Below are 45760 nucleotides of genomic sequence, written 5' to 3' on the forward strand. Positions count from 1 at the left end.
AGTGAAATCAACAATGTCGGGGACGTGGGCGTAGACATTATTGGCCAGGACAAGGTCCGCGTGGCGACGTTCGGCCAGCATACGGGCCAACTCCGAACCAAAAAACGCCTCCACCACCTCAATACCGGCTGCGCGTGCGGCTGCGGCCGTACTGGCCGTTGGCTCCACCCCTAAACAGGGGATCTCAGCCTGCTTTATGTATTGAAGAAGATACCCGTCATTCGAGCCAATCTCGATGACATAACTCTCTGCTGACAGAGCGAACCGTTCAATCGTGGTTTCACAGTATTGACGCGCATGCCTCAGCCAGGATGTGGAAGTTGATGAGAAATAGGCGTAATCCGCCGAAAAGAGGCGCTCTCGTTCAGTGAAGTCCTCTGTCTGCACGAGCCAGCAGGCTTCACAGACTCCGACACGCAAGGGAAATGTCAGCTCCGCAGAATTCGCCGCTTCGGGCTCAATATAGGCGTTAGACGGCGGCGCATGCCCCAGATCGACCAGGGTGCGGGAGACAGGCGACGCGCAATGACGGCATGAAAAGGTCATAATTCAACAGGTTGAATGCATGAGAGAGAGGGCAGGGCAAGGTCTTTCTGCGATACCTCAACGACAGGGAGCGGCCAAGCGATATCCAGATCCGGGTCATCGTGGCGGACCCCGCCCTCAGCCTGTGGCGCATAAGTGCTGGAATGCAGGTAAATCAATCGGGCGTCATCTGTCAGCGCCTGGAATCCGTGTGCGACGCCGCGTGGGATATAAACCGCATTGTGCCGTGATGAATCCAGCGTCACAGCCAGCCATTGTCCGAAACTTCTCGAGTGCGCCCTCAAGTCCACCAGGACGTCGAAGACTGCCCCGGACACGCACTGGACCAACTTGATTTCGGCATGAGGCGGATACTGGAAATGCATCCCGCGAACGGCCCCTCGCACTTTTGTCAGCGAACGGTTGTGCTGCACCCATCGCGTGTTCAGCCCGTGATCTGAAAACGTGGATTCACAATAGAACCGGGAGAATTCTCCCCTGTGATCGGCATGCACCGGCGCACTGATCTCGAAGGCGCCCTCGATGGATAATGGTTCAATCTTCACGTCTGCGCCTCATAGGCGAGAATCTGGTTCTGCGTGAGGGTGACCGGGTCAACTCCTTCATGGACCTGATGATACCAGTCAATTGTCTCCGTCACGGCGCGCTCGAAACTCCAGCGCGGTCGCCACTCTAGAAGGTCGAGCGCCAGCTCGGCGTTCAGCCGCAGCGTTTTCGATTCCGGCAGAGAGGAACTGGAAGGGGCTGTCTCCACATCTCCGGGCCATTGCTTTAACGCGACCTCCACGAGGTCGGAGACCGAGCGCCTGTCGTCTTTCGCGGGACCGAAATTGAAAGCGCGCTGGAACTGGTTTGTCTCGGGTTTTGTCAGGGCTTCAGCCAGACGAAGATATCCCGCCAGAGGGTCAAGCACATGTTGCCAGGGCCGAATGCTGGACGGGTTGCGCAATTTCAGGGTTTTCTTCGCCGCCAGGGCTCTCACCAGGTCCGGAACAATACGATCTTCCGCATAGTCCCCGCCTCCGATCACATTTCCAGCGCGAGCGGTCGCCAGACGCGCTCCGCCGTCTGTGAAAAACGATTGTCTGTAGCTATGGACCGCAAGTTCGCTGGCGGCTTTTGATGCAGAATAGGGATCGTTACCCCCTAACCGGTCCGACTCTTCGAATGATTCACCCGTCTCTGCATTGGCGTAAACCTTGTCGGTCGTCACCATGACGACCGCACACATGGCGCCCGTCTCACGAAGAGCCTCCATCAAATTGACGGAGCCGAGCAGATTGGTCCGCCAGGTTTCAAGCGGGTCGCGGTAGGACCTGCGCACCAGGGAGCAGGCGGCCATGTGTATGATGACGTCAGGCTGAGCCTCATCCAGGCGCGCCCGCAAAGCAGCGTGGTCGCGGATGTCGACGATTCGATGGTCCAGTCGGTTTTCATGATCCAGGCGCACGAACAAGTCGTCAGGACCTTCAGGCGGCAAAGCCGCACCGAAGACGTTCGCCCCCTTCATCAAGAGTTGTTCTGACAACCATGCGCCCTTGAATCCGGTGTGACCGGTGATCAGGACACGCTGACGGGACCAGAAATCCGTCATGGCTACGCCCAGCTCCGCCAGGGCGCCGCCCCGCTTTCCCAGAGCTCTTCAAGCTGGTGCTTGTCGCGCAACGTATCCATGGCGGCCCAGAAGCCGTCATGCTTGTACACGCTCAACTTTCGGTCTTGCGCCAGTCTGATCAAGGGCGCCCGCTCCCATGAAACATCATCGCCGTCGATGAGGTCGAGCACGCTGGGTTCACAGACGAAAAAGCCGCCATTGATCCACTGCCCATCGCCGGGAAGTTTTTCGTGGAAGCCCACAACATTGTCGCCATCAAGTTCGAGAGAGCCAAAGCGGCCCTTAGGCTGGATTCCCGTGACTGTGGCTGCGCACCCCGAGGCTTCATGGTGCTTGAGCAACTGACCGATATCGACATCGGACACACCGTCGCCATAGGTCAGGAAAAAACGATCGTCGAGGAACGGCGCCACGCGTTTCAAGCGGCCGCCTGTCATGGAGTGCTCGCCGGTGTCGATCAGGGTAATTCGCCAAGACTCGCTGCGACGATGATGAACATCGATTCTGTCGTTTTGAAGATCAATGGTGACATCAGAGACGTGAAGCAAGTAATTCGCGAAGTACTCTTTGATCATATACCCTTTGTAGCCGCAGCAGATGACAAAGTCGTCAAATCCAAACTGGCTATAATGCTTCATGATGTGCCAGATGATCGGCCGGCCGCCGATCTCGATCATCGGTTTGGGTTTCAAATGGGATTCCTCGCTAATGCGTGTTCCCAATCCGCCAGCGAGAATTACGACTTTCATAGCATTAGCCACCTTCAGGATTCCGTATTGTGTTCTGAAGCAGGTTCAGTATCGGCCTGGTCACAATGATCATGGGCTTTCATTTCAGTGCGGACTTTCTCGAGTAAAGCGCTGGCCGCTACGTCCTCGGGCTGCAACTTCAGCAGCGATTTCAGCGTCTTTTCGGCGTCTGCAAACTGCCCTTTGGAAAACTGGGCGTCCGCCCGTTTCTTTCGCGCATGTGCAATGGTTTGATGGATCAGCTCCAGTTTCTTGGGGGCTGCTCGCGCCATGACGGACTCGATGCCCGGCAGGACTGAATGGACAAGCTGCGAGGCGTCATGAACCGTGTTCGCTCCGACGCCGTCGCAGTCCATGACGAAGACCAGGCCGTCCGCACTGGTCTTGCTTTTGGTCACGCCAAATTTGACGGGGTCATTCTTGATGGCTTTGATATCCACCCCCGTCATGCTCACCGACCATTTTTCCGCGAGCTCGCCGATCAGCTCCAGCTCTGTTTGAAGGTGTGAGCTGTCGTGTCGATCAACCGCTCCGTCCAGAAGGTACTGGATTGCGCCTTCCTTATTGAAGTTGAGTTCGCGCCCGATCACTTTTTCTATTTCAGGCTTCATTCGCAATTGCGCAGAAATAATCGTGGCCGCGTTAGACGTAATAGAGACTCCATCTATGCCGCTAACGTCTTTCGCCTGGATTTTCGCGTCGCCAGCAAATGATTTATACATTTCTGACTGACTCTGGGGCAGCCTGATATGACCAGATTGACTTTTTCCCCCGGCGCCGGAGACGAAAAGGGTCCGCTCGATTTCAAGCAGGTCCTTACCAAAAGCCAGATTCATATACCCTGAATCAAAATCAGGAATTATGTCCAGAATATAGGCGCCGCGGGCGGACTTGATTTTCTCTAACAATTGTCTCGAGACAAAGTTTCGGTAAACTCCCGGACCTGTGCCTATTCGCAGTTTATATGAGTAGGCGTTTTCGATAACAGAAATAGTGTTATCGACATATTTTGCATCTGTTCCGGTTGTAAACCGGATTGTATTCTGCATGGGTAAATATGGGTAGTCTGGCCACTTGTATCGTGCTGAGGGGCAGCGCAAAACATCTGCACTAGACAGCCCAAGATAAAAATCAGCCCATAAGAGTGCATCAGGCAAAATGGCGTCATCATCGCCAATAACACAGACATATTGACCGGAGGTTTGATTGAGTGCTGCTTCCCAATTTTCCGTCATTGAGGAAATATCTGGTCTGTGAAAATATTTTACTTTCTTGATGCAATCAATTTCTTCAATTTTATCTGAAAGCGCATCAACCGGGCTGCAATCGTGCACGATGATTTCGAAATCATCGTAATCGAGACTTAATGCAGAGCGTGTGGCTTCAATAGCATAAAAGCCCCGGTTCTTAGTGGGTATTACAATTGAATACTTAGTCATTAGTCTTTGATCCGATGGTCGTGCAATTCCACAGCGTGGCGGCGATTCAGCGATTGTTTTATACGCGCAAGGGCGTCCGTGTCCTGCGCCCTCTCAGTGTGATGCAGTGTGTGGGATTCCTAGTTCATCTATGGGAATTGATCGAGTGCGCTTCAGGGCGTTCGGCTCACTGATCGATACTCCCTGCTGCGAAAGGGCGTGAGGAGGGCGGGGCGGTTTCTCCCACTTCATGTCTCATGGATTGAAACGCGCCCTCTCACTCGCCTGCTTCCCCTTGTTCGAGCGGGAGAGGGGAGGCGTTGCGGCGTCTCATCGCGAACCGCCCCTCTTGCTTGATCGGGGGCGCTGGCGGGCCTAGTGTCGCGCGCGATTTCAAGTCTGGGGGCTTGCGCCCCTGTCCCTGACCTTTTGACGACCGGACCCGCCGCGCGATGACCGCTTCCAAAGCCCCCAGTTTTCAGGACCTGATCCTGACCCTTCAACGCTATTGGGCGGACCAGGGCTGCGCCATTCTGCAGCCCTATGACACCGAAGTGGGCGCGGGCACGCTGCACCCGGCGACGACGCTGCGCTCGCTGGGTTCAAAGCCCTGGCGAGCGGCCTATGTGCAGCCCTCGCGCCGTCCGGCGGATGGCCGCTATGGCGAGAACCCCAACCGTTTGCAGCACTATTACCAGTTTCAGGTGCTGCTGAAGCCGAGCCCGGCCAATCTGCAGGAATTGTATCTGGGCTCGCTCGACGCCATCGGCATCGACCGCAAGCTGCATGATGTGCGCTTTGTGGAAGATGACTGGGAGAACCCCACCGTGGGCGCCTGGGGGCTGGGCTGGGAAGTCTGGTGCGACGGCATGGAAGTGAGCCAATTCACTTACTTCCAGCAGGTCGGCGGCATGGATGTGGAGCTCGTCTCCGGCGAGCTGACCTACGGCCTCGAACGCCTCGCCATGTATGTGCAGGGCGTGGAGAATGTTTACGACCTCGATTTCAACGGCGCCGGCATGAGCTATGGCGACGTGTTCCTGGAGAACGAGCGTCAGCAATCGGCGTTCAATTTCGAGCATGCCGATGTGGACATGCTGATCAAATGGTTCGCCGACGCGGAAACCCAGTGTCAGGCCCTGCTGGCGCTGGAAACCCCGCTGCCGCTGCCCGCCTATGACTGGTGCCTGAAAGCGTCCCATTTGTTTAACCTGGTGGACGCGCGCGGGGCGATTTCGGTGGCCGAGCGCGCCAGCTGGATCGCGCGGGTGCGCGAGCTGGCCAAGGGCTGCGCCAGCGCCTGGGTCCAGCTCGAGAAACAACGCGAGGAGGCCGCGGCATGACCGTGCATCTGTATTACAACCCGCAATCGCGGGCGGTGATGACGCTGTGGCTGCTGGAAGAGCTGGGCGTGTCCTACGACCTCAAGCCGGTCGACTATGAAGACGGCTCCATGCGGTCTGAAAGCTTCCTGGCGCTGAACCCGATGGGCAAGATCCCGGTCATCGTCGACGGCGAGACCGTGGTCACCGAGACCGTCGCCATCGCGCTGTATCTGGCGGACAAGTACAAGGACAACGCCGATCTGGCGCCGGGGATTGATGACCCGCGCCGCGGCGAATACTTGCGCTGGATCGTCTTTCAGGCGGCCTCCATCGAGCCAGCCATGCTGCAGGCGGGCATGAAGTTTGAAACCAATCAGCGCTCGGCTGGCTGGGGCAATGTCCAGCTGGTGGCGAAGGTGCTGGAAAACCGCCTGTCGCTGGCGAACCCGTACCTGTTCGGCGACTGGTTCACCGCAGCGGATCTGATTGTGGGCGGGGCGGTGAACTGGGCGATCCAGTTCGACATGTTCCCCAAGACCCCGGCGCTTAGCGCCTACGCCCAGCGGATCACCGAACGGCCCGCCTTCCAGCGCGCGTTCGCCACCCAGAATTCCTGATTTAGACCTTTCGAGTATCGCATCTCCCCATGGCCCAGTTCCTGTTTGAAATCTTCTGCGAGGAAATCCCCGCGCGCATGCAAGAGCGCGCTGAAGGTGACCTCAAACGCCTGATGTCTGAGCGCCTGAAAGAGGCGGGTCTGAACTGGGACAGCCTTGAGGCCTTTTCCGGCCCGCGTCGTCTGGGCCTTGTGATCGAAGGCCTGCCGCACAAGACCGCCGACGTGCGCGAAGAGCGCAAGGGGCCGCGCACCGACGCGCCGGAAAAAGCCCTTGAGGGCTTCATGCGCGGCGCGGGGATCGACAGCCTTGATCAATGCAAGATCGAAGAGGGCAAGAAGGGCAGCTTCTATATCGCCGTCATCGAAAAGCCGGGGCGCGAAACCGCCGCTGTGATCGCAGAGGCCGTGCCGGAGATCATCAAGAGCTTCCCCTGGCCCAAATCCATGAAGTTCGGCGAGGGTGATCGCGCCCAACGCTGGGTGCGCCCGCTGCGCTCGCTGATCTGTCTGCTGGACGGTCAGGTGATCGACACGGAAGTCTTCGGCATCACATCGGGCAAAATCACCGATGGTCACCGCGTGCACGGCTCTGGCCCGTTCGAGGTGTCTGACTTTGCCGATTACGAGGCCAAGCTGCGCGCAAACGGCGTGATCCTGCGCCGGGATGAGCGCAAACAGCTGGTGCTCGAGGGCGCCCGCCGCGTCTGTGAAGAGGCGGGGCTGGAGCTGATCGAGGATCAGGGGCTTCTGGAAGAGGTGACGGGGCTCGTTGAGCGTCCGGCGCCGATCCTGGGCGATATGGACCCGGACTTTCTCGATCTGCCGCCCGAAGTCATCGCGCTGACCATGAAGACGCACCAGAAATACTTCGCGGTGCGTGACCCGAAATCCGGCAAGCTGACCAGCAAGTTCGTGGTGCTGGCCAATCAGGACGCGCCCGATGGCGGCAAGGCGATCGCGGCGGGTAATGCCCGCGTGCTGTCCGCCCGCCTGTCAGACGCCCGCCATTTCTGGGATCTTGATCGCAAGACCGGGCTCGAGGCGATGGCGTCCGAGCTGTCCAAGGTCACCTTCCACGAAAAGCTGGGCACGGTGGCTCAAAAAGTGGATCGCGTCGCCAAGCTGGCGCGGGAGCTGGCCCCGGTCGTGGGCGCGGATGCGGACATGGCTGAGAAAGCCGCGCGTCTGGCGAAAGCCGATCTGGTCAGCCAGATGGTCTATGAATTTCCTGAGCTTCAGGGCGCGATGGGCCGCTACTACGCGCTCGACGCGGGCCTTGATCCCCAGATCGCCGACGCCATCAAGGATCATTACAAACCCCAGGGCCCGTCTGACGATGTGCCGACCGCGCCGGTCAGCGCCGCCGTCGCGCTGGCGGACAAGCTGGATACGCTGGTGGGCTTCTGGGCGATTGATGAAAAACCGACCGGCTCCAAAGACCCGTTCGCCCTGCGCCGCGCCGCGCTGGGCGTGATCCGGATCTTGCTGGATTCAGAGGTGCGTCTTCCGCTTGCGGAACCAATTCTGCTGCAAGGTCGGCAAGCTATGGCAGCTATCCTGCGGCTTGCTCGCACTCAAATAGAGAGCAAGCTCGTTCTTATGGACGAGTTGAAAGATGAGAGTGTCATCAAGCAGCTATTTGTTGAAAGCGGAAAAGCTACGGGGCTCCTTCAAGCTCAATCATTAAGTGAGACACCGCCTCAGGAATGGGAGCTCCAAAGGGCTTCCGACCTCCTCGCCTTCTTCGCGGACCGTCTGAAAGTCCACCTCAAGGACGAAGGCGTAAAATACGACGTCATCGACGCCGTGTTCGCGCTGGGCGATGACGACCTCGTGCGCGTCACCAAGAAAGCCCGCGCGCTGCAGGCCTTCATGAATTCAGACGATGGTCAGGCGCTGCTTCAGGGCTATCGCCGGGCGGCCAACATTCTGGCGGCGGAAGAGAAGAAGGGCTTTGATCTGGCCTCGGCGCGCGCCGAAGCCGTTGAAGGGTCTGACGTGGACAACGAAGCCGCCCTGATGATCGCCATCGCCAAGACCGCGGGGGCCGCTGAAGAGCGCGCCTTGATCGCGGCGATCGAGGGCGCGGACGAAGTGGCCTCGGTTGCTCTGTGCAAGGAAGACTTTGAAGGCGCCATGTCGGCGCTGTCGCAGCTGCGCGAACCGGTCGACGCCTTCTTCGAGGCGGTTGTCGTGAATGACAAAGACGATATGGTGCGTCGCAATAGATTGTTGCTGTTGTCGCGGATTCGCGCAGCGGCCGATCAAGTGGCGGATTTCTCACGGTTGGAAGGGTAGGCGCGGGGGCGTCTGCTCTTTTCTCCGTTTTGACGATCAGGAAGGTGAGCCCCATGACCAAGTGGGTCTATGCATTCGGCGGCGGTTCTGCAGACGGCGACCGCGAGGATCGCAATCTTCTGGGCGGCAAGGGCGCGAACCTGGCGGAAATGGCCAAGCTCGGCCTGCCGGTGCCTCCGGGCTTTACGCTCACGACCGCGGTCTGCACCGCGTTCTATGAGAACGATCGCAGCTATCCGTCCGATCTCAATGACCAGGTGGAAGACGCGCTGGCGGCGCTGGAAGCCAAGGTCGGCAAATCCTTTGGCGATCCGTCCAACCCGCTTCTGGTGTCTGTGCGCTCGGGCGCTCGCGCCTCCATGCCGGGCATGATGGATACGGTCCTGAACCTGGGCCTGAATGACGAGACGGCTGAGGGGCTCGCCAAGCTTTCGGGCGACCGCCGCTTTGCGCTCGACAGCTATCGCCGCTTCATCACCATGTATTCCGACGTGGTGCTGGGCGTGCCGCACTCCACGTTTGAAGAGATTCTTGAGACCTTCAAGGAAGAGCGCGACTACTCGCTGGACACCGAGATTTCCGCGGGAGAGTGGGAAGAGGTGATCGCCCAGTACAAGGCCGCGGTGAAGCGCGCGCTGGACTTCCCGTTCCCGACCGATCCGCGCGACCAGCTCTGGGGCGCGATCGGGGCGGTGTTCGGCTCGTGGATGAATGACCGCGCCAACACCTATCGCCGCATGTACGACATCCCCTCCAGCTGGGGCACGGCCGTGAATATCCAGGCCATGGTGTTCGGCAATATGGGCGATACGTCGGCCACCGGCGTGGCGTTCACCCGCGACCCGTCGACGGGCGAAAAAGGCTATTACGGCGAATTCCTGATCAATGCGCAGGGCGAGGACGTGGTGGCGGGAATCCGCACGCCGCAATGCCTGACCGAGGCCATGCGCATCAAGATGAATGACACGCTGCCGTCCATGGAAACGGCCATGCCGGACGTGTTCGCCCAGCTGACCGAGGTGTTCGACAATCTCGAAAACCATTACCGCGACATGCAGGACATCGAGTTCACCGTGGAGCAGGGTCGGCTGTGGATGCTGCAGACCCGCAACGGCAAGCGCACCACCAAGGCGGCGCTGAAAATCGCCGTGGACATGGTGGCGGAAAAACTGATCTCCGAGGACGAGGCCGTGCTGCGCGTCGACCCGACCCAGCTTGATCAGCTGCTGCACCCCACCATCGACGAGAGCTATACCCGCGACGTGCTGGCCAAGGGCCTGCCCGCTAGCCCCGGCGCAGCCTCGGGCGCGGTGGTGTTTGACGCGGACGAAGCGGAAACGCGCGCGGCCCAGGGCGAGAAAGTCATCCTGGTGCGCGTTGAGACTAGCCCTGAAGACATTCACGGCATGCATGCCGCGCAAGCGATCGTCACGGCGCGCGGCGGCATGACCAGCCACGCGGCTGTTGTGGCGCGCGGTATGGGCCGGCCTTGCGTGTCCGGTGCGGGCGAGATCCGCATCGACTCCGAAGCGTTGACCTTCACCACCCGCGGCCGGGTGATCAAGGATGGCGACATCATCACCGTGGACGGCGCCACCGGCGAAGTGCTGATGGGCGAAGCCCCGATGATCAAGCCGGAAATGACCGGCGATTTCGCAGCGTTGATGGAATGGGCCGACAAGGCGCGCCGCATGAATGTGCGCACCAACGCCGAAACCCCCGCCGATGTTCAGACCGCCAAGGAGTTCGGCGCGGAAGGCATCGGCCTGTGCCGCACCGAGCACATGTTCTTTGACGCAGACCGGATCGCCGCCGTGCGCGAGATGATCCTGGCGACGGATCAGATGGGCCGCGTGGCCGCGCTGGCGAAAATCCTGCCCATGCAGCGCGATGATTTCGCGGAAATCTTCCGCATCATGGAAGACCGCCCGTGCACGATCCGCCTGCTGGATCCGCCGCTGCATGAATTCCTGCCGCACACCGAAGAGGATGTGCACGCCGTCGCCGAGGCCACCGGCCTGCCGGTGGAAGGGCTGTGGCAGCGCGCCAAGGACTTGTCTGAATCCAACCCCATGCTGGGCCATCGCGGCTGCCGCCTGGGCATCACCTTCCCGGAAATCTACGAGATGCAGGCGCGCGCGATTTTCGAAGCGCAGGCGCTGGTGGAAAAGGAAACCGGCGTCAAACCGGTCGCCGAGGTGATGATCCCGCTGGTCGCCACTGCAAAAGAGCTCGAAATCCTCAAAGTGCGGGTGGAAGCGGTCGCCGATGACGTGGATCGCGAAACCGGCGTGAAGCCGAAATACCTGATCGGCACCATGATCGAACTGCCGCGCGCCGCCTTGCGCGCCGGCGACATCGCCCAGCACGCCGAGTTCTTCTCCTTCGGCACCAATGATCTCACCCAGACCACCTTTGGCCTGTCGCGCGATGACGCCGGCAAATTCCTGAGTGATTATCTGGAAGCGGGCATTTTCGAGAAAGACCCGTTCGTTTCGCTCGATCAGGACGGGGTGGGCGATCTGGTCAAGATCGCCGTCGAACGCGGTCGCGCTGCCCGTCCCGGTTTGAAACTCGGGATTTGCGGCGAGCATGGCGGGGATCCCGCTTCGATCCATTTCTGCGAATCAGCCGGGCTCGATTATGTGTCCTGCTCGCCCTATCGCGTGCCGATCGCGCGTCTGGCGGCGGCGCAGGCGGCGCTGAAAGCCTCGACCTGAACCGACGCGTAAGTCATTGCGGAATAAAGCCGGGCCCGCCCTTTCACTTGAAGGAGCGGGCCCTTGCCTTATTTCAGACATGGCGGATCTGTATTGACCCCGGCTTCATCCAGGCTCACCACTATTCGCGTGTGAGCAACCAAGTCCGATGATATGGTCTTGTTCTTGCGGGTTGAGACGCGCCTGATAAATGGCGGCCGCCCTGGAGTTTGACAGTTTGACGGTTTCGACACTTCTCCTTCGCGCGAAAAGCGCTCTGGCCGGGATCGGCGTGATTGCGGCCTTCGCCGTGATCGGCGTCGGCATCAGCCTGGCGCCCGAGCGCGCACAGCAGCAGGATGAAGCGGGCGAACTGCGCGAGCTGGCGCTTGAATTCCTGGAATTTGAGCAATCCCGCACGCCGCAACTGGACGATGTCCCGTTCACCTTCGCCTCCTTCGAGATTGATTCTGACGCAGAGCAGGGCGCCGTGCTTGTTCAGCGCGCGATTGCAAGCGTCAGCGCGTTTGATCTCAACGATCTGGACGCCGCCCGCAACGCCGCCCGTGAGCGTCGCTGCCTGGCGGAAGCGATCTATTACGAAGCGCGCAGTGAAACCCTGGCCGGGCAGATGGCCGTGGCCGAAGTGGTGATCAATCGCAGCCGCCACCGCGCCTATCCCAATTCGATCTGCGGCGTGGTGTATCAAGGCTCAGAGCGCCGCACCGGTTGCCAGTTCACCTTCACCTGTGACGGCTCGATGATCTCCGCGCCCTATGGCCGGGGCTGGGATCGCGCCCAGAATGTCGCCGATCACGCGCTGATGGGCTTCGCCCGCCCGGTCACCAATCGCGCCACGCACTATCACACCACCGCTGTGGACCCGCACTGGAACGATTCCCTGGTGCGCACGCGCCGGATCGGCTCGCACATCTTCTATCGCTTCCCCAACCGGTCAGAGCGCCGTTTGCTGGCGGAACGCGAAGCCTGACCCCGGCAAATCCTGAACCAGAAAGGCCGCCCCAAGGGCGGCCTTTCTCATATGCGTGAGTTGACCCTGGATCAGGTTGTCGGGGGAGCGTCTATCCGGAAGCCCTTGATGGGTTTGAGCACCGGCTCCAGCACCAGATAGGGCACGCCGATCATCGCCATCAGCGTCCAGAACCCCACAAACAACAGCGCGCCCCAGGCGAACAGACCGCTATCCTGAGCCATGTCGAGAATGCCGACGCAGATCAATATGCCAATGCCGATCCCGACGCCGCCCAGAACCAGGGTCAGCATGGATTTGGTGATCGCTTTGCGCCACATGGCTGGGGTCATTTTCTGACAACCCGGACATTTCACCGGATCGTTGGAAAAATCGCGCACCATTTCGTTACGCATTTTCTCGCGAAGCTTCATCTCCGCTTCATAGGAGTTTTCAGAAGATTCCGCCTTTATTTCGGCGTTGAAGCGATAGCGGGTATCGCACATCGAGCAGGTCTGCTCGCGCGTGAGCATGTTCTTGGCTTCCCAAGTCGCCATGGTGTCCCCCTTCGACGAAAGTCGACCTGCACTCAAAATGTCGGGTCTGGACTCATAGTTTGTCAGCTAGAGATCGAAGTCCAGTTGGAAATGACGGGTGCGGACTTTCGCTGCGCGCTTAATCGATCCTCCGGGCTGGCTTCCTCACAGAGCACATTCTAAGATTGCCGTTGATACGCATCGAAGGGGGCTTGGGGCCTGTGATTCATCCGGATGCGCTGGCGCCCATCGAGCAGTTTCTCACCGCAATTGGCTTGCCGGTCACACGCGCCCAGCTTCCCTCAGACAGCTTCATTCCCGGCGTGGCGGTGCGTCACGGCGCGCTGAAGGTTGATCCTGACCAGCTGGGCTCTCCCGGCGATATCCTGCATGAAGCGGGGCATCTGGCGGTGACGCCGGCCCGGCTGCGCGGTCGGTTGGACGCAGACATCGACGCCTGCGCTTCAGCGTTGATCGATGACCCCCACCTCAAGGTGACCGAGACAGAAGCCAGCATTCTCAACCGCACGGAACCCTTGGCCATAGCCTGGTCTTATGCCGCGGCTCTTGAAGCGGGCGTGTCGCCGGAGTGCGTATTCTGGGAGCAAGGCTATGGCGGCCAGCACGGCGGCTCGCCGCAACTGGTTATGATGCAGGTGGCGCAAGGCCTGTTTCCGGGGGTTCTGGGATTGGCGCAGTCAGGTTTCTGCGCCGCGCCGCCGCCCTTTGGCGATCCGGCTGATCCGGCGCCGTTTCCAAAGATGCGGCGCTGGCTTGCGGCCTAGCCCTCGTCCAGCCCCAGATCGAAATTCGGGGCGGAATGGGTGAGGGCGCCGACGCTGATCACATCCACGCCCGTGTCGGCGATGGCGTGAACCGTCTCAAGATTGACGCCGCCGGACGCTTCCAGAATGGCGCGGCCATCGGTGAAAAGGACCGCAGCGCGCAAATCTTCCAGGCTGAAATTGTCCAGCAGCACGCTTTCGGCGCCCGCTGACAGCGCGTCTTCGAGCTGATCGAGGCGATCCACTTCCACCGCGACGCGCGTCATATGCCCGGCGAAGGCGCGGGCGCGTTTGACCGCTTCCTCCACGCCGCCGCACACGGCCACATGATTGTCCTTGATCAGGATCGCGTCATCCAGGCCATAGCGATGATAGGCGCCGCCGCCCGCACGCACCGCCTGCAACTCGACCGCCCGCAGGCCCGGCGTCGTCTTGCGGGTATGGGCGATCACCGCGCCGGTCTCGGCGACAGCGGCGACATATTGGCGGGTCAGGCTGGCGATGCCGCTCATCCGGCCCAGGAAATTCAGCGCCGGGCGCTCCGCGGTGAGGATGCCAAGCGCAGGGCCGTCCACAATGGCGACCACATCGCCGGGCTCCAGCGCATCGCCATCATGTTTGCGCCAGGTGACGGAAATCTCGGGGTCCACCAGATCAAAACAGGCGTCGGCGGGTTGCTGGCCGGCCAGCACCCCGGTCGCGCGGCTCTTGATCACGAAATTGGCGTTCTTGTCAGCGGGGATGGTCGCCAGTGATGTGACGTCGCCGCGCCCGCCCAGATCTTCATCGAGCGCGCGGGTGACAAGCGCGTGGATCAAATGGCGCGGCAGACGAGGGATCATGGCTCAGGCGGCTCCGGCTTGGCGGGGGGTCAGGCTCGCATTGGATAGATCATCCAGACGCAGGCGTGTCGGTTGGGCGAGAACGCTGCGCGCGGGGAAGTCCGTGCGACTGTGCCCGCCGCGGCTTTCTTCGCGCTGGAGCGCGCCGACGGCCAGAAAACGGGCGGCGATCAGGGCGGGCGCGGGCCCGTGTAAGGCCTGCAGCGCGTCAATCAGGCTGATGAGCTGGCTCAGTCCTGCGCCGTCGCGGATCACACCCGCTTGCGCGCTGATGGCGGCGCGCAGGCTTTGCAAGGCGTCGTCAGGAAGGGCGGGCGGCGCTTCAGCCTTCTCCGCTGACACCGCTCGCGCCGGCGCAGCCTTGATGGCGTCCGCAGCGCGATGGCCGAAGACCAGCCCGTCCAGCAGTGAGTTCGAGGCCAGACGATTGGCGCCGTGAACGCCGGTGCAGGCGCATTCGCCCCCCGCCCACAGGCCGGCGACGCCGGTAGAGCCATCAAGATCGGTTTCGATCCCGCCCATATGATAGTGCGCAGCGGGCGCGACCGGGATCAGGTCTGTGCGTGGATCAATGCCGCCGCTCATGCAGGCCTTGAAGACCGCCGGGAAATGGTCTGGGAAGGCGGCGCCGATTGCGTCGCTGGCATCAAGAAACGCGCCCTTGCCTGACAGGTTCTGAGCATGAACGGCGCGGGCGACCACATCGCGCGGCGCCAGCTCGGCCAGCTCATGCACCTCCGGCATGAAGCGGCGCCCCTTGCGGTCCACCAGAATGGCGCCGTCGCCGCGCAAGGCTTCGGTGGCGAGCGGGGCGGGATCGCGGCCAATATCGATGGCGGTGGGGTGGAACTGGACAAATTCGGGATCGCGGATCACTGCGCCCAGCTCGGCCGCCATCACCATGGCCTGACCCTGGCTGGTCCAGGGCGTGGTGGTGACCGCATAGAGCCCGCCAATGGAGCCGGTGGCGAGCACGGTGTGCTGGGCTTCAAGCCTGTGCAGCGCGCCGTCCGGATCACGCGCCAGCACACCGGCGCAGCCGTCCTCGAGGTCGGGCAGCAAGGCTTCGGCGCGCCAGCCGTCCCTGATGTCTATATGGTCAGCCGCCCGTACGGCCTCGATCAGGGTCTGAAGAATGCCGGCGCCCGCCTGATCGCCCTTCATCCGGGCGACGCGGGCCACGCTGTGCGCGGCTTCGCGAGACAGCGCCCAGCCGCCGTCTGTCGTGCGTTCAAACCCGGCGCCCAGATCATACAGCGCGCGCACTTCGCTGGCGCCCGCGCTCGCCAGCACCATGGCTGCGGTCTCATCCACCAGCCCGGCGCCCGCCATCACGGTGTCCTGGGCGTGCAGCGCCGCGCTGTCGTCAGGCCCGAGCGCAGCCGCCACCCCGCCCTGCGCCCAGCCGGTCGAAGAGCCGTGCCCGAGCGGCGCGCCGGTCAGCAACATCACGGGGCTTGGCGCGGCCTTCAGGGCCGTCCACAGCCCGGCGATCCCGGCGCCGACGATGAGGATGGGGTGGGTCAAAGCATCACCACAGATCAAAACGCCCGCCGAAGCGGGCGCTGAGCAGGATCAGATCGCCACATAGGGCACGGCGACCGCGGCTTTTCCGGTGTCAAAGCTCGGCGGATTGTCGGCCTTGGGCAGGTCCAGCATGGCTTCCAGGCTGGCCTTGGCTTTCTCCGCGATCAGCGGGTCGACCTCGACCTCATGCTTCATGTCGCGCAGGGCTTCATAGATGTTTTTCAGGCTGATGCGCTTCATGTGCGGGCACAGATTGCACGGCTTGATGAACTGAACGCCGGGGTTTTCGACGGCGACATTGTCGCTCATCGAGCACTCGGTGATCAGGATCGCCTTTTTCGGCGATTTCTCTTTCACATAATTGGCCATCGCCCCGGTGGAGCCGGCGAAGTCGGCGGCGGCCATGACTTCCGGCGGGCATTCAGGGTGGGTGATGATCACCGCGTCCGGGTGCGCGTCGCGCAGATCCTGAATGTCCTCGGGCGTGAATTGCTCGTGCACTTCGCACTCGCCCTGCCAGGTCAGGATCTTGATGCCGGTCTGGGCGGCGACGTTTTTGGCCAGATACTGGTCGGGGATCATGATGACCGTATCGGTGTTCCATTGCTGGGCGACCGCTTCGACCACCTGCACCGCGTTCGAGCTGGTGCAGCAAATGTCTGAATACGCTTTCACTTCGGCGGACGTGTTCACATAGGTGACGATCGGATAGTCGGGGTACGCCGCCTTGATCGCCTGCACGTCTGCGCCGGTGATGGAGCTGGCGAGCGAGCAGCCCGCCTCCATGTCGGGGATCAGCACGGTCTTGTTCGGCGACAGGATCTTGGCGGTTTCGGCCATGAAGTGCACGCCCGCCTGCAAGATCACGTCTTCTTCCGCTTCGGCGGCGACCTGGGCGAGTTTCAGGGAGTCGCCGGTGATGTCACCGACGCAATTGAAGATTTCCGGCGTCATGTAGTTGTGCGCCAGGATGGTCGCGCCGCGCAGCGCTTTCAGCTGGTTGATGGCGTCGATCAGCGGCGCGAAGGCCGGCCATTCCATCGGGGTGACCACGTCTTTCACGCGGGCGTAAAGATGATCGGTGCGCGCCTTGACGGCGTCGTCATAGACCAGCGCGCTCGCCTCGGGCCAAATGCGCTCGGATGCGTCAGTCCCGGTCTCGGTCCAGCTCATTCCGTCCATGGTCATCTCCCTTGAGCCCCGGTTATGTGCAGACTTATGCTCGATATGAGCATTTCAGGGGCCTTAAACGACGGCGATCACTCATGAGTGTCGCCGACCTTTTGCTCTCTATGAGCCTAAGTGGGGACTTATATACGCCGATGAAAGGGGGGAGCAAGTTGAAACTTCTCTGACAGGGCCGCTGATCACCGTATGGTGAACGCCCGGATAAGGCTCAGCTCTCTTTCGCCCGCGGAATGCTCAGGCCCAGAGCCGTGCCCGCAGTCATGTTTTCACGGGCATAGCGGTACAGTTCTGCAGGACGCCCCCCGGTCTGACTTTCCACCCGGCCCGTGCCGGCGACAAACCCCGCACGATCCAGCGCGCGGCGAAAATTCTGTTTGTGCAATGGAAATCCAGAGATGGATTCCACCACGCGCTGCAGATCGGACAGGGTGAAGCTGTCGCCCATCAGCTCGAACACCACGGGGCGATATTTGATCTTGCCGCGCAGGCGGCTCAGCGCGGTGGCGAGGATGCGGCGATGATCTGACGCCATGGCGACGCCCATGCCGTCAGGCGCGGTGTTCGCTTCCCCGCGGTCGCGCCCGGCTTCGGCGACCAGCCCCGCCTCATACAAAAGCTCGTAGCGATCGAGCGCGCGTTCCTCGTTCCACAGTGCGCCATCAAGGCCGAAGGTGACCCGCACCCGGTCAAACCGCGCGGCGCGGCGGCCCGGCGCGGCGGCTTCGTCACACCAGGACCGCAGCGCGGGCTCGATCACTTTCGTCAGAATGGGCGGGCGACCACAGCGATGGTCTTCCCAGGGGAAAAACCGTGTCCAGCTGTCCCAATGCGCATCGGTGTTGTTTAGCGGGCGGGCGTCCGGCGTGAGTCCCAGATAGCCCACGGACAGCACGCGCGCGTCCTGCGCCCCGGCCAGCGCCGCCAGCGGCGCCTCGCGGCCGCGATCTCCGAACGTATAGAGCTGTTCCACATAGCCGAGCTCAAACCCGGTCTGGCCGCGCACCCATTCGCGCAGGCCAATCTCGAAGGTGCGGTGGGCGCTGGGATCAAACGGGCCAAAAGGCAAAGCGGGCTCGCCGCCTTCCAGGCTTTCTGTGACCAGCACTTTCAGCTCACCTTCTGAGGCGGCGAAAATCACCGCGTTCAGGCCCACCACCAGCGGCTGGATCACGGTGTTGAGGTCGGGTTTCATCGCCCCAGCTCCTGCTCGGTTGCGGCGTGCAACTCGCTAAAGCGCTCAAGGAACAGGATTTGCGCCTGTTTCACCGGCAGCGGATCAATCTCGATTTTGGAGCCGGCGGGCGGGCGGCCAAACAGCTTGCGGCCTTCTTCCACGGAGAAGCCGGCGATCTGGACCGCCTCGTGATAGGCGCAGATCCGGTCCGCGCGCTTGATCGTGGTCTTGATGGGTTTGGGCAGTTCAGGGGGCAGGCCGTAACGCATGTGGATCGCCCCTTCCAGCCTGGCTTCAAACGCTTTGTAGTCATAGCCCAAAGCGGCCTTGAAGGGCGAGATCATATCGCCGATCACGTATTCCGCCGCGTCATGCAGCAGGGCGGCGAGGCGCCATTTCGCCGGCCAGCCCGGCTCCAGCACGCCGCACAAATGCTCCACGACGACCGAGTGCTCAGCGACCGAGAACGCATGATCGCCCATGGTCTGACCGTTCCAGCGCGCCACACGAGCGAGGCCCTGGGCGATGTCGTCGATCTCCACATCAAAGGGCGAGGGGTCAAGCAAGTCCAAGCGACGCCCTGACAACATGCGCTGCCAGGCCCTGACGGGCTTGTCGGCTGCGGGTTTGCCGCTCGAGTGTCCTGACCGCGCCACTTTGTCCCGCTCCATACCGCTTGCAACTGGTTTCCGTCCTAGCGTGAAACAGCGTAAGTTCAAGCTAAGCTGCTGAACACGGGCGGCGTCATGACGATGTGGGAGGATTTTATGAAGCCCGAACGTATTCTGGTCGCCCTTCAAGGCTCGGACAGCGACGCGACTTCGCTGAAGGCCGCTTGCGAGCTTGCGCCTTTGTTCGACGCCGATATTCGCGGCCTGTTCGTCGAGCCTGATCCCGCCGCTTACATGCTGTGGACCGGGCCGGGCGCTGCGGGCGCCTCTGTGGTGTCCTCCGCAATCGACACCGTGCGCGAGGAGGCCGCCAAGGCGTCTGTGGAAGCGCAACGCCAGTTTGATGAAGCGATCAGCGCCCACGAACTGAAGGACGCCAGCTACAAGCGCATTATCGACAGCCCGTCCGAAGCGGCCGAACAGGCGCGTCTGGTGCGATTGCTGGTGACCTGTCCGCGCGCTGCCGCGGGAAAGGGCTCGTTGGCGGACTTCACCGCTGCGTGCCTGGTCGAGGAAGGCTGCCCGATCTACGTGCCGCGCGGCGGGGCGATCCCGCCCAAATCCATTTGCATCGCCTGGGACGGTTCCAAGGAAGCGGCGCGCGCTGCCTTCGCGGCGGCGCCCCTGTTCAAAGAGGGGATGGAGGTGACCATCCTGCATAGCGCGCGGAATCTTGACTATCATGACCGAGCCGCATCCGCGCCCAATCGTCTGTCACACTGGCTCACGGCGCGCGGCGTAGAAGCTGAGTCGCGAGAGATTGACGGCAAGAGCGGTCTGGGCGACGGCTTGCTGGACGCGGCGGCCAATGCCGACTTGCTGGTGGCGGGCGCCTATGGGCATTCGCGGATCGCGCAATTCATGTTTGGCGGCGTCACCCGGCAATTGCTGACGGCGGAGGACGGACCGTCCCTGCTGATGGCGCACTGACCTTCTCAGAAAAAGACGAAACTGGAGACTTTGATGGCTTTAACCCGTCTGACCCTGCGGCTGAGCCGCAACCCGGAAGCCGGATTTCCCGAAGGCGATGATTCACAAGGCTATGTGATCACTGCGCCGCTGGACAAGGACGGCAAGCTCGACGCCGATCTGTGGCGCGCTCATAAGAAAGCCTGCACCGTGATCCGCTTTTCTCCCGACGATTCGGAGAAAGCGGACGGCTGGCTGACTCATCGTGGCGCGAACTGGTTTTTCCATTATGATGAGGATCATGAAGGCCCGGACGAGCCCGTCTACAAGCTCGGCGACCACACGCTGCGGCTGGGCGATTATGTCACCATCCATGAAGCGGACGGCGACGATCTGGTGCACAAAATCACCGAAGCGACTCAAGTGAACGGCTAGTCCGATCACCACCCGCTGAGATGAAAACCCCGGCGCTGCAGACGCCGGGGTTTTTTTATGGCGCTTGGCGCAAAGTGCGCTGCTCGATATTGGGGCAAGGGCGCTCACGAATGCAGCGCTTGCATTCTGCTGCATCGCAAAATCACGCTCAGGCGCTGACAGTGGCGCGAGCTCCGGCGCAGGCTTTGTCCGTGCAATCGGGCGAAGAGGAGCGCGGGTATGGACCAGGTTGAGTTTTCAGGCGGCGATGTGGCGTGGATTCTCACCGCGTGCGCGCTGGTGCTGATGATGACCTTGCCAGGGCTGGCGCTGTTTTATGGCGGCATGGTGCGTCGTCAGAACGTGCTCTCCACCTTGATGCAGTCCTTGGGCGCAGCGATGGTGGTCTCACTCGTCTGGGTGATCGCAGGGTATTCCTTCGCGTTTTCGGGTGACGGCGCGCTGTTTGGCGGATTCGGCAAGGTTTTCCTGAACGGGCTGACGCTCGACAGCGAGGCGGCGGGCCTGCCTGAAGCGGTGTTCATCCTGTTTCAGATGACGTTCGCGATCATCACCGTGGCGATCATAGCCGGCGGCGCGGCGGAGCGTCTCAGCTTCAAGGCCTGGATGGTGTTCGCGCCGATCTGGCTGCTGGTGGTCTATGCGCCGATCGCGCATTGGGTCTGGGGCGAGGGATTTTTGTATGACGCAGGCGTGCTGGATTTCGCGGGAGGGGCCGTGGTCCACATCAACGCCGGTGTAGCGGGTCTGGTGCTGGCGCTTAAGCTGGGCCCGCGGCGCGGCTGGCCCAAAGAGGGTCAGCCGCCCCACAATCTGGTGCTGACGGTGATCGGCGCCGGTCTTCTCTGGGTGGGCTGGTTCGGCTTTAACGGCGGCTCCGCGCTGGGCGCCAACGCCCTGGCCGCCCATGCGGCTCTGGTGACGCAAATCGCCGCCGCGGCCGCCGCGCTGACCTGGGCGCTGATGGAATGGATCCTGCGCGGCAAACCGTCGGTTCTGGGCGCGGCTTCGGGCGCCATCGCAGGCCTGGTGGGCATCACGCCCGCGGCGGGCTTTGTCGAGCCCTATGCGGCTTTCCTGATCGGTGTGCTGACGGCGGGCGTAGCCTATTGGGGCGTGACCGGCCTGAAAAAGCTGGGCAAGTATGACGACAGCCTGGACGCCTTCGGCCTTCATGGCGTGGGCGGCCTGGCGGGCGCGATCCTGACCGGCGTCTTCGCCAGCTCCGCGATTGGCGGCACGCCCGGCGCGGTGGAAGGCAATGTCATGCTGGTCTTCACCCAGACCTGGGGCGCGCTGGCCGCAGCCGCCTGGTGCGGCGTCGCCACCTTCGCCATCCTGTGGCTGATGGAACGGGTGATGAAGCTGCGCGTTGAGGAAGAAGACGAGGTCACCGGCCTCGATGTGGCGCTGCACGGGGAGAGCGCCTGACACGAATTTCAGTCTCTGGATGCGTCAACGCTTCGGGACTGATCCGACTATCCTCCCTGACTGGTCCCGCTTCGGCCTTGCGCCAAAGCGGGACTTTTTTGTCAGATCATCAGAAGCGTGCGGACAAAGGCGGTCAGCGCCTTCACCGAAGTCGTCTCTTCATTGGAATGATAGTTATAGGTGGGCAGCTGCAAGGTGGCGCCGGCATAGACGCCCTGGCTGTTAGCCGTGATCTTGCCGAGCTCGGTCAGCCCCATGGATTTGAGCGGCAGCTCGCGTCGGGCGCGGGCGTCGTTTTCCCGCGTGATGAAACTGTCCTTGAAGATCATCGGCGCGCCGGCGCGGCTGGCGGCGTTTTCAAGCCGTGAGATCGTCGCGTCATGAAAGCTGGCGGTCGCGTCGCGGCGGCGCAGAATGATCGCGCCCGCCATGGCCGCGGCGCCGTCGTCAAACGGCGAGGTGTCGCACACGATCAGCTCTTTGGTCGGCGGCAGTCCGCCAGCGCTGGCCCAATCGAGGAAATGGGTGGCGGAGCGTCCGATTTCTTCCTCGGCGGTGACGATGATCGTGCCGTTCAGCCCGAATTCGGCGGCGATGCGCAGGGCGGCGAGGGAGACCGGATTATCAAGCTGTCCGGCGACGCAGCCTGACTTGTTCGGCGTCACGTCCCGCGCCAGCGCCACGGGCGTGCCGCCAGGCAGGGGCGGCAGGCCGGTGATGTCCATCACCAGCCGCTCCTGTTCATCCATATGCGCGCCTGTGATCACGCCATAGGCCAGACGCCCGCCAGTCTTGCGGTCATAGGCGAAGACGTCCTCGCCCGCATAGCGTTTGGAGACGATGTCCGTGAAGGTCTCACTGGCCTTGGCGCCATCGGCGTATTTGGTGTTTTTCACGGCGTGGGCGGCGTAGATCGCCGCGCCGTCCTCGGCGATCACAGCCCCGTGGCGGTCCGCATGCGCCAGATAGACCGGCCCGGGCTCGCCCAGCTTGATCACACACAGGTTCTGTGACCGTTCCACGGTGCAGCCCAGGGCGGTGAAATCACGCGCCAGATGGTCGAGAAACGGCGTTTCGTGCCCGACCACCGAAGGGAAGTCGAGATATTCATGGGTTTTCGCCAGGACGCGGGCGAACAGCGTGGTGTCGGCGGGAAGGTTCACTTCAAAGCCGCTCCACAAAGACCGTGCCGGCGGAATACCCGGCGCCGAACGAACAGATCACGCCTTTCTGGCCCGTCTCGAAATCGTCAGAATGCTTGTGGAAGGCGATGATGGAGCCCGCCGAGGAGGTGTTGGCGTATTCGTCCAGAATGGTGGGCGCGTCTTCGCCGCCCGCTTCGCGACCGAACACCTTCTTGGCGATCATCAGGTTCATATTGATGTTGGCCTGATGCAGCCAGACCCGGCGCATATCGTCCGCTTCCAGACCCAGCTCGCCCATATGGGTGCGGATCATGTCCGACACCATCGGCACGACTTCCTTGAAGACCTTGCGGCCTTCCTGAATGAACAGCTTGTCGTCCTTGGGCGCCAGCAGGTCTTCGCGCGCCGCGTCGCCCGTGGCGCGCTCGGTGCGGTTCAGGAAGCCGAAATTATTGCGGATATTGTTGGAGAATTTGGTCTTCAGCTTGGTGCCCAGAATGCGCCAGCCGCCATCGCCCAGATCTTCGCGCTCCAACAGAATCGCGGTCGCCACATCGCCGAAAATGAAATGGCTGTCGCGGTCGCACCAGTTCAGGTGCGCCGAGCAGATTTCAGGGTTCACCACCAGAATGGCGCGCGCATGGCCCGCTGCGATCTGGTCGGCGGCGGTCTGGATGCCGAAGGTCGCGGACGAACAGGCGACATTCATGTCAAAGCCGAAGCCGTCTTCAATGCCCAGCGCGTCCTGGATCTCCACAGCGACGGCGGGATAGCCGCGCTGCAGGTTGGAGGCGGCGACGATCACACCATCCACATCAGCGGCGGACTTGCCGGCGCGCTCCAGCGCGTTCTGGCACGCCTTGACGCCGATCTCGGCCAGGATGGAAATTTCGGTGTTGGCGCGGGCAGGGATGAAAGGCTTCATCCGGCGCGTATCCAGCACGCCCTCCTTGTCGATGACAAAGCGCGACTTGATGCCCGAGGCTTTTTCCACGAACCCTGCCGAAGACGGTGAGAGCGGTTCGGTCAGACCCGCCTCGATATCGGACGCATGCTCTTCATTGTATTGCGCGACGTAGGCGTTGAAGCTCTTCACCAGCTCCTCATTGGAGATGGAGTTGTCTGGCGTCCACAAGCCAGTGGAACGAATTACGGCCGCGGTCATGAAGTGCTCCGACGCAAGATTCTTAAATCAGAAGGTGCGCAACTTAGCCGCACGAAGCGCTGAGCGCCAACCGCTTCCACGCAGCCGTTACGCTATTTTGTAACTGGCGCGTGACGGTGACAGGTCACGAGATGGTCATTGACCATGCCGACGGCTTCCATGAAGGCGTAGACGATCACCGGGCCGCAAAACTTAAAGCCCCGCTTTTTCAGGTCTTTCGAGATTGTCTGACTCAGTTCTGTCTGGGTCGGAACCTCGGTCTGGGTTCTGAACCGGTTGATGTGCGGGGTCCCATCCATATAGCCCCACAGATAATCAGAAAAATCTTCACCCCGCTCCGCCATCTCCAGATAGGCCTGCGCATTGCCGATGGCGGCGTTGATTTTCGAGCGTGAACGGATGATGCCGGGATTACCGAGCAGGCGTTCCAGATCGGCGTCGTCATAGCGGGCGATACGTTCGGGATCGAAGCCATGAAACGCCTCACGCAAGGTGTCGCGCTTGCGCAGGATGGTGATCCAGGCGAGGCCGGCCTGAAAGCCGTCCAGGATGAGTTTTTCCCACAGCGCGCGCGAGTCCCACTCCGGCACGCCCCATTCGGTGTCGTGATAGTGCGTGTATAGCGGGTCGGTTCCGCACCATGGACAGCGTTCGGTCATGGATCGTCCTTCAGTCTCAGGGCCAGGGCGGTCTGTCAGAGCGTGTCGAGATCGTCGATCACGCGCGCCGGGGCGCCGCGCAGCGTAAGCGAGGCGCCTTCTGACAGGGCGTCCTTCAAGCGGTCCACCCGCAACCGGGCCAGGGCGCAATCTGACGCCGCCGAGCTGACAGCGCCGAGCGAGAGGTCACCTGCCAGGACGGGATCGCCGGGCTGGGCCGGGGTTGGCGTGGACAGACGCAGGGTGCGTTTGCGCACGCCGCCCTTGCGATGCATGCGGCTGGCGACTTCCTGGCCGACAAAGCAGCCCTTCTTGTAGTCAATGCCGCCCATCAAATCGTGGTTCACATCGGTGGAGAACACTTCGGCGGGGCCGAAATCGGCGCTCATTTCAGGCGCGCCCGCTTTGATGCGTGCGGCGTGATAGGCGTCCAGATCGCTGGCGGGGCCGCCCGCTGGCGCGATGGCGCGCCACCCGATCGCGGGGTTTCTGGGGTCGAGGCTGGCGGTGAGCGCCACAGTGCGCAGCTCCGCTTCGCCCTCACCAGAGGCGGCGATCACAGACAAATCCTCGCGCCGTTCAATCGCAGCGTCCGAGCGCAGACGGTAGAGCGTGAAGCGCTTGAGCAAGGTTTCCGCTTCACTGGCGGGCAGGTCAAAGAGCAATCCCCCCTCGCCATCGTCAAAAATAATCAGGTCGGCCAACACCTTGCCTTGCGGGGTCAGGAGCGCCGACAGCATCGCCTGATCGGGCGTCACGCCTTCGGGGCCATGGGTAAGCACACGCTGGAGAAAGCTGCGCGCGTCCTGTCCGGTGATGGACAGGACGGCGCGATGGGGCAGGGCGGTGAGATAGTCTTGGGTCATAAGCGCTAGATGGGGCTGAAGCGGGCCTGTAATCAAGAGGGCGCCAGAGACTGGCGCGAGCGGCCGTGTCGGGCTAAGTGCCAAGCGTCATGACGCGCATTCTTTTCATAACCTCCACCCGTATCGGCGACGCCATTCTCAATTCGGGCGTGCTGCAGCATCTGATCGACAAGCATGCCGATGCGCGCATCACGGTGGCTTGCGGACCACTGGCTGCGCCGCTGTTTCGTGCGACGCCTAAGGTGGAGCGGGTCATCGTGATGAAAAAGCAGAAGGGTGGCGGCCACTGGCTGTCGCTCTGGCGGCAAAGCGTCAGCCAGCGCTGGGATATGGTCGTGGACATGCGCGGCTCGCTGACCAGCTGGTTCCTGTGGGCGCGCAAGCGTTATGTCAAACGCCCCAACCCGAAAGCCGGCGTCCGTCACCGGGTTGAGGAAGCCGCTGACGTTCTGAGGCTGGACGCGGCGCCGGGCACACGGATATGGCTGGATGCGGCGGCTGAGGCCCGCGCCGATAGAGAACTTCCCGCAGATCGCGCCGTACTGGCGCTCTCGCCCGCCGCCTCAGCGGTCTTCAAGGAATGGCCGACCGAACGGTTCGCGCAACTGGCGCTGCGCCTGACCGCGCCGGACGGCGTGTTGCCGGGCGCGGCCATCGCGCTGTTTGGCGGTCCCGGCGATGAAGCGCGCGCGCAGGCGGTGGCCGAGGGCCTGGGCGAGCGGACCGTCATTGACCTGACGGGAAAGCTTGATCTGGTTGAGGCTGCGGCGTGCCTGAAACGCGCGGCGCTGTTTGTGGGCAATGACAGCGGGCTGATGCACATGGCGGCGGCGGCGGGAACGCCGACCCTGGGTCTGTTTGGCCCCACTGATGAGCGGCTTTATGCGCCATGGGGCGCGCGCGCCTGCATCGTGCGGGCGGGGGACCGTTTTGACGAAGCTGATCGGCGGAGCCTGGCGGACACCAGCACGCAATCGCTGATGGGCGCCTTGTCGGTGGAGGCGGCGGAACGCGCCGCGCTGGCGCTGTTGGCGGAAACCGCCGACGCCTGACAGGCCTTATTGCAGATAGGTGCGCCGCAATTGCTCAGCGAGCGTCTCGCCTTCGGCGGCCAGCGCCTGACGCACCATCTCCTCTTCCGCGCCGCAGCGGGGCGTGCGGCGCTCCTGGATGCGGAAGCCTTCATTGAAGCGATCCACCAGGCGTTGCCGGTAAGAGCCGCGCGTGGGCGCTTCATGCTCTAAAAGCTCGAGCATGGCTTCGCGCCAGCCTTGGGAGTCGCGTCCTTTGCAGGCGAAATCGAGATAGTGCATTTCACCCATTACGCGGGCGAGGGACTCCACCGGATAAGGGTCCACATAGCTCGGCGGCCTGCGAATCGTCTGGGCGTCCGCCACAGACGCCAGCAAGGCGCACACGCCAAGCACCAGGATAAGAGCTCTAATCACCATGCCCTTTTCCTGAACGCGGAACAGGGCGAATTCAAGGCTTTTGCCCGCGGTTGCGGGCGCTTTGCTGGATCGCGGTGCGCGTGATGTCCCATGAGACGTTCGCGCTGGCGCGTGCAAACGGGAAGAACGCCGCCTCCAGCGCGTCATCGCCGGCTCGGGGTTCGCCGGCGCGCCAGCGCGCGCTGTAATCCGCCATCACGTAATGGCCATGCTCGGTGATGGATTCAAAGATGTCGATCAGGCCTTCAATCTCGGCATGGATCCCGGTCTCTTCCTTCAGCTCGCGCAGGGCGGCTTCGTGCAGGGTTTCACCGAACTCCACCTTGCCGCCGGGAATGGACCAGCAGCCCTGATAGGGCGGATTGGCGCGCCGGATGAGCAGCACCTCGTTTTCGCGCCAGACCACAAGGCCGACGCTGATACGGGGCAGATCCTTCATGCTTGACCTCGCTGCATGCAGACGGGAGGAAAGGGTATGTGTGGTCGTTATGTCATGAGTTTGAGCCTGGTCCAGCTCGAAGCCCTGTTCGGAAAGCTGGATCGTTTGAATTATCCGCCCAGCTGGAATGCGGCGCCGACCCAGGCTTTGCCGATTATCCGCCTTGGACGGCAGGCTGATTTTCGTCTGACGGCTGTGCGCTGGGGGCTGGTGCCGCACTGGTCCAGAACCGGCCCTGACGGATCAAAACCGCTGATCAACGCCCGGTCTGAAACCGCCGCCGACAAGCCCAGCTTCCGCCAGGCCTTGCAACGTCGTCGGGCGCTGATCCCCGCGGACGGGTTTTATGAATGGTCGACAGAGGAGTCGGGGCGCAAACAGCCCTGGTACATCACCCGCACTGACGGCCAGCCCATGGTGATGGCGGGGGTGTGGGAGCGCTGGGGCGAGGGCGCTGACCGCGTGGACAGCTTCGCCATTCTCACCACGGCGGCCAGCGAGGACATCGCCCATATCCACCATCGCAGCCCGGTCTTCATCCCCGAGGGGCGGTTTGCCGACTGGCTGAACCCGGAGACGGACCCGCAGCCCTATCTCAAGGCGCCGCCAGAGGGTGCGCTGACCCTGCGCAAAGCCTCGGACCGGGTGAACGCCGTGCGTGAAAACGATTCAAGGCTGATCGTGTCCGACGAAGCCTAATCGCCCAGAAATTCCTTGCGGACGTCGACGCTTGAGTCATGGCCGACCTTATCAAAGCAGGTCTCCAGCCAGGTGTTCGCCGCCTCGCGGCCCCGGTCGCGCAGATCGGTGAGAAAGCCCCAGCTGGCGTCGTACTTGCTGGAGGCGGGAAACTGCGACAGCGCGTCATCTGCCCGGATCGAATGCAGGCGGATATCGCTCAGCCGGGCCTTGCGCGGATCCTTGAGCAAATCGTCCTTGATCAGGCGCTTGACGAAGGCGATCGCGCGTAGTTCCGCCAGCAGGCTGGCGTTGAAGGTAATCTCGTTGACCCGGTTGAGGATGTCTTCGGCTGTTTTCGGCGTGCCGGCGCGCTCCATGGGATTGATGTGCACGATCAGCACATCATGAGGCGCCTCGGCGTAAAACAGCGGCCAGAGCGCCGGGTTGCCGGTGAATCCGCCATCCCAGAACGGTTCGCCCTCAATCTCGACCGCCTGATGGATGAAGGGCAGGGTCGCCGAGGCGCGCACCGCGTCGCGCGTCACCGCTTCGCCGCTGAAGACCCGGCTGCGTCCGGACGTCACGCAAGTCGCGGCGATGAACAGCTGGATGTCCTGGCAGGCGTGCACGGCGTCAAAATCGATTTGCCGGTCCAGGATATGGCTCAGCGGATCATATCCGAACGGGTTGGTGTCATAGGGGCTGGTCAGCCGGGTCAGGGCGTCCAGCCAGGGCGCGAACTTGAACAGGCCCGGCGCGCGCATGAAGCCGCCGCCCGCCCGGGACACCGCTCGCCAGAAGTCATCCAGCGCTTCACGCGCGCCCTCCGGCCCGCCGCGCATCTGACCCATGGCCAAGGCGCAGGCGTTCATGGCGCCGGCGCTGGTGGCGCTGATGGCTTTGGTGGACAGGCGCCCGTCTTCGAGCAGGGCGTCCAGAACGCCCCAGGTGAAAGCGCCGTGCGCGCCGCCGCCCTGTAGAGCCAGCGAGACCGGCCGGGGCGAAGCTGACCGCTTGCGGGTCGACGGAGAGGAAGCCGACCCTGTCATCGCTATTTCGCCGTCCATCCGCCATCAATCGTGATGGCGTTGCCGTTCACATTCGCCCCGTCATCACTGACCAGGTAGAGAAGCGCGCCCACCAGCTCTGAATAGGTGACGAATTTCTTGGTGGGTTGGGCGGACAGCATGACATCGCGCACCACCTCGTCTTCGGAAATGCCGCGCGCCTTGGCGGTGTCCGCGATCTGGTTCTCAACGAGCGGCGTTTTCACATAGCCCGGATTGATGCAGTTCACCGTGACGCCGTCTTCAGCGGTTTCCAGCGCCACGGTCTTGGTCAGTCCCATCAGACCGTGCTTGGCCGACACATAGGCCGCCTTGAACGGGCTGGCGCGCAAGGCGTGGGCGGAGGCGATGTTGACGATCCGGCCCCGTCCCTGTTCGCGCATGATCGGCACGGCGTGCTTCATCGTGTGAAAGGCGCTGGTCAGGTTGATGCCGATGATGGCGTCCCACTTGTCGGCGGGGAAGTCCTCGATCGGCGCCACGTGCTGGATGCCCGCGCAATTGACCAGAATGTCCAGACGGCCCAGTTCGCGGGCGGTGAAGGCGATCAGGTCTGCGATCTCATCGGCCTTGAGCATGTTGGCGCCATGATAGCGCACTTTGACGCCATGGGTTTCGGCGATGCGTTGGCGCTCTTTCTCAATGACGTCCGGATCGCCCAGACCATTGAGCACGATGTCGGCGCCGTTCGCGGCCAACCCTTCGGCCATGTGCAGGCCAATGCCGGATGTGGAGCCGGTGATGACGGCGACATGACCGGACAGGTCCACGCGGATCGAGCTCATGCAGGGTCTCCGAACAGGCAATTCTCCAGAGCTTCAACAGGTGATGAATTTCGCACCCGCGTCAAGTCCGCAAAGCTCCTGATATCAGGCTCGCACGCGCTTTGCGCTAGCTTTTCTTCGGCGGCTGGGGACGGGTGAACAACAAGGTGGATTCCGTCGAGCCGTCTGCATCGAAGCGATAGCCGTCCACATTGAACTCAGGCAGCTTTTGGGGGTCTTCGATCCGGTTCTCGATGATCCAGCGCGCCATCAGGCCGCGGGCCTTCTTGGCGTAGACCATCAGGGCGCGCAGCTGGCCGTCTTTTTCTTCCTTGAAGTCGACGCTGATCACCGGGACGCCCAGTGATTTCAGCTTCGCCGCCTTGGAATATTCGTTGGACGCCAGGTTGATCACGGTTTTTGACGGATGACCTTCAAGATCGGACTTCAGCAGATCGGCGATATCCTCGCCCCAGAAATCATAGAGATTGCCGCCTTTGGGCGTTTTCAGCCGCGTGCCCATTTCCAGACGATAGGGCTGGATCGTATCGAGCGGCCGCAAGGCGCCGTAAAGGCCCGACAGGATGCGAAGGCGCTGCTGCGCCCATTGCAGGTCTTCCGGGCTGAGGGACGGTGCGTCGAGACCTGAATACACCTCGCCGTTAAACGCCATGGCGGCAGGGCGGCCTTCAGTGCTGTCAGGATCAAACGCCTTGAACCGCTCCCGGTTGAGATCGGCCAGATCATCACTGAGATGCATCAGGGATTTGATCTCGGTCGCCGACAGCTTCGCGGTGGTCTTCGACAGCTCTTTCGTCCGATCCATCAGGGCCGGACGCGTCGCGGTCGGGGCGTGACCGCGCTTTGTAAAATCGAGCTTCTTGGCGGGCGAAAGCAGAATCAGCATGGGCGTCTCCGTCAGCTATGAGGCAGAGATAGGGGGCGGGTCGCGACGGCGCCAATAAATTTCACCAGCCGGACCTATAGGCTCAGCCTATATCCAGCATCACCCGCGGGTTCATGATGGCGTTGGGGTCGAGGGTTTGCTTGATGGCGCGCATCACCGCGACTTCTACGGGTTTGCGTTTCGCCAGCTCAGCGCGTTTGAGAATACCGACGCCATGCTCGGCGCTGATAGACCCGCCATGCTTGTCCACCAGGTCATAGATCGCTTCTGTGACCGGGGCGCAGGCGGCGACGAAGTCATCGCCTGAGCCGGGCGTCTTGCGCGCGACGTTAAAGTGCACATTGCCGTCGCCCACATGGCCGAAGGCGATGACCAGGGCTTCGGGCATCATGGCTTCGGCCTTGGCGGTGGCTTCTTCCATAAAGGCGGGCATGCGCGAGACGGGTACGGAGACATCGTGCTTGGCGGCCTTGCCATGGGCTTTCTCCGCTTCGGGAATGCCTTCGCGCAGGGCCCAGAACTCAGCCATTTGCGCTTCGGTCTGCGCCAGCGCCGCGTCAGAAACGAGGCCCTTTTCAAAGGCGGTTTCGAGCGCGCTTTCCATCAGCGACTGGGCGCGATCGGTTTCCGGGCTCACAAGCTCGACCAGCACCGTCCAGGCAGGGTCTGAGTCCAGCGGATGGCGTGCGCCGGGCAAATGATGGACGGCGAGGTCCAGCCCGATCTTGGGCATCAGCTCGAACGCGGCGACCGAGCCCGTGGCGTCCTTCATATGGCCCAGAAGCTCCACGGCCTGAGCCGGGCTCTCGACAGCCGCAATGGCGACAGCGGTGGAGGCGGGGCGGGCGAACAGCTTCAGCGTCGCCGCGGTGACCACGCCCAGCGTGCCTTCCGCGCCGATAAAGAGCTGTTTGAGGTCATAGCCGGTATTGTCCTTGCGCAGGCCCGACAGGTCAGACAGGACTCGGCCATCAGGCAGGACGGCTTCCAGGCCCAGCACCAGCTCGCGCATCATGCCATAGCGCAGCACGTGCACGCCGCCTGCGTTTGTGGAGATCAGCCCGCCGATCATCGCCGAGCCTTGCGCGCCCAGAGACAAGGGGAACAGCTTGCCGGCGTCTTTCGCGGCGCCTTGCACGCTTTCAAGGATCGCGCCGGCTTCGCAGGTGAGCGAGTCATTGTCCGTATCGATGGCGCGGATAGCGTTCATGCGCTTGAGCGACAGCACGACTTCACCCTGGGGCGTCGAGCCGCCGACCAGGCCGGTATTGCCGCTTTGCGGGATCACCGCCACGCCGGCCTCATTGCACATGGAGAGGATGCGGCTCACCTCATCGGTGGTGGAGGGTTTGAGCAGAAGCGGCGATGCGCCCTGATACCGCCCGCGCCAATCGCGCACATGGGGGGCGAGTTCATCAGGATCCTCGCTCCACGCTTTGGGGTCGAGGGCGGCTTTCAGGGCGGTCAGGGTTTCGGTGCTCATAACGGCAGTGTGCAACCGCCGCATTGGGTAGAACAAGAGCCCAAAGACGTCCGCCGCGGTTAATCTGCGGCTTTTTCCAGAACAGCTTCGAAGCGCATGGAGGGAGCGGCGTCCGCCCGGCCCTGGAAGACATAGGCGTCGCCTTCGCGCTTTCCGGTCAGGGTGAGGGCGAATTTGTCGAACTCACCAAAGACCGACAGGCGCGAGGGATCGTGATTGGTGACCACCATCTTCACCTGCAGCTCGTTTTCGGGACCCGAAACGCTGCCGACATAATACATACCCGAATCTCCACCCAGTACGCGGCTGTCCTGGATGATGATCACGCCCTTGGCGTCATCAAGCGGGGTGCGGAAGGAGGCGATGTAGAGACCGTTTTGCATAGCTTGCGTCTTATCATCCAGAGTCTGAACACAACCTTGAGCAGTTGTTCTAACGCTCTGCAGCTGCACGTCTGAGGCGGTCGTTTATCGCCTCGCCCAATCCGGTTTCCGGTATCGGCGCGACAGCGATGCGATCGCTGACTCTGTCCAGCCAGCGCAGGCCAGTAAACAGGTTCGCGGCCGCTTCGACTAGGTCACCGCTTGGGGAAAGATCAAAAAATACAACGCCTTCTCTTTTGGGTTGCGCGCCAAACCCCAAAAAGGACTCGTTGTTGTGGGGTTGGGTTGCATTCAGGCGCACACTCGCGTTCGGCGCGTAGTGGGAGGTGAGCTGACCGGGCGCTGTCGGCGCACTGTGATTCGTTGGCGTCGGGCGCTGCATCACCCCGATCACCGCCTCCAGCGCATCCCTGGCGATCCCGCCCGGGCGTAAAATCACCGGATGAGCCGGATCCAGCACAGAGACGATGGTGCTCTCCACGCCCACAGGGCAGGGGCCGCCGTCCAGGATCAGGTGAATGCGCCCGTTCAGGCTGTCTTTCACATGTTCGGCGGTGGTGGGGCTGATCGTGCCGGATGCGTTGGCGCTGGGCGCGGCCAAAGGCGCGTCCAGACGCTGGACCAGCGTGCGCAAGGTGTCTGAGTACGGCAAACGCACAGCCAGACTGTCCAGACCCGCCGCCGCCAGTTCGCTGACGGGAGAGGGGGTGCGTTTGGGGGCCACCAGCGTCAGCGGTCCGGGCCAGAAGCGTTCGGCCAGCGCCAGGCCTTGATCCTCCAGTTGAACAAGGCTTCGGGCGCGCTCCAGCGTATCCACATGACAGATCAACGGATTGAAGCTGGGACGTCCCTTGGCCTCATACACGCCCGCCACCGCCTGTGCGTTCGTGGCGTCGCACGCCAGCCCGTACACGGTTTCGGTGGGAACGGCCACGCAGCCGCCCGCCTTCAGGATCCGGGCGGCCTGGTCCAGAGCATCTGGATCGTCCGCCGGCAGGATCGGCGTGTCAGGGGGCGGGCTGGGGCGTGTCATGCCGGTTAGGTAGCGCTCGTCAGCGGGCGGTGCAATCAGGCTAGTCTTCGCGCTCGGCCTCGATATGCACCCGCACATCAATCTGGGCGGCGGCGGCGCCCCAATCGCCAGCCCCGACGCCAAAATCACGGCGCGCGAGGGTGAAACCGCCATCCGCAACGCCGCGACCGTCCGTGATGTCGAGGGTGAAGGTCAGCGCTTGCTCTTGCGAAACGCCCTTGATGGTCAGGGTTCCAAGGGCTGTGTAGACGTTGCCTTCGCGCGTGATTGTCTCAGACACAAAGCGCATCTCGGGGTGCTCAGACGGATTCAGACCGGCTTCGCCCTCCATGTCGGACTGGCGTTCGGTCGGGTCAAGCTGGCCAGATCCCGCCTGCACGACCGCTTCAATGCGGGCGTCGGACAGGTCCTCAGGATCGAGGCGAATATCAGCGGAGAATTGCGGGAAATCGCCCTGGATCGTGGTTCCGAAGACCTCGGTCTGAAGGCCCACCGAGCTGGCGTCGTAATCCACGATCCAGGCGTCAGACTGGGCGAGGGCGGGGGTGGTCACCAGCAGGGCGAGCGGGGCGAGGGCGAACAAGGGGCGCATGGCTATGCTCCTGAGCGGGGAAACGTCATGCCCGTACAGATACGTCGATCTGAGAGCGCCACAAGACGTCGCCCGCGCACAGCTCCGCTTCCGAACTGGAAAGGGTCAGTCGCGACCCGTCTGCGGTGGAATGTTCAGCCCCGGGATCATGCGGGTCAGAACGCCGTCCCGGTCCAGAATGTGGTGCTTCAGCGCGGCGCCCGCGTGCAGCGCCAGCAGGATCAGGATCGCCCAGCCAGAGGCGCCGTGGACTGACCCGGCCAGCGAGGCGAAGCTTTCGGTTTGCGGCACCGGCAAATGGGGCAGCAGAAAGCCGTCGAGATTGAAAAGCTTGGAAGGGAAGCTGGAGGCCGACGCCGTAATCCAGCCCATGATCGGCGCGCCGAGCATGACGCCGTAAAAGGCGATATGAGTGAACTGCGCGGCGAAACGCTCCCAGGGTTTCATGCCTTCGGGCAGGGGCGGCGCTTTATGGGTCAAGCGCCAGGCCAGCCGCGCCAGCGACAGAACGAGAATGATCAGACCCGCCGTCTTGTGCCAGTTATAGACGGCCTGGGTCAGCGTCAGCGAGCCCGTACCGTCGAGCAAGGCGTGGCGGAGATCTTCCATCCACCAGCCCACAAACACCATGGACACCAGCATGGCCGCGATCACCCAGTGCAGGATGATGGCGACAGTCGTATAGCGATGCGATGTGGTGGTGGCGGACATGGCTTAGTCTCCTCGGTCGCGAAGGAATTCCGCTTCGATACGGATGACCACTGTATCGCCGATCAGGTTTCCGGGAAGCCGTCCGACCCCGAATTCAGTGCGGTTAATTGTCATATCCGCGCCAAACCCCAAGGCCTGACGGGCTTCGAGGGGGTTGAAGACGCCGCCGTAAAACTGTGTTTCCAGAACGGCTGGCTGTGTGACCCCTTTCAGGGTCAGCTGACCGTGGATCAGGCCGGTGTCCGGGCCGGTCACCTCTATCCGCTCAGACCGAAAGACGATCTGCGGATGGGCGTCGCAGTCAAACCAGCTGGCGCCGCACAGGGTCTGGTCAAAATCAGGATCGCTAGTGATGGGCGTCGCAGTCAAACCAGCTGGCGCCGCACAGGGTCTGGTCAAAATCAGGATCGCTAGTGGAGAGGGAGGCCGCCTCGATAATGGCGGTCAGCTGGGCGTCTTCAGGGTTGGCGGCGTCAAAGCTGAGCTGCGCCTCGATGGCGTCGAACCGCCCTGTATACCAGGACAGGCCCATATGCCGGATGCGCCAGAGCGTGCTGGCGTGGGCTGGATCCAGCCGCCACTCGCCGGGCGGCAAACGCGCCGGCTCCAGCGTGGGCGCCGAGACGCAGGCGCTGAGTAGAGTTGCGAACAGCGTGAAGGTGAGCATGCGCAGCACTGTCATAAGCCGGTCTCCTCTGCCTGTGAGACTAGGTTGGAAAGACCTGTGATGCGAGCGCTCTGATCAAATCCCATCCGGGCGACTCCCGCTTTGCAGCAAACGCGCTATGTTCGGACCAAATGATCCTGCTGGAAGGGAAGTCACCATGAGCTACCGCGCCCCGGTTCGCGATATCCGTTTCGCCCTGGAAGAAATCGCTGCCCTAGACAGCGTAAAGGCGACGGGAGTGTTTCCCGAATTCTCCTCCGACCTGACGCCCGCCATCCTTGATGAGGCGGCCAAGCTCGCCAATGACGTGCTGGCGCCCCTCAACTGGACCGGCGACCAGCAGGGCTGCACCCTGAAAGACGGCGCCGTGACCACGCCGGACGGGTTCAAGAACGCTTATGCGCAATACGTTGAAGGCGGCTGGCAAGGCCTGCAATTCCCAACCGATATGGGCGGCATGGGCCTGCCAAAGGCGCTGGGCTGCGCGCTGATGGAGATGCTGCAATCGTCCAACATGGCGTTCGGACTGGGGCCGATGCTGTCGTTCGGCGCCATTGAATCCCTGATCGCCGTGGGCACCGATGAACAGCGCGATCTCTATCTGGGCAAGATCATGTCTGGCGAATGGACCGCCACCATGAACCTGACCGAGCCGGGCGCCGGGTCGGATGTGGGCGCGCTGCGCACCAAGGCCGAGCCGAATGGCGACGGCTCCTGGGCGATTTCGGGCCAGAAGATCTACATCACCTGGGGCGAGCACGATTGCGCCGACAACATCATCCATCTGGTGCTGGCGCGCACGCCGGACGGGGCCGCAGGCACCAAGGGCATCTCGCTGTTCATCGTGCCGAAATTCATCCCCGATGCGGACGGCAATCCCGGCGAGCGCAACACGCTTCAGGCCATCGGGCTTGAGCACAAGATGGGCATTCACGGCTCGCCTACCTGCACCATGGAATATGACGGCGCCAAAGGCTGGCTCTTGGGTGACGAGTTCAAGGGCATGGCCGCGATGTTCATCATGATGAACTCGGCGCGTCTGAATGTGGGCGTGCAGGGCGTCGGCATCGCCGAGCGCGCGTATCAGCAAGCGCTCGCCTACGCGCAGGACCGAAAGCAGGGCCGCGCCATCAATATGGACGATCACGGCCCGCACGAGATCATTCATCATCCCGATGTGCGCCGCACGCTGGCGGTGATGAAGGCTAAAATCGAGGCGGGCCGCGCCATTTGCTATCACGCTGCGGTCGAAGCCGATCTGGGCGAGCATATGGATGACGCGGATGAGAAGGCCTGGTCCAAGCGCCGCGAAGACCTGATGATCCCGATCGCCAAGGCCTGGTGCACCGATATGGGCGTGGACGTGGCGTCCATGGGCGTTCAGGTGCATGGCGGCATGGGCTTCATTGAAGAAACCGGCGCCGCCCAGCATTTGCGCGATGCGCGCATCGCGCCGATCTATGAAGGCACCAACGGCATTCAGGCGATCGACCTTGTGGGCCGCAAGCTGGCGCGCGATGGCGGGACCGCCATGGCCGAACTGATCGAGGATGTGCGGCAGACCGTCGAGGATTGCATCACCAGTTCGAACCCGGACTTGCCGGTCTTGGCCGAAGCCCTGAAACCGGCCTGCGACGCACTGGAAGACGCCACCAAATGGATGCTGGACGCCAGCGACGCTGACCGCCTCGCCGGCGCCACCGCCTATCTCAAACTGGCGGGCGACGTGACCGGCGGCTGGCTGCTCTGCGTGGGCGCCGTCGCGGCGCAGCGCAAACTCAAGGAAGCCGATGGCGAGGAGAGCTACGCTCAGGCGCGCATCGCCATCGCCAACATCTTCGCCCAGACCGCGCTGTCAGGCGCGGCGGGCCTCCTGGGTGAGATCAAGCTGGGCTATGATCCGGTGTTCGGTCCGGGCGAAGCGGTGCTGGCCAGCGCCTAGGCGCTAGACCCAGAACCCGGTCGGGTCGGAGTGCGGACGTCCGTCCACAAGACGGATCATCCCCACCACCGACCGGATCACCAGCCAGATATTGGCGATCAGCAGGATCAGCATGCCGATCAGGAAGATCCAGGTCAGCAAGCCGACCACCACCATGGCCAGCCAGTACCAGAAGGTCCGGATCTGAAACTGGAAATGGTTTTTCACCAGCGGGTCGGCGTTATCCTTGCGCACATAGGCGAGAATGGCGGCGATCAGCACGGTCAGGCCGTTGCCGATCCCCACAAGCAGCAAGGCGTAGTTGATCACCGCCAGGATGCGGTCCCCGTTCTGATCGCGCGCGCTGGTCGGGGCGTCACCCTGGGTGTCGGTGGGGGCCATGTCTTTACTCCGCAAACTGTCTGCTGCTCATTCTGTGACCTTTATAACTCAGCTCAGTCACTCCTGCTGCGTCAAGTGAAGAGCCTGTCACTCGCTGCCTTGTCAGGCGCCAATAAGCATTGTGAACTGACCGGTGCGAGTTAATCTTTAACTTTCTCTGTGTGATTGTGGCGCGAGCAATTTGCTGGGTTAACAGGTTTGTTTTGAAGGGCTTTCCATGAGCAACACCCCTGAACATCCCGCGACGCGCGCCCCCGTGCTTGTGACCATGGCCGACGATATTCCCGGCCATGAAGTCGAAGCCGTCATCGGGATTGCGCGCGGCAGCGTGGTTCGCGCACGTTTTTTTGGACGTGATTTTGTGGCCGGATTGCGCAATCTGGTCGGGGGCGAAGTCAGCGAGTACACCAAGCTGATGGCCGAGGCGCGGGAACAAGCGCTGGGCCGGTTGGTCAGCCATGCCGAAGAAATGGGAGCGGATGCGGTCGTCACCTTCCGTTTTTCCACTGCTGCGGTCATGGAAGGCACAGCGGAAGTGCTCGCCTATGGAACGGCGGTAAAGCTGAAATGAATGAAAAAGTACGCCGTTTCGGCGGCAAGGCGGTTGCGGAAGTGGGTGAGACAATCCGCTTCCTTGGGGGCGTTGTGGCGGTCTGGTTCGTGCTGGTCACGTTCGTGTTCGCCGCCTTCCACATTCCGTCAGAAAGCATGCAGCCCGCCATTCAGGTGGGCGACCGCGTTCTGGTGTCGAAATTCGCGTACGGGTATTCGCGTCATTCCTTGCCGCTGGGACTGGGCTATGTGCTGCCGGGCAACTGGTCGGGGCGCCTGTTCGGCTCCACCCCCAAGCGCGGCGATGTGGTCGTGGTCCGTGATCCCGCTCAGGGCATCAATCTGATCAAACGCGTCATCGGCCTGCCCGGTGATCGGATCGAGATGCGCGCAGGTCGCCTTTACATCAATGACGAACTGGTGCCGCGCGATCCTGAAAGCGTGGTTCAATATCGCGACCGGGCGGGCGCGGCCGTAGAGGCCGCCGTCTATCTGGAGACCCTGCCGGGCGGCAATGTGCATGAGATTTACGAGCGCGCCGACAATGCGGCGCTCGACAATGTCGGGCCGTTCAACGTGCCGGAGAACCATCTGTTCTTGATGGGCGACAATCGCGACGCCTCGCTGGACAGCCGCGCCTCGCGCGGGATCGGTTATGTGCATCGCGATCTTGTGGTGGGCAAGGCCTGGACGGTGCTGTTCACCTTCGCCTCCTGCCGCCGCGAGGAAGGCATGACCTGTCCGGGCTGGCGCGTCTGGCGGCCGATCTAGACTCTTGGTCTCAGACACTGTCTCAAAGGCCCTGTCCTTTCGAGCATAACGCTGTTATTCTCCCGCTCCATCCAGGAGCGGGAGAATTTTTATGAGCTTGAAGGGAAAGACCCTTTTCATCACCGGCGCCAGCCGCGGCATTGGTCAGGCGATCGCTGAGCGTTGCGCACGCGACGGCGCCAACATCGTCATCGCCGCCAAGACCGACCAACCCCATCCCAAGCTGGCGGGCACGATCTACACCGCCGCTGAAGCGGTTGAGAAAGCGGGCGGCAAGGCGCTGCCGCTGGTGTGCGACATCCGCGACGAAGCCAGCGTGGACGCCGCCGTCGCCAAGGCGGTCGAGACGTTTGGCGGCATCGACATCGTGGTCAACAACGCCTCCGCCATTTTCCCGATGCCCACCAAAGACACGCCGATCAAGCGCTGGGATCTGATGCATCAGGTGAATGCGCGCGGCACCTTTCTGGTGACCCAGAAATGCTTGCCCTACCTCGAAAAGTCCGAAAACCCGCACATTCTGGCGCTGTCCCCGCCGCTCGACATGCGCGAGCAATGGTTCGCCCCGCACGTGGCTTACACCTCAGCCAAATACGGCATGAGCCTGTGCATTCTGGGCTGGGCGGGCGAGTTCAAGGGCAAGATCGCTGCGAACGCCATCTGGCCGCGCACCGCCGTCGCCACCGCCGCCATCGCCAATGTGTTGGCGGGTGAAGAAGCGTTCAAGAATTGCCGCAAGCCCGACATCCTGGCCGAGACCGCCTATCGCGTGCTCACCAAGCCGGCGTCCGAGTTCACCGGCAATTTCCTGATCGATGACAGCTTCCTGGTCAGCGAAGGCGTCACCGATCTTGATCAGTTCGCCGTCGACCCGTCACAGGAGCTGCTGCCGGACTTCTTCGTTCCCGAAGAGCCCAAAGCCCCTGCAGGCGTCAAGATCATGAGCATCGATCCCAGCCATTAGGCCAAACAAGCCCCGGCGATCCTTCTCGCCGGGGCGGCGCCTGTCCTCGCCCGAATCATTTATGGCAGCATGTCTGAAGCGCTGCGCCACGTCCGGGCCTTCAATTGATCACAAGGCGCAGTCCTGCAACGCCGCATCGGCCTGTTAGCACACGCGCGCGTCTTCCCGGCTTGTCTCTGTGGGGGAGGGCGGGTACCACTCCCTTCACGCTTGACTCATGGGAGCTGACGCTCGCACGACGGGGGGCGTGGAGCTGGCGTCATCAAGCCTGGGCGAGGCAGGGATGGCGGCGCGTATTCATCAAGATCGCTCAAGACCGTTCATGACCAAAGCCGACAGCCCGGCCCAGCCGGGTCCCATCATTATCGCACGCCATGGCGAGCCTGACGCTGACCGTCGGGCGCGTATGGACTGGCGCGGCTATGTGGACTGGTGGGCGGCTTATGATCGCGCCGGATTGAAACCCGGCCAGAGTGCGCCGGACAGTCTTGTTGAACAGGCCGCGATGGCCAAAACGCTCTATTCCTCCACGCTGCCCCGCGCGATCGAGACGGCGCGCGCCGCCGTGGGCGACCGGCCAATCGAGCATGACGCCCTGTTTGTGGAAGCGCCCTTGCCGCCCCCGCCTTTGCCTTTGAAACTGCAGGCGCGGACCTGGGGCGTGTTTGCGCGGTGTTCATGGTGGCTCGGCGCTTCTGCGGATGGTGAGAGCCGCCCGCAGGCTGAAGTGCGCGCGGCAGCCGCTGCCGAAAAGCTGGTTGAAGCCTCTCAGGACGGCGCCGTGGCGCTGTTCGCCCATGGCTGGTTCAATCGCATGCTGCGCCCCCAGCTCAAGGCTCAGGGCTGGACCTGCGTGCGCGATGGCGGGGATGGATACTGGTCCTGGCGCCGCTATGAGCTGAAACGCTAGCGCATTGGCGGCTTGATCCGGCGCGATCTTTCGCGATTGTGGGGGCATGACCTCCCCGATGAGAAGGCAGTAGCGATGACTGACGCCCCCACCGCCGAAATCGCCCAGATGAGCTTTGAGACCGCGCTCAGAGAGCTCGAAACCATTGTGGCGCAGCTCGAGCGCGGCGAGGTGGAGCTGGAAAAATCCATCGCCATGTACGAGCGCGGCGCCGCGCTGAAGGCGCATTGCGAAGCGCGCCTGAAAGAAGCCCAGCTCAAGGTCGAAAAGATCGTGGTGGACGCTGACGGCGCGATCTCCGCAGAGCCGGCGGGTCTGGACTGATCCCATGAGCGCAGGCCCCGCACAGCCCGAAATCGCGCCAGAAGACTTTTTCAGGACGGATATCCGCCTGGGCACGATCGTGCGCGCCGAGCCGTTTCCCGAAGCGCGCAAGCCCGCGATCAAGCTGTGGGTCGATTTTGGTCCGGAGATCGGCGAGCGCAAAAGCTCCGCCCAGATCACCGACCATTACACACCCGAGACGCTGGTGGGCCGCCGTGTGCTGGGGGTGGTGAATTTCCCGCCGCGCCAGATCGGCCCTGTTCGCTCTGAAGTGCTGGTGCTGGGCGTACCCGATGCCGACGGCTCGATCCTGCTTCTGAACGCAGACGGCGACGCGCCGAACGGGGCGCGGGTGTCATGAGCGCATTCTCTGACCATCTGACCGAGACCGCGGACCGGGTGACGGTGGCGCTCGACGCGCTGCTTGAGCGTCCGGACGGGCCGGAGCAACGCGTCATTTCCGCCATGCGCTATGCGGCCCTGGGACCGGGCAAGCGCTTGCGCCCCTTCTTGCTGATCGAGACGGGCAATCTGGTGGGCGGCGATGAGCGGGCCTTGCTGCGCGCCGCCTGCGCGGTGGAATGCGTGCACGCCTATTCGCTGATCCATGATGATCTGCCGTGCATGGATGATGATGACCTGCGTCGCGGACGGCCGACCGTGCATCGCGAATATGACGAGGCGACCGCCGTTCTGGCGGGCGATGCGCTGCAAAGCCAGGCCTATGAACTGCTGGCGGACCCTGAAACCCACGAGCATGCCGCAGTGCGCGCCGAGCTGGTGATGCGGCTGGCGAAAGCCGCCGGGCCGCGCGGCATGGTGGGCGGTCAGATGATCGACATGGCGGTCGAGGCGGGCGAGGAAACCGATATCGGGATCATCACCCGGTGCCAGCGGATGAAGACCGGCGCTCTGATCAGTTTCTGCGCCGAGGCGGGCGCCCTGATCGGTCATGCGGATCGCGCGCACCGGCTTGCGCTTGAAGGCTTCGCGCATGACCTGGGATTATGTTACCAGATCGTCGACGACCTTCTGGACGCGGAAGGGGATGAAAGCCTGACGGGCAAACGCACCGGCAAGGACGCCGGTCAAGGAAAAGCCAATTTCGTCTCCATACTGGGCGTCGCGGACGCCCGGGACCGGGCGGCGCGGCTGGCCGATCAGGCCAAGGCCCATCTCGATCCGTTCGGCAAGGATGCTGATATGCTGCGTGAGCTGATGGATTATGTGTTGGCCCGGCAGTCCTGACGCCTAGATTAGAAGAAGACAATAAGGACACGGCGCATGCCTGACACTCCGCATCTCGACCAGATCAAGTCTCCCGATGATCTGAAAAACCGCAACCTCGACTTTCTCAAGGCCGTGGCGGACGAATTGCGGGCTGAGACGATTGATGCGGTGTCTGTGACCGGCGGGCATCTGGGCGCGGGGCTCGGCGTGGTCGAGATGACGGTCGCCCTGCACCATGTGTTTGATACGCCCAGCGACATTCTGATCTGGGATGTGGGCCATCAATGCTATCCGCACAAAATCCTGACCGGACGCCGCGACCGCATCCGCACCCTGCGTCAGGGCGGCGGCCTGTCCGGCTTCACCAAGCGGTCTGAAAGCGAATACGACCCGTTCGGCGCCGCGCACGCCTCGACCTCGATCTCGGCGGGCTTGGGCTTTGCTGTGGGGCGCGACCTCAAGCATGAAGAAGGCCGCAAGGTCATCGCCGTGATCGGCGACGGCTCCATGTCTGCGGGTATGGCCTATGAGGCCATGAACAATGCCGGGGACATGAACAAGGACCTCATCGTCATCCTCAATGACAATGACATGTCCATCGCCCCGCCCGTAGGCGCGATGAGCCATTATTTCGCGCGCCAGGTCAGCTCGAAAAGCTACAACTCCATCCGCAAGCTGGGCAAAGGCGTCGCTGAAGCGCTGGGCGTGAAGGAGCATGCGCGCCGGGCTGAAGAGTATCTGCGCGGCATGGCCATGGGCGGCACCCTGTTTGAGGAAATGGGCTTTCGCTATGTGGGTCCGATCGATGGCCATGACATGGACCAGCTGGTCGCGGTGCTGCGCAATGTGCGCGATGCGGGCGAAGGCCCCATCCTGATCCATGCGGTGACCCAGAAAGGCAAGGGCTACGCCCCCGCCGAGGCCGCCGACGACAAGTATCACGGCGTCGCCAAGTTCAATGTGATCACCGGCGAGCAGCAGAAATCCAAGCCCGCCGCTCCGAGCTATACGGGCGTTTTCGCCAATGCGCTGATCCAGCTGGCCGAATCCGACGACAAGATTTGCGCCGTCACCGGCGCCATGCCCGGCGGGACGGGCGTGGACAAATTCGCCGCGCGCTTCCCCGATCGGGCGTTTGACGTCGGCATCGCCGAGCAGCACGCCGTCACGTTTGCAGCCGGCCTCGCCGCTGAAGGGCTCAAGCCGTACGCCGCGATTTATTCGACCTTCCTGCAACGCGGCTATGACCAGGTCGTCCACGATGTGGCGATCCAGTCGCTGCCTGTGCGCTTCGCCATCGACCGGGCCGGGCTTGTGGGCGCGGACGGCGCCACCCATGCCGGCTCGTTTGATGTGGGGTATATGGGCGCCTTGCCGGGCATGGTGGTGATGGCCGCCGCCGACGAAGCTGAACTGGCGCGCATGGTCGCCACCGCCAATGAAATCGACGACCGCCCGAGCGCCTTCCGCTATCCGCGCGGCGAGGGTCTGGGCGTTGAAATTCCCAAGGAACTGATCCCGCTGGAGATCGGCAAGGGCCGCATCGTGCGCGAAGGCTCCGGCGTCGCCATCCTGTCCTTCGGCGCGCGTCTGGGCGAAGTGCTTAAAAGCGCGGAAGAGCTGGCGGCCTATGGCCTTCATCCGACTGTAGCGGACGCCCGCTTCGCCAAGCCGCTCGATCATGATCTGATCCGTGAGCTGGCGCGCGAGCACGAAGTGCTGATCACCATTGAAGAGGGCGCTGTGGGCGGTTTCGGCGCGTTTGTGCTGCACTTCCTGGCCGAAGACGGCGCGCTCGACGCCGGGCTGAAAATCCGCACCATGACCTTGCCCGACGTGTTCCAGGATCAGGACAGCCCCTACGCCATGTACGAGACGGCAGGGCTGAACGCCAAGCACATCACCGCGAAAGTGCTGGACGCGCTGGGCCGCCAGGCTGACGCCGCGGCGGCTTTGGCCTGAGGTCTTTCCGGCCGGGCCATAGCGTCGCAGCGCCTGGCTTTTGCGTTGACGCGACCTGCCATGATGATCGACCCTTTGCCTGTGAAGACGGGAGGGTGGTTGCATGCGGACCGGTCTTTCAGGCTCAACTCGCACGATCACGCGTCGGCAGAGCTTTGCAGCGGGCGCATTGGTGCTGGGCGGCGCAGCGACGGCCTGTTCGTCCGGCGATGAGGGCTATGACGCGCTTGCTGAAGCCCTGAGCGCCCCGGCGGAGCCCGTCACGGCGCCTTTTCCTCGCTCGCACCAGCAGCTGGTGCGATACGCCAGTCTGGCGGCGAGCGGGCACAACACCCAGCCTTGGCGCTTTACGGTGTCTGATCCTGTGATCGAGCTGTCGCCGGATTTTTCACGCCGTACGCCGGTCGTGGACCCCGATGATCATCACCTGTTCGCCTCGCTGGGCTGCGCGGCGGAAAATCTCAGCCTTGCTGCGCGCGCATCGGGTCTGGGAGGCGAAGTCGACATGGAGGGCGAGAGGCTGTCTGTGGCGCTGGCCTCCGGCGCCGCTGAAGCCTCGCCCCGGTTTGACGTCATCCCGCAGCGCCAGTGCACGCGGTTGGAGTATGCCGGCTCGGCGCTGAGCGCTGAGGAGCGCGCCCGGCTGATCGCAGCGGTCGAGCAAGGCGGTCAGGTGTCCGCGACCGTTTTTGACGGCGCCGCGGACAAGACGCGGCTGACGGAGCTGATCATCCAAGGCAATAGCGCCCAGATCGCAGACCCTGCCTTTGTGAGGGAGTTGCGCGACTGGATCCGCTTTAACGAGGCGGAGGCGGCGCGTTTGCGCGATGGCTTGTTCGCGGCGTCCTCTGGCAATCCGCAATTGCCCGGCTGGCTGGGGCGGCGCCTGTTTGGTCTGGTGTTCACCGCAGACGCCGAGAACGCCAAGATCGCCCGCCAGATCGAGAGCAGCGGCGGTTTGATCGCCCTGATGG

Annotated in this window: 49 protein-coding genes; 21 read left to right on the forward strand and 28 right to left on the reverse strand. The window is 62.7% G+C overall.

Annotation, left to right across the window (positions count from 1 at the left end; genetic code table 11):
• The 5 genes from B3M53_RS02130 to B3M53_RS02150 all read right to left on the reverse strand — a co-directional run.
• The coding region (locus tag B3M53_RS02130) for a class I SAM-dependent methyltransferase (protein ID WP_286799579.1) at nt 1–546 on the reverse strand (546 nt) is incomplete at its 3' end.
• Nucleotides 543–1091 (reverse strand): dTDP-4-dehydrorhamnose 3,5-epimerase, encoded by a 549-nt coding sequence (gene rfbC, locus B3M53_RS02135; RefSeq protein WP_273020637.1) that lies wholly within the window; start codon nt 1089–1091, stop codon nt 543–545. The genes B3M53_RS02130 and rfbC, both read right to left, overlap by 4 nt.
• The gene (gene rfbG / locus B3M53_RS02140) at nt 1088–2140 is read right to left on the reverse strand and encodes a CDP-glucose 4,6-dehydratase (RefSeq protein WP_273020639.1); all 1053 of its coding nucleotides are present in this window, start codon (nt 2138–2140) and stop codon (nt 1088–1090) included. Before rfbG ends, rfbC begins: the two co-directional genes overlap by 4 nt.
• A gap of 2 nt (nt 2141–2142) precedes the next feature.
• Entirely contained in the window at nt 2143–2910 is a 768-nt protein-coding gene (rfbF, locus tag B3M53_RS02145; protein WP_022701706.1) for a glucose-1-phosphate cytidylyltransferase, read from the reverse strand.
• Between the two features lie 14 nt (nt 2911–2924).
• Nucleotides 2925–4349: a tetratricopeptide repeat-containing glycosyltransferase gene (locus tag B3M53_RS02150; protein WP_273020642.1), complete on the reverse strand. Its 1425-nt coding sequence runs from the start codon at nt 4347–4349 to the stop codon at nt 2925–2927.
• A 431-nt stretch (nt 4350–4780) separates the two neighbouring features.
• On the opposite strand from B3M53_RS02150, the gene B3M53_RS02155 reads away from it, so the two are divergent.
• The 5 genes from B3M53_RS02155 (at nt 4781) to B3M53_RS02175 (ending at nt 12260) form a co-directional block, all read left to right on the forward strand.
• Entirely contained in the window at nt 4781–5671 is an 891-nt protein-coding gene (locus B3M53_RS02155; protein WP_022701708.1) for a glycine--tRNA ligase subunit alpha, read from the forward strand.
• Entirely contained in the window at nt 5668–6270 is a 603-nt protein-coding gene (locus B3M53_RS02160; protein ID WP_160092093.1) for a glutathione S-transferase family protein, read from the forward strand. Before B3M53_RS02155 ends, B3M53_RS02160 begins: the two co-directional genes overlap by 4 nt.
• 29 nt (nt 6271–6299) lie before the next feature.
• On the forward strand, nt 6300–8570 hold the full coding sequence (gene glyS / locus B3M53_RS02165) for a glycine--tRNA ligase subunit beta (RefSeq protein WP_273020646.1): 2271 nt from the start codon (nt 6300–6302) through the stop codon (nt 8568–8570).
• A 53-nt stretch (nt 8571–8623) separates the two neighbouring features.
• A complete protein-coding gene (gene ppdK / locus B3M53_RS02170) occupies nt 8624–11290 on the forward strand; it encodes a pyruvate, phosphate dikinase (RefSeq protein WP_273020647.1) in 2667 nt (888 codons plus the stop codon).
• 190 nt (nt 11291–11480) lie between these two features.
• Nucleotides 11481–12260 (forward strand): cell wall hydrolase, encoded by a 780-nt coding sequence (locus B3M53_RS02175; RefSeq protein ID WP_273020649.1) that lies wholly within the window; start codon nt 11481–11483, stop codon nt 12258–12260.
• Between the two features lie 71 nt (nt 12261–12331).
• Here the strand turns inward: B3M53_RS02175 and B3M53_RS02180 are convergent, their stop codons facing one another.
• Nucleotides 12332–12796 carry a hypothetical protein gene (locus tag B3M53_RS02180; RefSeq protein ID WP_022701713.1) on the reverse strand — a complete coding sequence of 155 codons (465 nt, stop codon included), beginning with the start codon at nt 12794–12796 and terminating at the stop codon, nt 12332–12334.
• A gap of 191 nt (nt 12797–12987) precedes the next feature.
• On the opposite strand from B3M53_RS02180, the gene B3M53_RS02185 reads away from it, so the two are divergent.
• Complete coding sequence (locus B3M53_RS02185) at nt 12988–13560, forward strand: hypothetical protein (protein WP_273020652.1); 573 nt, start codon at nt 12988–12990, stop codon at nt 13558–13560.
• Here the strand turns inward: B3M53_RS02185 and nadC are convergent.
• From nadC to B3M53_RS02210, 5 genes are all read right to left on the reverse strand, one after another.
• Nucleotides 13557–14402, reverse strand: a complete 846-nt coding sequence (gene nadC, locus B3M53_RS02190; RefSeq protein WP_273020653.1) for a carboxylating nicotinate-nucleotide diphosphorylase — start codon at nt 14400–14402, stop codon at nt 13557–13559. The two genes, B3M53_RS02185 and nadC, sit on opposite strands and share 4 nt — an antisense overlap.
• A gap of 3 nt (nt 14403–14405) precedes the next feature.
• Complete coding sequence (locus B3M53_RS02195; protein WP_273020654.1) at nt 14406–15929, reverse strand: L-aspartate oxidase; 1524 nt, start codon at nt 15927–15929, stop codon at nt 14406–14408.
• A 48-nt stretch (nt 15930–15977) separates the two neighbouring features.
• Nucleotides 15978–17111: a quinolinate synthase NadA gene (gene nadA / locus B3M53_RS02200; RefSeq protein ID WP_273020655.1), complete on the reverse strand. Its 1134-nt coding sequence runs from the start codon at nt 17109–17111 to the stop codon at nt 15978–15980.
• 214 nt (nt 17112–17325) lie between these two features.
• A complete protein-coding gene (locus tag B3M53_RS02205; RefSeq protein ID WP_022701718.1) occupies nt 17326–18309 on the reverse strand; it encodes an NUDIX hydrolase in 984 nt (327 codons plus the stop codon).
• Nucleotides 18306–18881 (reverse strand): YfbR-like 5'-deoxynucleotidase, encoded by a 576-nt coding sequence (locus tag B3M53_RS02210; protein ID WP_040705033.1) that lies wholly within the window; start codon nt 18879–18881, stop codon nt 18306–18308. The genes B3M53_RS02205 and B3M53_RS02210 overlap by 4 nt, the downstream gene beginning before the upstream one ends.
• 177 nt (nt 18882–19058) lie before the next feature.
• Here B3M53_RS02210 and B3M53_RS02215 point away from each other — a divergent pair, with 177 nt between their 5' ends.
• The 3 genes from B3M53_RS02215 (at nt 19059) to B3M53_RS02225 (ending at nt 21737) form a co-directional block, all read left to right on the forward strand.
• Nucleotides 19059–19892 carry a universal stress protein gene (locus B3M53_RS02215; protein WP_028284765.1) on the forward strand — a complete coding sequence of 278 codons (834 nt, stop codon included), beginning with the start codon at nt 19059–19061 and terminating at the stop codon, nt 19890–19892.
• 33 nt (nt 19893–19925) lie between these two features.
• Complete coding sequence (locus B3M53_RS02220) at nt 19926–20306, forward strand: hypothetical protein (RefSeq protein ID WP_273020657.1); 381 nt, start codon at nt 19926–19928, stop codon at nt 20304–20306.
• Between the two features lie 219 nt (nt 20307–20525).
• Entirely contained in the window at nt 20526–21737 is a 1212-nt protein-coding gene (locus B3M53_RS02225; protein ID WP_022701722.1) for an ammonium transporter, read from the forward strand.
• Nucleotides 21738–21838: 101 nt separating this feature from the next.
• On the opposite strand, the gene B3M53_RS02230 is transcribed toward B3M53_RS02225, so the two are convergent.
• The 4 genes from B3M53_RS02230 to B3M53_RS02245 form a co-directional block, all read right to left on the reverse strand.
• On the reverse strand, nt 21839–22900 hold the full coding sequence (locus B3M53_RS02230; RefSeq protein ID WP_273020659.1) for a hypothetical protein: 1062 nt from the start codon (nt 22898–22900) through the stop codon (nt 21839–21841).
• A 1-nt stretch (nt 22901) separates the two neighbouring features.
• Nucleotides 22902–24047 carry a beta-ketoacyl-ACP synthase III gene (locus B3M53_RS02235; protein ID WP_160092080.1) on the reverse strand — a complete coding sequence of 382 codons (1146 nt, stop codon included), beginning with the start codon at nt 24045–24047 and terminating at the stop codon, nt 22902–22904.
• Nucleotides 24048–24139: 92 nt separating this feature from the next.
• Entirely contained in the window at nt 24140–24706 is a 567-nt protein-coding gene (locus tag B3M53_RS02240) for a DNA-3-methyladenine glycosylase I (protein ID WP_273020662.1), read from the reverse strand.
• A 35-nt stretch (nt 24707–24741) separates the two neighbouring features.
• The gene (locus B3M53_RS02245) at nt 24742–25572 is read right to left on the reverse strand and encodes a YgfZ/GcvT domain-containing protein (RefSeq protein WP_273020664.1); all 831 of its coding nucleotides are present in this window, start codon (nt 25570–25572) and stop codon (nt 24742–24744) included.
• A gap of 89 nt (nt 25573–25661) precedes the next feature.
• On the opposite strand from B3M53_RS02245, the gene B3M53_RS02250 reads away from it, so the two are divergent.
• Nucleotides 25662–26624, forward strand: a complete 963-nt coding sequence (locus B3M53_RS02250; RefSeq protein ID WP_273020666.1) for a glycosyltransferase family 9 protein — start codon at nt 25662–25664, stop codon at nt 26622–26624.
• A 6-nt stretch (nt 26625–26630) separates the two neighbouring features.
• On the opposite strand, the gene B3M53_RS02255 is transcribed toward B3M53_RS02250, so the two are convergent.
• Both B3M53_RS02255 and B3M53_RS02260 read right to left on the reverse strand, forming a co-directional pair.
• Nucleotides 26631–27023 (reverse strand): TIGR02301 family protein, encoded by a 393-nt coding sequence (locus B3M53_RS02255; protein ID WP_022701728.1) that lies wholly within the window; start codon nt 27021–27023, stop codon nt 26631–26633.
• A gap of 31 nt (nt 27024–27054) precedes the next feature.
• The gene (locus B3M53_RS02260) at nt 27055–27462 is read right to left on the reverse strand and encodes an NUDIX hydrolase (RefSeq protein ID WP_022701729.1); all 408 of its coding nucleotides are present in this window, start codon (nt 27460–27462) and stop codon (nt 27055–27057) included.
• A gap of 36 nt (nt 27463–27498) precedes the next feature.
• On the opposite strand from B3M53_RS02260, the gene B3M53_RS02265 reads away from it, so the two are divergent.
• The gene (locus tag B3M53_RS02265) at nt 27499–28161 is read left to right on the forward strand and encodes an SOS response-associated peptidase (protein WP_273020668.1); all 663 of its coding nucleotides are present in this window, start codon (nt 27499–27501) and stop codon (nt 28159–28161) included.
• On the opposite strand, the gene B3M53_RS02270 is transcribed toward B3M53_RS02265, so the two are convergent.
• The 10 genes from B3M53_RS02270 to B3M53_RS02315 form a co-directional block, all read right to left on the reverse strand.
• Nucleotides 28158–29192 (reverse strand): patatin-like phospholipase family protein, encoded by a 1035-nt coding sequence (locus B3M53_RS02270; RefSeq protein ID WP_028284768.1) that lies wholly within the window; start codon nt 29190–29192, stop codon nt 28158–28160. The two genes, B3M53_RS02265 and B3M53_RS02270, sit on opposite strands and share 4 nt — an antisense overlap.
• A 2-nt stretch (nt 29193–29194) precedes the next feature.
• Nucleotides 29195–29995, reverse strand: a complete 801-nt coding sequence (locus tag B3M53_RS02275) for a 3-hydroxybutyrate dehydrogenase (protein WP_160092073.1) — start codon at nt 29993–29995, stop codon at nt 29195–29197.
• Between the two features lie 106 nt (nt 29996–30101).
• Nucleotides 30102–30881: a peroxide stress protein YaaA gene (gene yaaA, locus B3M53_RS02280; protein ID WP_273020669.1), complete on the reverse strand. Its 780-nt coding sequence runs from the start codon at nt 30879–30881 to the stop codon at nt 30102–30104.
• A gap of 82 nt (nt 30882–30963) precedes the next feature.
• Nucleotides 30964–32364, reverse strand: a complete 1401-nt coding sequence (locus B3M53_RS02285; protein WP_273020670.1) for an FAD-binding oxidoreductase — start codon at nt 32362–32364, stop codon at nt 30964–30966.
• A gap of 59 nt (nt 32365–32423) precedes the next feature.
• Entirely contained in the window at nt 32424–32747 is a 324-nt protein-coding gene (locus tag B3M53_RS02290; protein WP_022701735.1) for a GrlR family regulatory protein, read from the reverse strand.
• Between the two features lie 49 nt (nt 32748–32796).
• Nucleotides 32797–33780, reverse strand: coding sequence for an L-threonylcarbamoyladenylate synthase (locus tag B3M53_RS02295; RefSeq protein ID WP_160092070.1), 984 nt, complete (start codon nt 33778–33780; stop codon nt 32797–32799).
• Nucleotides 33781–33820: 40 nt separating this feature from the next.
• The gene (locus B3M53_RS02300; RefSeq protein ID WP_273020673.1) at nt 33821–34372 is read right to left on the reverse strand and encodes a YceI family protein; all 552 of its coding nucleotides are present in this window, start codon (nt 34370–34372) and stop codon (nt 33821–33823) included.
• A gap of 105 nt (nt 34373–34477) precedes the next feature.
• Nucleotides 34478–35083 (reverse strand): cytochrome b, encoded by a 606-nt coding sequence (locus B3M53_RS02305; protein WP_160092068.1) that lies wholly within the window; start codon nt 35081–35083, stop codon nt 34478–34480.
• 3 nt (nt 35084–35086) lie between these two features.
• Nucleotides 35087–35452: a YceI family protein gene (locus tag B3M53_RS02310; protein WP_273020674.1), complete on the reverse strand. Its 366-nt coding sequence runs from the start codon at nt 35450–35452 to the stop codon at nt 35087–35089.
• Nucleotides 35430–35765: a YceI family protein gene (locus B3M53_RS02315; protein WP_273020675.1), complete on the reverse strand. Its 336-nt coding sequence runs from the start codon at nt 35763–35765 to the stop codon at nt 35430–35432. Before B3M53_RS02315 ends, B3M53_RS02310 begins: the two co-directional genes overlap by 23 nt.
• A 142-nt stretch (nt 35766–35907) precedes the next feature.
• Between B3M53_RS02315 and B3M53_RS02320 the strand changes: the two genes are divergently transcribed.
• Nucleotides 35908–37692, forward strand: coding sequence for an acyl-CoA dehydrogenase (locus B3M53_RS02320; RefSeq protein ID WP_273020677.1), 1785 nt, complete (start codon nt 35908–35910; stop codon nt 37690–37692).
• Nucleotides 37693–37695: 3 nt separating this feature from the next.
• Here the strand turns inward: B3M53_RS02320 and B3M53_RS02325 are convergent, their stop codons facing one another.
• Nucleotides 37696–38073, reverse strand: coding sequence for a DUF4870 family protein (locus B3M53_RS02325; protein WP_273020679.1), 378 nt, complete (start codon nt 38071–38073; stop codon nt 37696–37698).
• A 217-nt stretch (nt 38074–38290) separates the two neighbouring features.
• On the opposite strand from B3M53_RS02325, the gene B3M53_RS02330 reads away from it, so the two are divergent.
• The 9 genes from B3M53_RS02330 to B3M53_RS02370 form a co-directional block, all read left to right on the forward strand.
• Entirely contained in the window at nt 38291–38644 is a 354-nt protein-coding gene (locus B3M53_RS02330) for a YbjQ family protein (protein ID WP_022701742.1), read from the forward strand.
• On the forward strand, nt 38641–39396 hold the full coding sequence (gene lepB, locus B3M53_RS02335) for a signal peptidase I (RefSeq protein ID WP_273020681.1): 756 nt from the start codon (nt 38641–38643) through the stop codon (nt 39394–39396). Before B3M53_RS02330 ends, lepB begins: the two co-directional genes overlap by 4 nt.
• A gap of 91 nt (nt 39397–39487) precedes the next feature.
• Nucleotides 39488–40360 carry an SDR family oxidoreductase gene (locus B3M53_RS02340; protein ID WP_273020683.1) on the forward strand — a complete coding sequence of 291 codons (873 nt, stop codon included), beginning with the start codon at nt 39488–39490 and terminating at the stop codon, nt 40358–40360.
• Nucleotides 40361–40682: 322 nt separating this feature from the next.
• On the forward strand, nt 40683–41270 hold the full coding sequence (locus B3M53_RS02345; RefSeq protein ID WP_286799587.1) for a histidine phosphatase family protein: 588 nt from the start codon (nt 40683–40685) through the stop codon (nt 41268–41270).
• Between the two features lie 75 nt (nt 41271–41345).
• The gene (locus B3M53_RS02350; RefSeq protein WP_022701747.1) at nt 41346–41594 is read left to right on the forward strand and encodes an exodeoxyribonuclease VII small subunit; all 249 of its coding nucleotides are present in this window, start codon (nt 41346–41348) and stop codon (nt 41592–41594) included.
• 4 nt (nt 41595–41598) lie between these two features.
• Entirely contained in the window at nt 41599–41955 is a 357-nt protein-coding gene (locus tag B3M53_RS02355; RefSeq protein ID WP_273020687.1) for a tRNA-binding protein, read from the forward strand.
• Nucleotides 41952–42842, forward strand: a complete 891-nt coding sequence (locus B3M53_RS02360) for a polyprenyl synthetase family protein (RefSeq protein WP_022701749.1) — start codon at nt 41952–41954, stop codon at nt 42840–42842. Before B3M53_RS02355 ends, B3M53_RS02360 begins: the two co-directional genes overlap by 4 nt.
• A 36-nt stretch (nt 42843–42878) precedes the next feature.
• Nucleotides 42879–44786 carry a 1-deoxy-D-xylulose-5-phosphate synthase gene (gene dxs / locus B3M53_RS02365; RefSeq protein WP_273020689.1) on the forward strand — a complete coding sequence of 636 codons (1908 nt, stop codon included), beginning with the start codon at nt 42879–42881 and terminating at the stop codon, nt 44784–44786.
• 103 nt (nt 44787–44889) lie between these two features.
• A partial coding sequence (locus B3M53_RS02370) for a hypothetical protein (RefSeq protein WP_286799588.1) occupies nt 44890–45760 on the forward strand: 871 nt, incomplete at its 3' end.

This window comes from Oceanicaulis sp. UBA2681 (genome assembly GCF_002354675.1).
Taxonomy (GTDB): Bacteria; Pseudomonadota; Alphaproteobacteria; order Caulobacterales; family Maricaulaceae; genus Oceanicaulis; species Oceanicaulis alexandrii.

What these genes read in the sequence shown, in the direction of transcription:
- nadC (WP_273020653.1), bottom strand. Translation starts at nt 14,402, where the DNA reads ATGATCCCTCGTCTGCCGCGCCATTTGATCCACGCGCTTGTCACCCGC.
- ppdK (WP_273020647.1), top strand. Translation starts at nt 8,624, where the DNA reads ATGACCAAGTGGGTCTATGCATTCGGCGGCGGTTCTGCAGACGGCGAC.
- B3M53_RS02340 (WP_273020683.1), top strand. Translation starts at nt 39,488, where the DNA reads ATGAGCTTGAAGGGAAAGACCCTTTTCATCACCGGCGCCAGCCGCGGC.
- B3M53_RS02155 (WP_022701708.1), top strand. Translation starts at nt 4,781, where the DNA reads ATGACCGCTTCCAAAGCCCCCAGTTTTCAGGACCTGATCCTGACCCTT.
- glyS (WP_273020646.1), top strand. Translation starts at nt 6,300, where the DNA reads ATGGCCCAGTTCCTGTTTGAAATCTTCTGCGAGGAAATCCCCGCGCGC.
- B3M53_RS02290 (WP_022701735.1), bottom strand. Translation starts at nt 32,747, where the DNA reads ATGCAAAACGGTCTCTACATCGCCTCCTTCCGCACCCCGCTTGATGAC.
- B3M53_RS02240 (WP_273020662.1), bottom strand. Translation starts at nt 24,706, where the DNA reads ATGACCGAACGCTGTCCATGGTGCGGAACCGACCCGCTATACACGCAC.
- B3M53_RS02175 (WP_273020649.1), top strand. Translation starts at nt 11,481, where the DNA reads ATGGCGGCCGCCCTGGAGTTTGACAGTTTGACGGTTTCGACACTTCTC.
- yaaA (WP_273020669.1), bottom strand. Translation starts at nt 30,881, where the DNA reads ATGCTGATTCTGCTTTCGCCCGCCAAGAAGCTCGATTTTACAAAGCGC.
- B3M53_RS02320 (WP_273020677.1), top strand. Translation starts at nt 35,908, where the DNA reads ATGAGCTACCGCGCCCCGGTTCGCGATATCCGTTTCGCCCTGGAAGAA.
- B3M53_RS02220 (WP_273020657.1), top strand. Translation starts at nt 19,926, where the DNA reads ATGGCTTTAACCCGTCTGACCCTGCGGCTGAGCCGCAACCCGGAAGCC.
- B3M53_RS02245 (WP_273020664.1), bottom strand. Translation starts at nt 25,572, where the DNA reads ATGACCCAAGACTATCTCACCGCCCTGCCCCATCGCGCCGTCCTGTCC.
- B3M53_RS02210 (WP_040705033.1), bottom strand. Translation starts at nt 18,881, where the DNA reads ATGTTGTCAGGGCGTCGCTTGGACTTGCTTGACCCCTCGCCCTTTGAT.
- lepB (WP_273020681.1), top strand. Translation starts at nt 38,641, where the DNA reads ATGAATGAAAAAGTACGCCGTTTCGGCGGCAAGGCGGTTGCGGAAGTG.
- B3M53_RS02250 (WP_273020666.1), top strand. Translation starts at nt 25,662, where the DNA reads ATGACGCGCATTCTTTTCATAACCTCCACCCGTATCGGCGACGCCATT.
- B3M53_RS02270 (WP_028284768.1), bottom strand. Translation starts at nt 29,192, where the DNA reads ATGACAGGGTCGGCTTCCTCTCCGTCGACCCGCAAGCGGTCAGCTTCG.
- B3M53_RS02355 (WP_273020687.1), top strand. Translation starts at nt 41,599, where the DNA reads ATGAGCGCAGGCCCCGCACAGCCCGAAATCGCGCCAGAAGACTTTTTC.
- B3M53_RS02330 (WP_022701742.1), top strand. Translation starts at nt 38,291, where the DNA reads ATGAGCAACACCCCTGAACATCCCGCGACGCGCGCCCCCGTGCTTGTG.
- rfbG (WP_273020639.1), bottom strand. Translation starts at nt 2,140, where the DNA reads ATGACGGATTTCTGGTCCCGTCAGCGTGTCCTGATCACCGGTCACACC.
- B3M53_RS02315 (WP_273020675.1), bottom strand. Translation starts at nt 35,765, where the DNA reads ATGACAGTGCTGCGCATGCTCACCTTCACGCTGTTCGCAACTCTACTC.
- B3M53_RS02325 (WP_273020679.1), bottom strand. Translation starts at nt 38,073, where the DNA reads ATGGCCCCCACCGACACCCAGGGTGACGCCCCGACCAGCGCGCGCGAT.
- B3M53_RS02205 (WP_022701718.1), bottom strand. Translation starts at nt 18,309, where the DNA reads ATGAAACCCGACCTCAACACCGTGATCCAGCCGCTGGTGGTGGGCCTG.
- B3M53_RS02295 (WP_160092070.1), bottom strand. Translation starts at nt 33,780, where the DNA reads ATGACACGCCCCAGCCCGCCCCCTGACACGCCGATCCTGCCGGCGGAC.
- B3M53_RS02360 (WP_022701749.1), top strand. Translation starts at nt 41,952, where the DNA reads ATGAGCGCATTCTCTGACCATCTGACCGAGACCGCGGACCGGGTGACG.
- B3M53_RS02160 (WP_160092093.1), top strand. Translation starts at nt 5,668, where the DNA reads ATGACCGTGCATCTGTATTACAACCCGCAATCGCGGGCGGTGATGACG.
- B3M53_RS02345 (WP_286799587.1), top strand. Translation starts at nt 40,683, where the DNA reads ATGACCAAAGCCGACAGCCCGGCCCAGCCGGGTCCCATCATTATCGCA.
- B3M53_RS02260 (WP_022701729.1), bottom strand. Translation starts at nt 27,462, where the DNA reads ATGAAGGATCTGCCCCGTATCAGCGTCGGCCTTGTGGTCTGGCGCGAA.
- nadA (WP_273020655.1), bottom strand. Translation starts at nt 17,111, where the DNA reads ATGGACGGAATGAGCTGGACCGAGACCGGGACTGACGCATCCGAGCGC.
- B3M53_RS02225 (WP_022701722.1), top strand. Translation starts at nt 20,526, where the DNA reads ATGGACCAGGTTGAGTTTTCAGGCGGCGATGTGGCGTGGATTCTCACC.
- B3M53_RS02235 (WP_160092080.1), bottom strand. Translation starts at nt 24,047, where the DNA reads ATGACCGCGGCCGTAATTCGTTCCACTGGCTTGTGGACGCCAGACAAC.
- dxs (WP_273020689.1), top strand. Translation starts at nt 42,879, where the DNA reads ATGCCTGACACTCCGCATCTCGACCAGATCAAGTCTCCCGATGATCTG.
- B3M53_RS02285 (WP_273020670.1), bottom strand. Translation starts at nt 32,364, where the DNA reads ATGAGCACCGAAACCCTGACCGCCCTGAAAGCCGCCCTCGACCCCAAA.
- B3M53_RS02350 (WP_022701747.1), top strand. Translation starts at nt 41,346, where the DNA reads ATGACTGACGCCCCCACCGCCGAAATCGCCCAGATGAGCTTTGAGACC.
- B3M53_RS02255 (WP_022701728.1), bottom strand. Translation starts at nt 27,023, where the DNA reads ATGGTGATTAGAGCTCTTATCCTGGTGCTTGGCGTGTGCGCCTTGCTG.
- B3M53_RS02215 (WP_028284765.1), top strand. Translation starts at nt 19,059, where the DNA reads ATGAAGCCCGAACGTATTCTGGTCGCCCTTCAAGGCTCGGACAGCGAC.
- B3M53_RS02265 (WP_273020668.1), top strand. Translation starts at nt 27,499, where the DNA reads ATGTGTGGTCGTTATGTCATGAGTTTGAGCCTGGTCCAGCTCGAAGCC.
- B3M53_RS02180 (WP_022701713.1), bottom strand. Translation starts at nt 12,796, where the DNA reads ATGGCGACTTGGGAAGCCAAGAACATGCTCACGCGCGAGCAGACCTGC.
- rfbF (WP_022701706.1), bottom strand. Translation starts at nt 2,910, where the DNA reads ATGAAAGTCGTAATTCTCGCTGGCGGATTGGGAACACGCATTAGCGAG.
- B3M53_RS02300 (WP_273020673.1), bottom strand. Translation starts at nt 34,372, where the DNA reads ATGCGCCCCTTGTTCGCCCTCGCCCCGCTCGCCCTGCTGGTGACCACC.
- B3M53_RS02275 (WP_160092073.1), bottom strand. Translation starts at nt 29,995, where the DNA reads ATGAGCTCGATCCGCGTGGACCTGTCCGGTCATGTCGCCGTCATCACC.
- B3M53_RS02305 (WP_160092068.1), bottom strand. Translation starts at nt 35,083, where the DNA reads ATGTCCGCCACCACCACATCGCATCGCTATACGACTGTCGCCATCATC.
- B3M53_RS02150 (WP_273020642.1), bottom strand. Translation starts at nt 4,349, where the DNA reads ATGACTAAGTATTCAATTGTAATACCCACTAAGAACCGGGGCTTTTAT.